The organism is Nocardioides secundeburneus (assembly GCF_039939255.1).
Lineage (GTDB): Bacteria > Actinomycetota > Actinomycetes > Propionibacteriales > Nocardioidaceae > Nocardioides.
In genome coordinates this window covers 1-53,881 of sequence record NZ_JBDUUE010000010.1, presented here as the reverse complement: position 1 = coordinate 53,881, position 53,881 = coordinate 1, and the positions used below count along the sequence as shown (strand labels likewise).

Here is a 53,881-nt window from a genome sequence, read left to right as displayed (position 1 = left end):
CTGTTCGCCGACTACACCTCGTTCGCGGTCGTGCGACACCCCCAGACGCGCCTCGTCTCCGCCTGGCGCGACAAGGTCGTGAACCAGAACTACTTCGGCTTCTCCGAGCGCGAGCACCGGCAGATGCAGGACCTCGCGAGCTTCGTGGCGTGGGTGGCCGACCAGCCGCTGCGCGACGTCGGCTCGGTCGACCAGCACATCGCGCTGCAGACGCGCCTGGTCGACCTCAACGAGGTCGACCTCCTGGGCCGCGTCGAGACCCTCGACGTCGACCTGCCGCGGATCTGCCGCGCGATCGGCGTGCCCTCGCCCGACGAGACCACCCGCCGGCTCAACGTCAGCGCGGGTCCGCCGCCCGACGTCGCCCCGGCCGTGCTGTCACGGGTCGCCGACGTCTACCGGCGTGACTTCGAGATCCTGGGCTACGAGCCCGCGTGATGTCCGGCACGACGGACGGCGCCCGGGGAGCCTGGGCCGTGCCGACCTTCCCGTACGAGCCCGTCGGCGGGCCGCCCGAGCTCGTGACCGTGGACGGCGCCCTGCTCACCGAGGTCCGCCGCGGCCGGCTGCGGACCGTGGCCGAGCCGACGGAGTGGATCCGCGGCGCGGTGCACGACGGCGACGGCCGGCTCGTCGAGTCGTCGCAGAAGATCGGCGGGCTCGGCGGTGCGCAGGTGGCACCGGCCGACCCCGAGCGCGTGCCGGCCCGCCGGCTCCGTCGCACCGCCCGGCGGCTCGAGGGCACGTGGCTCTACGGCGGGCACTGGACCCAGCACTTCGGGCACTTCTTCCTCGAGACCCTGACCACGCTCTGGCCGACGCTCGGCGCCGGCGACGTGGCCGGCATCGTCTTCCACAACTGGGGGCACCGGTTCCGGGGGGTCTCGCCGTGGCAGCGCGAGCTGCTCGGGCTCGCCGGCCGGGGTGAGTCGCCGTTCGTCGTCGTCCACGATGACCCGCACCAGGTCGACACCCTGCTCGTGCCGGGGCGCGGGCTGGTGGTCAACGGCTGGGCCTGGCCTCAGGCCCGGTCGGTGTGGGAGCTGATGGCCACGAACGCCGCCGAGCCGGACGCCGTCCGTGCGCCCGGGAGCGGGGGGCGGGTCTTCCTCTCGCGCACGTCCTTCAACGACCGGCGGCGGGCCGAGGGTCGGCCGACCCGCACGGACGCCGGGCGGGACCGCGCCCTCGACGACGCGTTCGCCGACGCGGGGTTCGCGGTCGTGGCCCCGGAGCAGCTGCCCCTGCGCGAGCAGCTGCGCCTGGCGGCGGGCGCGGCGCTGCTCGCGGGGTCGGCCGGGTCGGCGCTCCACCTGTCGGCGTTCGCCCCGCCGAGCGCCCGCGTCCTCGAGCTCGGCGACCCCCGCTCGCCCGACGTCCAGGTGCCGAGCCAGCGGGTCATCGACCGGGCGTGCGGGCACCGGTCGGCGTTCGTGCCCTACGACGTCGCGGCACCCGACCTGGGGGAGCGGCTCGCCGTCCTCCTGGCCGGGTGCTGAGGGCGGCCCCGGCGCCGCGTCAGTACTTGTACCAGAGGTCGGAGGGGTCGGGGTCGGACATGCCCTGCGGCCTGGGGGCGTACCAGGAGCCGTCGCTCACGCGGCGCTCGACCTCGGCCGTGACGTCGGCGGTGCCGGTCGGACCGCCGTCGGCGCTGCCCTGACGCAGCTCGTCGAGGGCCTGGGTGCAGCCGTCGATGATCTCGTGGCCCAGCTCGTGCTGGGCGCCCCCGCCACTGTCCTCCCAACCCCAGATCTCGAGCGACTCCTGGGCGGTGAGGGTCACCGGACGCTCGGCGTCGCCGCCGGTGTGCTCGAGGATCGTGGTCACGACGCCGCTCACCGTGCGGGTCGGGCCGGCGACCGCGGCCGCGGGCGGGAACAGGCTGGCCACCGAGGCGCCGAAGTTGACGATCTTGGAGAGGGTCAGCAGGGTCTCGGCGCCGTCGACCGAGCCGCCTCTCTGCATGACGAGGATGCCGAAGCCGCCGGCGTCGGCCCAGTTCTGCAGCTGCGCCTCGCAGTGACGGCGGGTCTTGATCGCCCACTCGGTCATGTCGTGCCGGCAGCGGTCGATGACGACGGCGGTGCCCGCGTAGCCGGCGGCCAGGCTGCTGGCGAAGGTCGCCCAGACGTTCGCCCGGTCGCCGACGTTGGAGTAGAAGGCGCTGAGCTTGCCGGCGAACTGGCCGGAGAAGTTGCCGAGCGTCGTCTCGAGGTCGGTGCCGCGGTTCTCGTCGTAGGACCAGTTGCCGGTGAGCGCGCCGGAGAGCTGCAGGGCGACGCGGGACTCCAGCGACTCGGCGATGTCGGCCAGGGCCTTGACGTCGACGTCGCCGTAGAGCTTGCCGTAGCGCTTGACCTGGTCGGCGATGCCGGTGGCCCAGCTGCGGCCGTTGTCCCAGCACGTCTGGAACTGCCCGCGCACGTGCGAGACGGCCTCCTCGTACGAGCGGGACGGGTCGTTGACCGCGACGACGATCAGGAACGGGTTGGTCTCGCTCGGCACGTTCCACTCGACGTCGGAGCCGACCATGCCGATCGTCTGGTCTCGGTCGGCGTAGTCGCGGGCGAGCTCCAGCCCCATGAGCTCGCCCAGCACCCGCTCGATGGCGTCGGCGTTGCTGTTGAAGGCCTCGAGGCCGCCGTCCTTGAAGCTGCCGATGGGCATCTCGTTCTCCTCGCGCTGCCGGGCCGTCAGGCCGTCGGGTCGGGTCGGGCCGGCGGTTCCGGCGCCTGCGGGGCGGGTGCGTCGTCGGTCAGCCACGGGAGCTCGCCCGAGAGACCGGCATAGGCCTCGCCCGAGGTGTCCTCCTCCTGCCGCAACTGCGCGGCGGCCGCGAGGCAGCCCTCGGCGCAGTCGTTGAGCGTCAGCACGCACGCGCGGACCGCCTCGTAGAGCAGGTAGTGGGTCTGCTGCAGGTCGTTGAAGACCAGCGACGTCACGTCGGCGGCCTTGGCCGCCTGCGCCTGGGCGTCGTCGAGCAACGTGCCGAGGGTGGTGCCCCAGCCGCTCATGTCCTCGGCCTTGTCGGGGAAGTCCTGCTTGCCGGCGCGGTACAGCGCCTCCAGGTCGAGCCGGATCTGGCTGGTCAGCTGGTCGTCGGTCGGGCCGTCGGTCATGGCGGGGATGGTGGGCGCCCGGCCGGCCCGGCAAACCGTCGTCGCCGGCTGTTCACCTGCCCTTCATCGGCACATCGGACGACGGGACGCGCGGTCGTCCGGCGTGTCGCCCCGCCGGGTGGCCCGGATCCACAGGTCGACCCGCGAGCATCGCCTGATGCCCTCCCGCGCCCCCCTCTCGGTCCTGCTCGGCCTGTTGCTCGCCGTCCCGTTCGCGCTGCTGCCCGGCTCCCCGGCGAGCGCCGCCGACCCGACGACGATCACCGCCGGTGCGACGAGCGGCTACGCCGACACCCCGATGACGATCGCCTTCCGGCTCGGGGCCGCCGACGGGACGCCGCTGGTCGCCGTCCCGGTCGTCGTCGAGCGCCTCGTGGCCGGCACCTGGCGCCCCCAGGGCACCGCGACGACCGACGCCGGGGGACGGGTCGCGCTCACCGCGTCACGCTCGCGGGTCCGCGCGAACAACACCTACCGGGCGACCTACGCCGGCGACGAGGTCCACGCTGCGGCCGTCGCCACGGTGACCTCCGGGCTCGTGCGCCGCGCCGCCCGGGTGCGGGTCGTCGGCCCGTCCGCGGTCAAGGACGGTGCCCGGGTGCGGCTCGTCATCGTCTCGTCGACCGGCGACGGCCGGCCCGTGTCCGGCCCGGTCCGGCTGCAGCGCAAGCGGGCCGGCGAGCGCCGGTGGCGCACGGTCACGACCCTGCGCACGGCAGCGAACGGCCGGGCGTCGCACGGCGTCCGGCCGCGCGGCGACACCCGGTGGCGCGCGACGACGCCGCTCCAGGACTGGGTACGCGGGGCGACCAGCCCGGTCCACCGCCTCGACAACCGCCCGCCCGGCAAGCCGGTGCGCCTGCCCGCGGGCGCTCCCCGGCCGAAGATCTCGCTGCCGCCGCAGCCGCGCGCGACGACGCCCGGCGCCGACCCGGTCGTCACGACCATCCCCGACGGCGTGTGGGACGACATGGTCGGACGCAGCTGGCACGCGGGCTGCCCCGTCGGCCGCGACGGGCTGCGGCTGCTGCGGGTGAACTACTGGGGCTACGACGGCTACCGCTACCGCGGCGAGGTCGTCGGCGCCACCGGCGCCGTCGACAACATGGCCCGCGCGCTCACCGCGCTGTACCGCGAGCGGTTCCCGATCCGCTCGATGTACCGCGTCGACCGGTTCGGCTGGTCGTCACGCCTGCAGGGGGCGAACGACTACGCCTCGATGGACGCCGGCAACACCTCCGGCTTCAACTGCCGCTCGGTCGTCAACCGCCCCGGTGTCCGCTCGCCGCACGCCTACGGCGGCTCGCTCGACATCAACACCTGGGAGAACCCCTACCGCTCGGCCACCGGGCTCGTGCCGAACTCGTGGTGGCAGCCGCGCTCGCACCCCCGGGTCGCCTGGCGCTCGGGCAGCCACCGGGTCGTGCAGCTCGTGCGCGCCGCCGGGTTCAGCTGGACCTACGGCACCGGCGACAGCCAGCACTTCGACGCCACCGGCGGCAACGGCAGGCTGCTCGCGCCGACGCCGCGCGCGTGCCGCGGCACGGTCTGCCACTGAGCCGTCACCTGCGGCGTGCCCGGCGTTCATCGCCAGGACGCCCAGGGCCGGTTCGGTCGAGGGCATGACATCTCGGACCCTCCGCGTCGCGCTGCCCGTGGCCGCGGCCCTCTCGCTCTCCCTGCTCGTCCCCACCGCGACCGCCCAGGCGGCGCCGTCGTCGCCCCCGGCCCGGGCCTCGAACGACAAGGCCAAGGTCAAGCCGCTCCAGCAGCTCGACGTCCCGCTGGTCTTCGGCCACCGCGGCGCCTCCGGCTACCGCCCCGAGCACACGCTGGCCGCCTACGAGCTCGCCATCCGCATGGGCGCCGACTACATCGAGCCCGACCTCGTCTCGACCAAGGACGGCCGGCTCGTGGCGCGCCACGAGAACGAGATCAGCGGCACCACCGACGTCGCCGACCACCCCGAGTTCGCCGGCCGCCGGACGACGAAGCAGATCGACGGCGTCGCCGTCACCGGCTGGTTCACCGAGGACTTCACCCTCGCCGAGCTGAAGACCCTGCGCGCCACGGAGCGGCTCCCGCTCGTGCGCCCCGGCAACACCCGTTACGACGGCCGCTTCGAGGTCCCGACGTTCGACGAGGTGCTGCGACTCGCCCGGACGTGGGAGAAGAAGCTCAAGCGCCCGATCGGCGTCGCACCCGAGACCAAGCACCCCACCTACTTCGACTCCATCGGGCTCTCGCTCGAGGAGCCGCTGGTCCGCACGCTCGAGCGGCACGGCGAGGACGGGAAGAAGAGCGACGTCGTCATCCAGTCCTTCGAGGTCTCGAACCTGAAAGAGCTCGACCACCTGGTCGACAACCCGCTCGTGCAGCTGACCAGCGCCACCGGCGGCCCCTTCGACCTGCGCGCGCAGGGCACGACCTACGCCCAGATCGTCTCCGCCGAGGGCCTGAAGGGCGTCAAGCGGTACGCCGACTGGGTCGGCCCCGACAAGAGCCAGGTGCTGCCGCGCGACGCCGCCGGGGCCACGTCGACGCCGTCCGACCTGGTGCGTGACGCGCACCGGGCCGGGGTCCGCGTCGTCGTCTACACGGTGCGCGACGAGAACCAGTTCCTGCCGACCAACTACCGCGTCGGCACCGACCCCAACGCCAAGGGCGACGTGTTCGGCGAGGCCACGGCCTACCTCGACGCCGGCGTCGACGGCATCTTCGGCGACTTCCCCGACTCGATCGTCGACGCCCGCGACGCCTGGCTCGGCTGAGCCGCGGCGTCCCTCAGCGCACGCGCAGGGCCGCGGAGTCCCGCAGCGGCGTCGCCAGCGAGGCGCGCTTGGCGGGCGTGGCGAGGGGCCACGAGCCGTAGGCGTTGAGCTCGGTGTCGAAGTAGGCCATCGCGACCCCGCCGCGTGCGAGCAGCTGGCGGTACGACGTCTGGATCCAGGACGGGTCGGCGGCGTGGGCCTCGTCGGTGTAGGCCGTCTCGGCGACCCCCCAGGCGACGCCCTGCTGGGCGGCCCAGGCCTGGATCCGGGCGTAGTACTGGGCGTCGAAGTCGGGCCAGCGCAGGTCCTTCTTGCCGTTCTTGGTCACGCCGTACTCGTTGTAGAGGTCGAAGCCGGCGATGTCGATCTTCACGCCGCGGGGCCACAGCTGGGCGAGGCTGTACCGGCTGTCGCCGTAGAACTGGTTCCAGCCGGTCAGCACGACGGTGTAGGCGACGTTCGGCGCCGTGGAGCGCACGATCGGGGCGAGCCGCTCCTGCATCGTGCGCCAGGCCTGGATGTCGCCGTCGCCCTCGGGCTCGTGGTGGAAGGCCACCCAGACCGGGCCGTCGATGCGGGCGAGCTTCGTGGCCAGGTCGCGGGCCCAGGCGTCACCGGCTCCGGCGCTCATGGACTCCCACGAGTGCGGCAGCTTGAAGCTGATCCAGGGCAGGCGCCCGCGGGCGACGTCGCCGGCCGCGACCGAGACGGCCTTGTCGACCTGGGTGCCGGTCCAGAAGGTGCGGCGGACGCCGAGGCGTCGGCCCAGCTGCGACTCGAGCGTCGCCGGGTCGGTGTTCGACCCGGTGGCGGCGCCGAGGTACCCGCCGCAGGCCGGCAGCCCGCGGGCGTCGTGCGCGCAGCCGTTGGTCAGCACGCCGCCGCCCGGGGGCGGGGGAGCCGGAGTGGTCGGCGGGGTCGGCGGGGTGGTCGGGGTCGTCGTGCCGGGTGCCGCCGTCCGGAGGCTCACGTCGTCGACGAGCAGGTCGACCCCCCGCGCCGACTTCGGCCAGACGACCCGGACGACCAGGTCGCTGTCGGTGCGGCGCTTGGTCAGCGCGGTGCGGATCTCGGTCCACTGCCCGGCGGCCGGGGTCACCGAGGAGCCCAGGGTCTGTACGACGGTGTCGCCGACGCGCTCGCGCACCTGCAGCCGCACCGTCTGGCCGGCCGCGGCCGGGCGCACCCACGCGCCCGCCGACGCCGAGGCGCCCGAGTGGAGGGACCCGGTCGCGGTGGTGGCGCGGACGATGACGTGGCGCGGGGTCGTGGTCCGCACCCGCAGCGCGCGCTGACCGCCGTGCGCGGTGGTCGAGCTGCTGAGCGTGGCGCGCGAGAGGGGGTTGACGGACCACCCGGAGGTGCCGGCCTCGAGGTCGCCGTTGACGACGCCCGGGGTGGCGGCCGTGGCCGGGCTCGACGAGAGCGGGACGGCGAGCGCGGCGGCGACGAGGGCGGCGCCAGCGGTGAGCGCGAGGGCTGGGGTGGTGCGGGACGACGTGGAGATGGGTTCGATCCTCGGTTCGGGGCGCGGCCCGGCTGGCCGGCGGTCGGCCCCGACCGTGACATCGACGCGTGACCCTGGGTGCGGCGACATACCCACAATGGGGGATGACGGCGGTGTGATCCTCAATATCGCCACCGCGCGCGACCGCTAGGTTCGCACCATGGGCTCCTGCGTGTTCTGCGCCATCGTGACCGGCGAGTCGTCGGCGGCGGTCGTGCTCGACGAGCCGTCGTTCGTGGGCTTCCTCGACGTCCGGCCGGTCTTCAAGGGCCACGTGCTGCTGGTGCCGCGCGAGCACGTGGAGACCCTGCCCGACCTGCCGGCCGGGCTCCGCGACGGGTTCCTGGACGCGGCCCAGCGGCTCTGCGTCGCGGTGAAGGAGGCGCTGGGCGCGCAGGGCTCGTTCGTGGCGATGAACAACATCGTGAGCCAGTCGGTGCCGCACCTGCACCTGCACGTCGTCCCGCGCACCAAGGGCGACGGGTTGCGAGGCTTCTTCTGGCCGCGCACGACCTACGCCGACGGCGAGGCGGACTCCTACGCGACGACACTGCGTGCCGCGCTAGCGTGACGGCGGATCGTCCGCCAGACATCACACAGACGAGGAGCAGGGCATGGGTCGCTACGACGGGCGCGTCGCCGTCATCACGGGGGCAGCGCAGGGCATCGGGTTCGGGATCGCCACCCGGCTGGCCGAGGAGGGCGCCTCGATCGCCGTGGTCGACCTCAACGGCGACGCCGCGGCCGACGCCGCCGGCCGGCTGCCGCTGGTCGACGGGGCGACGGCGATCGGCGTCGGCGCCGACGTGAGCGACGCCGCGGCGGTCGACGCCGCCATCGAGCGGGTCGTGGCCGAGCTCGGCGGCATCCACGTGCTGGTCAACAACGCCGGCATCACGCGCGACAACCTGCTGTTCAAGATGACCGAGACCGACTGGGACCTCGTCATGAACGTGCACCTCAAGGGCGCGTTCTTGATGACCAAGGCCGCCCAGAAGCACTTCGTGGAGCAGAAGTACGGCAAGATCCTCAACCTCTCGAGCGTGTCGGCGCTGGGCAACCGGGGCCAGGCCAACTACTCGGCGGCGAAGATGGGCGTGCAGGGCTTCACCCGCACCCTCGGCATCGAGCTCGGCCGCTACGGCATCAACGCCAACGCCATCGCGCCCGGCTTCATCGCCACCGAGATGACCGACGCCACCGCGGCCCGGGTCGGGGTCAGCGTCGAGGACTTCCGTGCCGCCGCGGCCGAGGCCAACCCGGTCAAGCGGGTCGGGTTCCCCGAGGACATCGCCGCGGCCGCGGCGTTCCTGTGCAGCGACGAGGCGTCGTACATCACCGGTCAGACCCTCTACGTCGACGGCGGCGCCAAGCTGGGCTGACCGCCCACCGCACCGCGCGACACGCCCCGTCACCTCCTCGGGTGACGGGGCGTTCGCGCGCACACTGGCAGAGATTGTCCAGCAGACGACTACACCTAGCCCCGCCCGGAAGGATCTTCCCCGTGCCCTTCCCCCGCACCCTCGCCACGACCGCCGTCACCGTCCTCGCCCTCGTGCTGGCCGGCTGTGGCGCGTCCGACCAGCCCGACCGCGACCCCGGGACCGGGCCCGTCGACGCCCCGGGGGCCGAGGTGAGCGGCGACCCCGACACCTGGCCCCTCACCGGGCTCAGGGTCGAGCAGGGCCAGTCCGTCAAGCGCCACCCGGTGCTCGTGCTCAAGCTCGACAACACGCCGTCCAGTGCACCGCAGGAGGGCCTCGGGGCGGCCGACCTCGTCGTCGAGGAGCTCGTCGAGGGTGGCGTGACCCGCCTCGCGGCGTTCTACTACTCCGACGTCCCCGGCGACGTCGGGCCGGTGCGCTCGATGCGCGCCTCCGACATCGGCATCGTCTCGCCGGTCGACGCCGATGTCGTCACCAGCGGCGCCGCGGCGGTGACGATCAGCCGCATCGAGGACGCCGGCATCGACTTCTTCGCCGAGGGCTCAGCGGGCTTCTACCGCGACCCCTCGCGCCGCGCGCCCTACAACCTGTTCACGGACCTGCGAGACGTCGCCAAGGAGGCCCGCGGCAAGCCCGCCCGCCCGGTCGACTACCTGCCGTTCGGCCCCGCCGACGCGCTGCCGGCCGGCCAGCCCGCGACGTCCGTCGAGGCCTCGTTCTCCGGCAGCCACACGACCAGCTGGACCTACGCCGACGGCGGCTACACCAACGTCGACGGCTACGCCGCCGACGGCGACGAGTTCCCGGCCGACACGGTGCTCGTGCTCCGCGTGCCGGTCGGCGACGCCGGCTACACCGACCCCGCCGGCAACCCGGTGCCCGAGACCGAGCTCGACGGCACCGGACAGGCGATGCTCTTCCACGGGGGCCGTCTCGTGCGCGGTCGGTGGCACAAGGACGGCCTGGCGGCGCCGATCACCCTCACCACGAAGGCCGGCGAGCTCACCGTGCCGCCCGGGCACACCTGGATCGAGCTGGTGCCGGCCGACGGCGGCGACGTCACCTTCGAGTGAGCTCCGCGGCGGTCCGGCCGGCGTCTAGGACGCCGGCTCGTCGTCGGGCTCGTCGGGCTCGACCGGCGTGCTGGTGACCTCGGCGCCGGGGCGGGGGCCGAACGAGCTCGGCATCGGTGCACCCTGCTCGACCAGCACCTGGAACCCGGAGAGGATGAACCCGACGCCGGCCTCGACGCGCTCGGCCTCGCGCTCGGGGTCGTCGGCGGTCGCCACGCTCTCGCCGGCCGTCGACATCGCGCCGAAGAAGATCCGGGCGAAGGTGTGCAGCATGTCGTCGTCGAGCTGCCAGGTGCCGGCGGCGAGCACGGACTCGACGATCTCGAGCACGTTGGCGAACGTTGAGCGCTCCTCCTGCTCGCGGAACCGCTCGTAGCCCAGCACGGCCGGGCCCTCCTGGATGACGATCCGCCGGTAGCGCGGCTCGCGGACGACGTCGAGGAACGCGCGCAGGCCGGCGAGCGACTTCTCCCACGGGTCGCGGTTCTTCTTCAGGGCCTTCTGGATGCGCTTGGCGGCGTCGGACTCGACGCGCTCGAAGACCGCCTCGAACAGGGCCTGCTTGCCGGAGAAGTGGTGGTAGAGCGCGCCCTTGGTCACCTGGGCGCCGGCCACGATGAGGTCGAGCGAGGCGTTGGCGTAGCCGTGCTCGGTGAACAGCTCCTCGGCGACGTCGACCAGGGCCCGCTTGGTCGAGGCCGAGTAGGCGGCCCGCCGGCTGGCGCCGGGTACGCCCGGCACCTTGGGCACCAGCTTCGAGACGGACTTCGGCACCCGCCCACCCTATGACCTGCCCCACGTGCGGCCCCGGCACCCGGTGGCCAGCATCACCCGCCAGGGGCTGTGACAGACGGACGGTTTCTTTCATACTGAAAGTACGTACTCGCGGTATGCGAGAACGTCCCCAGCCACCGAGGAGCTCACCATGACCTGGAAGTCGTTCCACTCGCGCGGCGAGGTCCTGCGGACGGTGGTCGCCACCGCGAACACCCGCCGCGACGGCCTGCTGCCCCTCGACGTCGCGGGCGTCCGCGAGACCTTCGTCGACGACCTCGACCTGCTCGGGACCCTCCAGCTGAGGTGGCACACCCGGCTGGCCGGTCACCTCGAGCGCGAGCTGGTCAGCCAGCCCCTCGACCTGCAGTCCGCCGTCACCACTGCCTGGGGCGCCGCGTGCGACGAGCTGCCCGGCGTCCGCCTCGTGCTCGACCACTACCGCGCCGAGCCGACCAGCGACGCCATGGCCGTGGCCATGGCCACCGCCACGCGCAAGGAGCACGCGCTCCTGGCCGTGATGGCCGGTCAGGCGGGCATCGGCGACGACGCCGTCGCGGCCCCCCTCGGTGCGCGCATCGAGGAGCGGGCCCGCACCCAGCACCGCGGGGCCCCCGCCCTGGTCGACGACGTGCGACCGACGTTCCTGGAGCGACTGCGCGCCGTCCTCGCCGCCTGAGGCCCGCCGCGCCATGATGGTCCGATGAGCGAGGTGCGGCCCGGGAGCCTGCTGCTGGCGACGCCCTCGCTCGTCGATCCCCACTTCGCCGACACCGTCGTGCTGGTGCTCGACGTCGACGCCGGCGGATCGCTCGGCGTCGTGCTCAACCGGCCGACCGACCTGCCGGTCGCCGAGGTCCTGGAGCAGTGGAGCGGGCTGGTCGCCGAGCCCGAGGTGCTCTTCGAGGGCGGACCGGTCGAGGCGAACGGCGCCCTCGCCCTCGTGCTGCGCCGCTCGACCGACCACGAGCCCGACGACGTGCTGGGCCTGCGCGACCTCGACGTGCCCGACGACACGCTCTTCCAGGGGCTCGCCCTGCTCGACCTCGACACGCCCGTCGAGCTGGTCGCCGCCGAGGTCGCCGGCCTGCGGATCTTCGCCGGCTACGCCGGCTGGGGCGCCGGACAGCTCGACCGGGAGATCGAGGAGGGAAGCTGGTACGTCGTGCCCGGCGCGGCCCCCGACGCCTTCCGGGCCGACACCTCGACGCTGTGGCGCGACGTCCTGCGCCGTCAGCCCGGCGGCCTCGCCTGGCTCTCCACCCGTCCGGCCGACGTCGACCTGAACTGAGTCGGCCCGGGTGGGTCTGGCGGTCGGGACGCCCTAGAGTGGGTCCGGTGAGTTCCTCCTTCGGCTTCGGCACCTCCACCGACACCAAGGTCCGCGAGGAGGAGCGCGTCGTCCCGACCGACGAGGGCGACCACGAGCGGTTCTCGCACTACGTCGACAAGGACAAGCTCACCGAGGCGATGGTGATGGGCACCCCCGTCGTCGCCCTGTGCGGCAAGGTCTGGGTGCCCAGCCGTGCGCCGGAGAAGTTCCCCGTCTGCCCCGACTGCAAGGAAGCCTGGGAGCAGTTCAAGGACGACTCGGGCGACGCGGGCGACCCCGCGTGACCGGCGGGCCCGAGCCCACCGACCCGCACCTCGCCACCGGACTCAGCCCGGCCTGGCCGGAGCGCGCCGCCTGGGGCACCGCGCCGTCGCTGCGCGCCTGGCAGCTGGCGGCGATGAAGGACTACCTCGAGCGTTCCCCGCGCGACTTCCTCGCGGTCGCGACACCGGGCGCCGGCAAGACCACGTTCGCGCTCTCGGTGGCCGCCGAGCTGATCGGACGCCGGGTCGTCGACCGGGTCATCGTCGTGGCGCCCACCGAGCACCTCAAGGTGCAGTGGGCGGAGGCCGCGGCGCGGGCCGGCATCCCGATCGACCCCACCTACTCGGCGGGCAAGGGGAAGATCTCCAGCGACTTCCTCGGTGTCGCGGTCACCTACGCCGGCGTCGCCGTCAACCCGCTCGCGCTGCGCATCCGCACCGAGCGCTTCAAGACCCTGGTCATCCTCGACGAGGTGCACCACGCCGGCGACGCGCTGTCGTGGGGCGAGGGCGTGCGCGAGGCGTTCGAACCGGCCGCCCGCCGGCTGGCCCTGACCGGCACGCCCTTCCGCTCCGACGTCAACCCGATCCCGTTCGTCACCTACGCGCCCGGCGACGACGGCGTCCCGCGGTCGGTGGCCGACTACACCTACGGCTACGGCGACGCCCTCACCGACCACGTGGTCCGCCCCGTGCTGTTCCTGGCCTACTCGGGCGCGATGTCGTGGCGCACCCGCGCGGGCGACGAGATCGCCGCCACGCTGGGCGAGCCGCTCACCAAGGACATGACCAACCAGGCGCTGCGCACGGCGCTCGACCCGGCCGGCTCCTGGATCCCCACCGTGCTCGCGGCCGCCGACAAGCGGCTGAGCGAGGTGCGTCGCCACGTGCCCGACGCCGGCGGTCTCGTCATCGCCACCGACCAGGACTCCGCACGTGCCTACGCCAAGACGATCCGGTCGATCACCGGCGAGGCTCCGACGGTCGTGCTGTCCGACGAGAAGGCGGCGTCGAAGAAGATCACCGAGTTCACCGCCAGCGACAAGCGCTGGATGGTCGCGGTCCGCATGGTCTCCGAGGGCGTCGACGTGCCCCGGCTGGCGGTCGGCGTCTTCGCCACCACCATCTCGACGCCGCTGTTCTTCGCCCAGGCCATCGGCCGCTTCGTGCGGGCGCGGAGCCGCGGTGAGACGGCGTCGATCTTCCTGCCGTCGGTGCCGGTGCTGCTGAGCCACGCCTCGCAGATGGAGGTCGAGCGCGACCACGTGCTCGGTCGCCGCATCACCGACGAGGACGACATCTTCGCCGCCGAGGACGACCTGCTCGCCCAGGCCCAGGCCGGCGAGGCGGCGTCCGACGAGCTCGAGGCGCTGCCCTTCGAGGCGCTCGGCTCGGAGGCCACGTTCGACCACGCGCTCTACGAGGGCAACCAGTACGGCTCGGAGGAGGAGATGGACTTCCTCGGCATCCCCGGCCTGCTCGAGCCGTCGCAGATGAAGGAGCTGCTGCAGCAGCGGCAGGCGGCCAGCGCCAAGGCGCAGAGGCCGTCGCGGCCGTCGTCCGGCAGCGGCCAGCCCGACACGGTGGCCGAGGTGTCGACGCACGAGCAGCTGGCCGTGCTGCGCCGCGAGCTCAACGGGCTCGTGGCCGCGTGGCACCACCGCACCGGCCAGGCCCACGGCATCACGCACGCCGCGCTGCGCAAGGAGTGCGGCGGGCCGGCCGCCGCGATCGCGAACGCCGAGCAGCTGCGCGCCCGCATCGACCGCGTGCGCGAGTGGGCGTTCACCAAGAAGTCGGGCTGATCCGGCTCGGGCCTCAGCCCTCGAACGGGCGGGCCCCCGGCCCCGGCCGAGGGACGACGTCCCTCGGGTCGTCGACGCGGTGGCCCTCGGCGCACTCGAGCACGGCGGTCACGACCTCGCCGCAGTCGCGGTGCGTCAGCTCGACCGGCGGGCCGTCGGCGTCGGCGTAATAGCGGGTGCCCCACTCCGAGACGGCGGCCAGGATCGGGTAGAGCTCGAAGCCCTTCGGGGTCAGGCGGTACTCGTGGCGCTCGCGGGCGCCGTCGTCGCGGTAGGGCACGCGGCGCAGCACGTCGTGCTCGACCAGCAGGGCGAGTCGGTTGCTCAGCACCTGCTTGGGCAGGCGGCTGTGGCGCTGGATGTCGGCGAAGCGTCGGACGCCGTTGAAGACCTCGCGCAGCACGATCAGCGTGCCCTTCTCGCCGAGCACCGACATCGCCCGCGCCAGCTGGCAGTTGTCGGTGGACCAGGCCAGGGCCGGAGGAGCGGTCGTGTCCATCCTCACAGTCTAGGTCTTGTTGACAGACCCAGCCACCCTGACCATGCTGGGTCCATGACGCAGACCGAGGACGCCGCGGTCGACCCGCTCGCGATGACCGGCTACCAGCAGCTGATGGCGATGGCCTCCGGCGACCTGCCCCCGGCGCCGATCGCTGAGACGCTCGGCATGGAGAACTTCGGCGGCGAGGAGGGCTCGATCCACGTCGAGCTCGTGCCGCGGCCCGGCCACTACAACCCGCTCGGCACCGTGCACGGAGGCGTGATCTCCACCCTGCTCGACACCGCCGCCGGCTGCTCCGTGCATTCCACCCTCGCCGCCGGCGAGGGCTACACCTCGCTCGACCTCACCGTGAAGTTCCTGCGCGCCGTCACCGTCGACTCCGGCCGGCTGCGCGCCCAGGGCCGCGTCATCCATCGCGGACGCCGTACCGCCCTCGCCGAGGCCACGCTCGTCGACGCTGCCGGGCGCCAGGTCGCGCACGCGACGTCGTCCTGCATGATCTTCAGCTGAGCTGGCGTCGTCGCGTCCGTGGCTGGGTTGGCCGGGCGCGGTACCAAGCCGCGTCTCGGCGTCAAGGACCAATCCCTACGGTGAGCCGTCACGCGGTCTCGGGGACTGGTCCTTGACCCCGAGCCTCTCGCGGCGTGCTTCTCCGGCGCGTGCGGTGGCGCCTCCGCAAGCTCCGGCGCACCGCCCGCCAAGTGCGCGGCCAGTTCCTGGGGGATGGTGTGGATTGTGGGCGAGATTGAATCGAATATATGTTCGAATCCGTGGTATCATGGCCCCTGGCCACCTCGACCCGCACGAGCAGCGATCCGCTGCTCGTCGCGGTGCGTGGCCGTCGACTCGCCGAGGCTGACGCGCAGGTCGAGTCGCTGAAGTCGGTCTTGGCGTGGGCTGAGCGGAATGTCGCTTCTAGCGACGAGGTCGTCGTGTTGCTGCAGTCGGTGGAGCGTCCGTTGCACCTGGCCGGACCGGGTGCTCCGGCGGTGCCGGAGTACGCCGCGCTCGACCTCGCGCTCTTGCTCGGGATGTCGACCGATGCCGGGTTGACCTACCTGGGTCGGGCGCTCGAGCTGTGTCACCGGCTTCCGCGCCTCTACCTCCGCGTGGTCAAGCACGAGGTCGCGCTGTGGCGGGCGTTCAAGATCGCGGACGCGACCATGTCGCTGTCCGAGACCGCGGCGTGGCACGTCGACCGCTTCATCGCACCGGTGGCGGAGCGGTGCTCGTTCGCCCAGCTCGACCGCACCGTCGACGCCGCCCGCGCCGAGCACGACCCCGCAGACGCTGAGGCCCGACGGTTGGCTGCGCTCGAGGACCGACGGGTCACCGTGTACCTGGCCGGGGCGACCACCGACGGCACCGTCGACGTCGTCGCGACCCTCGACACGGCTGATGCGATCGACCTCGAGCACGCCCTGCGCGACGGCGCCCAGACGTTGGCTGACCTCGGCTCCACCGACACGCTCGACGTGCGTCGCTCCCAGGCCCTCGGGGAGATGGCCCGCACCCAGCTCGCCCTCGACCTCGACACCAGCAGCACCGGGCGCGGGGTGACGATCTACGCCCACCTCGACGCGGTAAACCCGGACCTGCCCGGTCTGCTCGACAACACCCAGACGCCGCTGCTGGTCGAGCAGGTCCGCGAATGGTGCGAGACCGCCGGCACAAAGGTCACCGTCAAGCCGGTGATCGACCTCGCCGAACCCGTCGAGACCCCCGCCTACCGCCCCTCCGACGCGATCCGTGAACGCGTCACGCTCCGCGACCGGTGCTGCGTCTTCCCCGACTGCACCCGCCGCCGGGTCGACCTCGACCACGTCGTCGCGTGGGAGTCGGGTGGCGTCACCGCGACCTGGAACCTCGCCCTGCTGTGCCGCAGGCACCATCGAGCGAAGACCCACGGCCGGTGGTCGTACCGGATGATCGAACCAGGCCTCTACGCCTGGACCAGCCCGACCGGCGTCGAGAAGACCGTCGACCGACGTCCACAACCCGGCACCCACACCCGCCGGCATCCCTGAACGCCCCACCAGCCCGCCGTCCACCCCGACCGGGGGCTACCGGCGTGCCTCGCCCGTTCGGCAGCGGTGACCGCGCGGACCTCGTAGCCTGCGGCCCATGGCGAACGTGAGGCTCGGACGCACGGGGAGCGTCGTCGACGTCGACCTCGACGTCTGCGTGAAGACCGGCGTCCCCACCCGGGGCACCGTCACCCTGACCGGCAGCACGACGCCGCCGTGGGTGGGGTTCCTGCTGCTGATCACGGTCGTCGGGTACCTCTTCGCGAGCGCGATGGCGTCGAAGAAGTTCCGGGTCACCCTGCCCTTCTCGCACGCCGCCTACGACCGCTGGCAGCAGGGGCGGCGCCTGGCATGGGGCGCGGGTCTCGTCGGCCTGGTGGGAATCGTGCTCACCGTCGTCGTCGGCGACGGCCTCGTCGGTGCCTGGACCGCTGTGCCGGGCGCCGTGGTCGTGGCCGCCCTCGTCGGCGGCGTCCTGAACGGACGACTCCGCGGGGTCGGCATCGTCGCGACCCGTCACGACGACCTGGTGGTCACGCACGTGCACCCCACCTTCGCTGTCGCGGTGCGCGACGCCGTCCGAGAGCCGCTGGTCCGCTAGACCGCCGCGGTGGTCCTCACGCCTGGCAGACCGGGCACCAGAACAACGACCTCGCGGCCAGCTCGGCGCGCAGCACGGTGGTGCCGCAGCGGCGGCACGGCAGGCCGGCACGGCCGTAGACGTAGTGGCTGTCGACCTTGCGGGGACGCCCGTGCGGGCGCTCGCGATCGTCGGGGTCGGTGGTGACGATCCGGTTCGTGCGGACGCCGTCCGACATCAGCACCGCGAGGTCGTCCCACATCGCCGTCCACACGACGGGGTCGAGGTCGCGGCCGGGCAGGAGCGGGTCGACGCCGTGCCGGAAGAGCACCTCGGCGCGGTAGACGTTGCCGACGCCGGCGACGACCGACTGGTCCATCAGCAGCGCGCCGATCGCGCGACGAGATCGCGAGACGCGGTGTCCTGCGATGTCAGGGTCGGACGACGGCTGCAGCGGGTCGGGCCCCAGCCGGCCGAGCAGCGCGTCGCGCTCGGCATCGCTCATCAGCTCGCACGCGGTGGGTCCGCGCAGGTCGGCCCAGGCCGACTTCGGGCCCTGGACGACGAGCCGCAGCCGCAGCGCCCCCCGAGCCGGCGGCGGGTCGCCGTAGCCGTCGCGGTAGCGACCGAACAGGCCGAGGTGCACGTGCAGCCACGGGTGTGGGCCGTCAGGCTCGTAGCGGTGGAAGAGGTGCTTGCCCCACGCGTCGGTGGCCACCAGCCGCCGCCCGTCGAGCTCGGCCGCGCCCTCGGCGAAACGCCCCTGGGGGCTCGACGCCGCAACGACCTGGCCGACGAACAGCCGCCGGTGCCGCCGCGCGAGGCGGTGGATGGTGTGACCCTCGGGCATCTCAGAGGACGCTGCGCGCGGGCTCGCCGACCGGCCGCGCGAGCGCGTCGACGGCGGCGCGGAACACCGGCGGCAGGGCGGCGGCGGCGGGCACGACCGCACGGCGGACGACGGCCGGTCGCGTCGAGGTGACCAGGGCCCCGGTGAGCCACCGGTAGCGGCGCGTGACCCGGCGCCACTCGCGCTCGTAGGCCGACGGGTCGTCGGCCACGACGGCCCGCACGGCCGCCTCGGCCTGGCCGAGCGCCAGCGCGACGCCCTCGCCGGTGAGGGCGTCGACGTAGCCGGCCGCGTCGCCGACGAGCAGGACCCGGCCCGCCGTGCGCCGCGTCGCCGTCTGCCGCAGCGGCCCTGCGCCGCGCACGCGGCTGGCGTGCTCGGCGCCCCGGAGCCGCTCGAGCAGGTCGGGGAACGCGTCCAGACGGTCGTCGAGCCCGCCGCGGCCCGACGACAGCACGGCGACGCCGACGATGTCGTCGTCGACCGGGGTCACGTAGGCCTCGGCGTCGCGGGCCCAGTGCACCTCGACGTCGTCGGACCACGGCGCGACGGCGTAGTGACGGCGCAGGCCGAACCGCGCCGGGCCCCGGACGGCCGCGTCGAGCCCGAGCGAGCGGCGCAGCGGCGAGTGCAGTCCGTCGGCCGCGACCAGGTAGCGCGCGCGCAGACCGCCCGCCGTCACCACGTCACCCTGCGTGACGTCGTCGACGAGCACCTCCTCGACGTCGACGCCGGCGCGGAGCGCCGCCTCGCGCAGGGCGCCGTGCAGCGCCAGCCGGCGCACGCCGCGACCGGCGCCCGCCCGGAAGCGCGCCTCGGCGCGTCGTCCGGGCGCGCAGTAGGCGATGCCGCGGATCGAGTGTCCCGGCGGGTCGACCCCGAGCGCGTCGAGGGCGGCGACCGCGCCCGGCATGAGGCCCTCGCCGCACGCCTTGTCGACGACGCCCGCGCGCCGCTCCAGCACCCGCACGCTCAGACCGGCCCGGACGGCGTGCAGGGCGGTGGCGAGCCCGGCCGGGCCGCCTCCGACGACGAGCAGGTCGACGTCGACCGGCCCGGTCATGCCGCGAGCCCGGCCAGGGCGCGGTTCTCGACCCGGATGCGCACGACGAGCAGGCCGGCGTTGACGACCGTGAAGACCACCCCGGTGACCCAGGCGCCGCCGACGAGCGGCAGCGCGACGCCCTCGGCCACCACCGCCACGTAGTTGGGGTGGGAGAAGAGCCGGTAGGGGCCGTCGGTCACCGGCGCCAGCCCGGGGACGACGATGACCCGCGTGTTCCAGCGCGGCCCGAGCGTCGTGATGCACCACCAGCGCAGCGCCTGGCTCGCCACGACGAGGCCGAGCATCGTCCACACCAGCACGGCCGGCGGGTCGGGCCGGCGCACCCACACCTCGACCAGGGCGCCGACCAGGAGACCGGTGTGGAGCACCACCATGAACGGGAAGTGCCCCTGGCCGGTCTCCACGCCGCCGCGCTCGAACGACCACGCGGCGTTGCGCTTCGACACGACGAGCTCGGCCAGGCGCTCGACGCCGACGGCGAGCACCAGCACGGTGAACCAGATCTCGAGTCCCATGCCGGATCAGGCCCGCAGCAACACGAGCTCGGAGCAGAACCCGGGGCCCATGGCCAGCATCAGCCCGTAGGAGCCGGGTCGGGGCGGCCGGTCGGCCAGCGTGTCGGCCAGCACGTGCAGCACCGAGGCCGACGACAGGTTGCCGATGCGGGCCAGGGAGTCCCAGGTGACCTGCAGCGCCTCGCGACCGACGCCCAGCGTCTCGGCCATCGCCTCGAGCACCTTCGGGCCGCCGGGGTGAGCGACGTACCACTCGACGTCGGTCCGCGAGAGGCCGTGGTCGTCGAGGAAGCGGTCGACGTCGCCGCCGATGTAGCGGCGGACGACGTCGGGCACGGCGCTGTCGAGCACGATCTTGAGCCCGCCCGCGCCGACGTCCCAGCCCATCGTGCGCTCGGAGTCGGGGTAGAGCCGGCTGCGGCTGGTCAGGACCTCGGGCTGGACCCCTCGACCGACCAGCCCGGCGGCCCGGCGCGAGCCCGCGGCGACCACGGCGGCCGCGCCGTCGCCGAACAGTCCGCTGGCCACGAGGTTGGGGATCGAGACGTCGTCGCGCTGCAGCGTGAGCGAGCACAGCTCGACCGACACCAGCACCGCGACCGCGTCGGGGTGACCGACCAGGTAGTCGTGCAGGCGCGCGACACCGGCCGCGCCGGCCACGCAGCCCAGACCGACGAGCGGCATGCGCACGACGTCCTCGCGCAGGCCGATGGCGGCGGCCACCCGCGCCTCGAGGGACGGCACGGCGAGGCCGGTCACGGTGGCCGAGATGACCAGGTCGACGTCGGCCGGGACGAGGTCGACCGCCTTGAGGGCGTCGACGACGGCGCGGGAGCCGAGGTCGACGGCGGCCTCGATGAAGGCGTCGTTGGCCTCACCGAAGTCGCGCAGCCCGGCGTAGGCCTCGAGCGGCAGCGCCGTGTGCCGGGTCTCGACGCCGGCGTTGCGGTGGAAGCGCTCGACCACGCGACGGTCGACGCTCGCGGTCATCATGCGGTCGACGAACGAGGCGGTGATCTCCTCCTGGCGGTAGCGGTGGTCGGGCAGGGCGCCTCGGACGGACAGGATGTGCACTCACTTCTCCTTCGGCGGGGCGGTGACGAGCGAGCGGGCGAGCCCGGCGGCCAGGCGGGGGGTGACGCGGCCGCGCGCCAGGCCCAGCTCGACGAGGTCGTCGAAGACCCGCTGGTCGCGCGCGGAGGCCCGCAGGCCGGCGTCGAGCACGCGCCCGGAGCGGGTGAGCCGGGCCGCCGCTGCGGTGTGGCGCAGGTGCCACGACAGCAGCGGTCGGGTGGCGGCGCGGTGGCGTCGTCCGGCGCTGCGGGGGTCGCCGGCGGCGACGGCGGCGGCCGCGGCCCGGCCGGCGGCGATGCCGGTGGCGACGGCGTAGAAGATCCCCTCGCCGGTGAGCGGGTTGACCAGGCCCGCGGCGTCGCCGACCAGCAGCACGCGACCGTCGGCCGGGTGCCACCGGTGGCTCGACAGGGGCAGGTGGTGGCCCATCCAGTCGACGCCGGCCTCGGCCGCGCCCGGGAGCAGCACGTCGAGGCGGGCCAGCAGTTCGCGGCGGGTGGGTGCACGGTCGTCGTGCAGCACCTCGCCGTAGCCGATGTTGGCGAGACCGTCGCCACGGTCGAACGACCAGGCGTAGGAGGGCTGGTGCTCGTGCCCGAACACGATGCGCTGCACCCCGCGGTGCTCGGCCGGCGTCGGTCCGTAGCCGCGCAGGGCGAGCGCCCGTCGTCCGGCGGGCTGCCCGAGCGCACGCCGGACGACCGAGTGCGCCCCGTCGGCGCCGACGACGACCGCGACGTCGTCGACGTCGGCCAGCGTGCGCACCCGACGCTGGACCAGCTGGGCGCCGGCCGCGACCGCGGCCTCGACGAGCCGGGCGTCGAGCACCCGCCGCGGCACGACGTAGGCCGGGCGCTCCATCTCGCGCTCGACCGACCGCGCGCCGCGCCGCAGGTGCAGCCGGGTGACCGGCACCCGGTCGTCGAGGAGTCCGTGGACCCCGACCGACTCCAGCAGGTCGAGCACGTGCGGGGCGACGCCGTCGCCGCACGCCTTGTCACGCGGGAACGAGGACCGGTCGACGAGCCGGACGTCGAGACCGGGCGCCGCGTGCAGGGCCCCGAGGGCCGTCGCGGCGCCGGCGGGTCCGGCGCCCACGATCGTCAGGTCGCTCACCGGGCTCCCACCACGAGCAGGACGACGTCGACCAGCGCCACGGCGATCGCCGCGCGGAACGGGGTGCGCCCGCTCGTGGTGGCGGCGACGACCGCCAGGACGAGCGCGGCGAGCAGCGCCACCTGGACCACGACGCCGGGGGAGCCGGGACCGAGCGCGGCCGCCAGCGACGCCGCGGCGAGCACGAGCGCGGCCAGGACCCGCGAGCGGCGAGCGCCCAGCCGGTGCGGCAGTCCGCGGACGCCGGTGCTGAGGTCGTCGTCGAGGTCGGGCAGGGCGTTGAGCAGGTGGGCGCCGACGCCGAGGGCGGCCCCTGCCGCCACCTGCCACCACGGCGCCCAGACGGGGTCGGGCCCGGCGAGGGTGATCACCGCGGGCAGTGACCCGAACGCGACCGCGTAGGGCGCCCACGACCAGGCCGTGGCCTTCAGGCCCAGGTTGTAGGCGTGCCCCATCGCGACGAGCAGCCCGAGGTGCACCAGCCCGGCGCGCCACCCCGTCGCCGCGGACAGCGTCACACAGGCCAGCGCCGCGACCGCGAGGCACCGGCCGACGAGGGCCGGGGTGAGCACCCCGGTCGCGAGCGGCTTGTCGTCGCGACCGACCGCGACGTCGCGACCGTGGTCGAGCAGGTCGTTGCCCCAGCCGATGGTGAGCTGGCCGGCGAGCACGGCCGCGACCACGAGGACGCCGTGGGCCACCGGGAGGTCGGCCGCCACCGCGAGCAGCGCGGCGAGCGTCGTGACGGCGACGGTCGGACCGCCGTGCGCCGCCGCCGCGAGGGCGGCGAGCACCGACCGGGTCTCGGACCTTGCTCGAGGGTCCCGGGCCAGCGCGGTCATGACGCACGGTATCCAGACGCGAGGAGGACCCGCACCACCCTCCGTGGCCCTCGGTGGCAGGGTGGGGCCGTGACCACCGCTACCGACGACGTCGTCGTCCTGCTCGACGACCACGGCAACCCGGTCGGCACGCACCCGCGCGCCACCGTGCACTCGACGACCACCCCGCTGCACCTCGCGTTCTCGTGCCACCTGCGCGACGACGCCGGCCGCACCCTGGTCACCCGGCGGGCGCTGGCCAAGCGCACGTGGCCGGGGGTGTGGACGAACTCGTTCTGCGGTCACCCACGGCCCGGTGAGTCGTTCGACGACGCCGTCCGGCGCCACGCGCAGCACGAGCTCGGGCTGCCCGGCGAGGCGATCGTCGGTCTCGAGCCGCTGCTGCCCGACTTCCGCTACCGCGCGGTCGACGCCGCGGGCGTCGTAGAGAACGAGGTGTGCCCGGTCTTCACGGCCGTGCTGGCGCCCGGCGTCGAGCTGCGGCCCCACCCCGACGAGGTCGCCGAGCACCGGTGGGTCGACGTCGCCGACCTGCTCGACGTCGTCGAGAAGGCGCCGTGGGCGCTCAGCCCGTGGATCGTCGAGCAGGCCGAGGGGCTGCGGCTGCTGCTCGCACGCGCCTGACCTAGACGCGCGCGAGCAGGTCGGGCGCGAGGGTGATCGCGCCGAGCGCGAGCCCGGCGAGGTTGGCCAGCAGCATCAGCACGCACCACGCCGGCGCCGGCACCCGGGTGAGGCGCGCCAGCTGGCCGGGGTCCGACGACGGCGAGATCCGTCGGCCCTGCCGCAGCAGCTCGAGCACCGGCCGCGGGGCCGCGAGCAGCAGCAGCCAGGCCACGAGGTAGGCCACCAGCGCCTGCACCTCGGGGTCGGCGTACCAGGTCAGCAGCCCGACGCCGGCGCCGAGCCCGACGAGGGTCAGCACGCCGTACCAGTTGCGCACCCACACGAGCAGCGCCGCCAGCAGCAGCAGGGTGAGCCACAGCATCAGCACCCCACGCCCGCCGGCCAGCAGGAGCGCCGCCCCGACGCCGACCGCCGCGGGCGCCAGGTAGCCGGCCGCGATCGTGGCCACCATGCCGGGGCCGGTCGGGCGCCCGCGCGAGACGGTGACGCCGGAGGTGTCGGCGTGCAGACGGATGCCCTGCAGGCGGCGTCCGACGAGCACGGCGACGACCGCGTGCCCGGCCTCGTGGACGACGGTCACCCCGAGCCGCACGCGCGGCCACGTCGCGGGCGCGCCCACGAGCACCAGCGCGACCACGCCGGCCAGCAGCACCAGGCCCGGGTCGGGCAGGGGCTGGACGGCGGTCGCGCGGTTCCAGAGCTCGGCCAGGTCCATCTGCGGTCGCGGGCCCGTCAGCGACGCAGCCAGACCGCCGTGTCGGCCGACAGCACGTCGCTCACCGGCCCGCTGGCCACGACCACCTCGCCCTCGGGCAGCGCGACGTCGGAGGCGCCGCAGTTGAGCACCACCCGCAGGTCGCCGCGGTCGACGACGAGCACGTCGCCGTCGACGTCGACCTGCACCGCGTCGGCCGGGGCGAGCCCGCGTCGGGCGGCGAGCGCCGCGCGGTAGAGCTCGAGCGTGGAGCCCTCGACGCCGGTCTGCGCCTCGACGGTGAGCGCGGCCCAGCCGGCCGGCTGCGGGATCCAGGGCTGTGCGTCGTCGGGCCCGAAGCCGTAGGACGGCGCCGATCCCTTCCACGGCACCGGCACCCGGCACCCGTCGCGACCGACCTCGCCGGTGCGGAACCACGAGGGGTCCTGCCGGTCCTCGGGGGCGACGTCGACCTGCTCGAGGCCGAGCTCCTCGCCCTGGTAGAGGTACGACGAGCCCGGCAGCGCGAGCATCGTCAGCGTGGCCGCCCGGGCCCGGGCCAGGCCCTGCGCGCCGCCGCCGTAGCGGGTCACGTGACGCACGACGTCGTGGTTGCTCAGCACCCACGTCGGGCTGGCGCCGACCGGCCCCATCGCGGCGAACGTGCCGGTGACGACGTCGGCGAACTCGCGGGCCGACCAGTCGGCCAGCAGCCACAGGAAGTTGAACGCCTGGTGCATCTCGTCGGGGCGCACGTAGGCCGCGATCGCCTCGGGTGTGCGGGCCCAGGCCTCGGCGACGAGCATGCGGTCGCCGTGGTAGTCGGCCAGGACGCGGTGCCAGCGTCGGTAGACGTCGTGCACCTCCGGCTGGTCCCACATCGGCTCGTCGAAGTCGGTGCGCGCGACCATCGACTCCTCGCGGACCTTGTTGAGGTCCTTGCCCTCCGAGCCCGGCGGTAGCACCTGGTCGCGCAGCGAGGCCTCCTTCAGCAGGCCGTGGGCGACATCGATGCGGAAGCCGTCGGCGCCGCGGTCGAGCCAGAAGCGCAGCACGACCTCGAACATGTCGCCGACCTCGGGGTTGCGCCAGTCGAGGTCGGGCTGGCTGGTGTCGAACAGGTGGAGGTACCACTGCCCGTCGGGCACGCGGGTCCAGGCCGGACCGCCGAAGACCGACTGCCAGTTGTTGGGCGGCTCGCTGCCGTCGTCGCCGCGGCCGTCGCGGAACAGGTAGCGGGCCCGCTCGGGGCTGCCCGGCGCCGCGTCCAGCGCCGCCCGGAACCAGGCGTGCTCGTTGCTCGTGTGGTTGGGCACGAGGTCGACGATCACCCGCAGCCCGAGGTCGTGCGCGACGCCGATGAGCGCGTCGGCGTCGTCGAGCGTGCCGAAGAGCCGGTCGATGTCGAGGTAGTCGGCGACGTCGTAACCGTGGTCGTGCTGGGGGGAGGTGTAGAACGGCGTGATCCACACGGCGTCGACGCCGAGGTCGCGCAGGTAGGGCAGGCGGCTGGTGATGCCGGGCAGGTCGCCGATGCCGGCGCCGCCCTCGCGCTGGCCCGACGAGGCGAAGCTGCGCACGTAGACCTGGTAGACGACGGCGTCGCGCCACCACTCGCGGCGACCGGGGACGGGGGTGGTGGCGGGGGCGGAGGTCTCGGGGGTGCTCATGCGAAGTCCTGGGGGTCGACGGCGAACCAGACGTGCTCGGCGGTGCCGAGCACCCGGCCGGAGGCGGTGCGGAGGGTGGCGGCGGTGCGGGTACGGCGTCCGTCGGTGCCGAGGTCGGTGCCGACGACGACGTGGGTCTCGCCGACGCGGGGGAGGTCGTGCAGCCGGGCGGTCATGCGGCCCAGCACCATGAGGCGCTCCTCGAGGTCGCCGGCCCAGCCGCCGACGCAGTCGAGCGCCGCCCAGGCGACGGCCGGCGGGACGACGTCGGCGTCGCCGTCGACGGCCAGGCTGGGGCCGGGCGTCCAGGTGGCAGCCACGCGGGCGCGGCCGTCGGCGTCGTCGACGCGGCCGGGGAAGATGCGGAGCCCGTCGTCGCGTGCCGTGCCGCAGGCGAAGCACGACGGGAACGGGTGGGAGCGGTGCCCGGCGTAGGACGCCTCGGCCTCCCGCGCGACGTCGGCGTCGACGGCCGGCACCGTGGCGAGGTCGGCGGACGTCGCCTCGGCCTCGCCCACCAGCACGTCGTCGTGCCACGCCCGCGCGGTCGCCGGGGCCTCGAGGTCGACCCGCAGCGGCACCTCGAGGGGCGGCGGCGTGCGCAGCGTGACCTGCACGGGGCCCGCGGTGCCGGAGGGGCCGGGGGCCAGGTAGGAGGCGAGTGCGCCCGCCGTCCAGCCGCCGTTGCCGGAGCTCGGTGGGCCGTTGAAGCGGCGGGGGATCGTGAGGGGAGCGGTCACGTGGTCACGCTAGCGAGACCACTCACGCGCGCACCGCCTGGTAGCGGTCGAGGGCCTCCTGCCGCTCGGCCTTGTGGTCGACGACCGGCTCGGGGTAGCCGGCCTCCTTGCGGTCGGCGCTGCTCGGCTCGTGCGGGTCGTCGACGTCGGCCAGCTCGGGCACCCAGGTGAGGATGTAGCGGGCGTCGGGGTCGAACTTGCGGCCCTGCGTCGTGGGGTTGAAGACGCGGAAGTAGGGCGCGGCGTCGGTGCCCGTGCCCGCCGTCCACTGCCAGCCGTGGTTGTTCGAGGCGAGGTCGCCGTCGACCAGCCAGTGCAGGAAGTGGCGCGCCCCGTGCTGCCACTCGACGTGGAGGTCCTTGACCAGGAAGCTGGCGGTGATCATCCGGAGCCGGTTGTGCATCCAGCCCGTGGCGCGCAGCTGGCGCATGCCGGCGTCGACGATGGGGAAGCCGGTGCGGCCCTCGGCCCACGCGTCGAAGTCGGCGCCGGGCTCGTCGTACTGCATCTTCGCCAGCTCGGGCTTGTAGTACTCGCGGGCCGAGTCGGGGCGCTGGAAGAGGACGTCGGCGTAGAAGTCGCGCCAGGCGATCTCGGTGACGTAGGTGGAGGGCCCCTTGCCGCGGCGTCCGGACAGGTCGGCCAACAGCGTGCGGGGGTGGATCTCGCCGTACTTGAGGTGGTGGCTCATGCGCGAGGTGCCCTCGACGCCGGGCTCGTTGCGCCGCTCGTCGTAGTCGCCGACGCGGTCGAGGAAGTCGTGCCACGCCTCGGCGGCGGCGGCCTCGCCGGCCTCGGGCAGCTCGATGCCCTTCGGCAGCCGGACGTCGGGCAGGTCGACGGTCTTCTTCAGGTGGCGCCAGCGGGCGTCGTCGGGCAGGGGGCCCGCGGGGTTGCGCCACCCGTGGGCGTTCCACGCCTTCGAGAACGGGGTGAAGACCTTGTAGGGCTCGCCGCTGCCGTTGGTGACCCGGTCGGGGGCGACCGCGTAGGGCGAGCCGGTGCGCACGAGGTCGATGCCCTCGCTCTTCAGCGCCTCCTCGACGTCGAGGTCGCGCTGGTGGCCGTAGGGCCCGTAGTCGGCGGCGACGTGGACGGCGGAGGCCCCGACCTCCTTCGCCGCGAGCACGACCTGGCGCACCGGGTCGCCCCGCACGACCGAGACGGGGACGTCGCGGCGCAGCGCGGTCAGGCTGTCGACGAGGTAGCGACGGCGGGGGAGGCCGCTGGGTCCCCACAGGGCCGGGTCGAGCACGAACAGCGGCAGCGTCGGGCCGTCGTCGAGGGCGGCGAGCAGGGCCGGGTTGTCGACGGTGCGCAGGTCGCGGCGGAACCACATCACGGACGTCACGGTGCGACTGTGTCATCGGGGACCGCCTGCGTGGCCACCCCAGGGGCGATGGGTAAGAATGGTTCTCGTGAGCGACCTCATCGACACCACCGAGATGTATCTGCGGACCATCTACGAGCTGGTCGAGGAAGGCATCGTCCCCCTGCGCGCGCGGATCGCCGAGCGACTCCACCAGAGCGGCCCGACCGTGTCGCAGACCGTCGCCCGCATGGAGCGCGACGGCCTGCTCACCGTCGAGGGCGACCGGCACCTCGAGCTCACCGACGACGGCCGCCGGCTGGCCACGCGCGTGATGCGCAAGCACCGCCTCGCCGAGCGCCTCCTCACCGACGTCATCGGCCTCGACTGGGAGTTCGTCCACGTCGAGGCGTGCCGCTGGGAGCACGTCATCTCCGAGACCGTCGAGCGTCGCCTCGTCGAGCTGCTCGACCACCCCACCGAGTCGCCCTACGGCAACCCGATCCCCGGTCTCGACGAGCTCGGCGAGACCGAGGTCGGCGAGTCCTTCATGACCGGCGTCGAGCCGCTCAGCAGCGCCGCCACCGACACCGAGGGCCGGGTGCTCGTGCGGCGCATCTCCGAGGAGATGCAGAAGGACGAGTCGCTGATGAGCGCCATGCGTCGCGCCGGCGCCCTGCCCGACAAGACCATCACCGTGATCGCCACCGCCGAGGGCGTGCTGGTCGGCTCGGGCGGCGAGACCGCCGAGATCGTGCCCGAGGCGGCCGACCACATCTTCGTCAAGCGCCTCTAGTCCGTCGGGCCAGGCAGCTCGACGCCAGCGCCGTCAGGAACTCCGAGCACCCGACGTCGAGCTTGACGGTGGCGAGGTCGTCGCCGCGGGTGGTGCCTCGGTTGACGATGACCACCGGGGTGCCGGCCTTGACGGCGTGCCGCACGAACCGGAAGCCGCTCATCACGGTGAGCGACGAGCCCACCACCAGCAGCGCACCGCCGGTCCCGGCCAGGTCGTCGACGGCGGCGTAGCACCGCTCGACCCGCGGCTTGGGCACGTTCTCGCCGAAGAACACGACGTCGGGCTTGAGCACGCCGCCGCACTGCTCACAGCCGGGGACGACGAAGTCGGCGGTGTCGTCGAGGTCGACGTCGCCGTCGGGGCGCACCTCGACGCCGGCGTGCTCCTGCAGCCAGCCGGGGTTGGCCGCCTCGAGACGGGCCTGCATGTCCGCGCGGGACGTCGTCCGGCGGCAGGAGAGGCAGACGACGTCGGCGATGCGTCCGTGCAGTGCGACGAGCCGGCGTGACCCGGCCGCCTCGTGGAGGCCGTCGACGTTCTGGGTGATCAGCAGCTCGGGGTCGAGCGCGACGCACGCGCGGTGCCCGGCGTTGGGCTCGGCCCGGTGCATGCGGCCCCAGCCGACGTGCGAGCGCGCCCAGTAGCGCTGCTGCGCCTCGGGGCCGGAGACCAGCTCCTGGTAGGTCATCGGCTGGCGCACCGGCTTGCCCGGCCCGCGGTAGTCGGGGATGCCGGAGTCGGTCGACAGGCCGGCGCCGGTGAGGACGACGAGCGGCCGGTCGGCGAGCAGGTCGAGCGCGTGCTGGGCCGAGTCGCTCAAGCGCCGTACCGCAGCCGAGCCTTCGCGCGCGCCTTCTCGGCCTCGACCTCGCGGTTCTTCGGCGGCGCGGCGGTGACGAGGTCGTCGAGGAGGTGTCGGGTGACGTGGGCGATCTCCCGCACGGCCTGGTCGAAGACCTCCTGGTTGGCCGACGACGGCTTGGTGGCCCCGGCCACCTTGCGCACGAACTGCAGCGCAGCGGCGTGGACCTCGTCGTCGGTGGCCGGCGGCTCGAAGTTGTTGAGCGGACGGATGTTGCGGCACATGCCGCCCAATCTACGTCGGGTCGAGTCGGGGTCGGGTGGTCTCGAGGCTCGTCGCCGGGGCTCCTCGCACCTCGACCGGCGTCAGTGCAGCGGACGGATGTTGCGGCACATGCCGCCCAATCTACGTCGGGTCGCGCGGTGGTCGAGGGCCGTCAGACGTCGAAGAACGACACGTCCTCACCCGTCACGAGCGCGACCCGGCCGTCGGCGAGCGGCACGGTGCGCACGAGGTCGATGTCGCTGCCGAACTCGACGCGGGTCATCCGGTTGCTGATCCGTCCGCCGCCGAGCTGCAGCGTCGAGACGTAGCCGGTGTTGCCCTGCTGGACGACGGTGAGCACGACGCGCCGGTCGGGCAGCCAGGTGAACTGGCGCGGGTCGTCGGCTGCCGTGGCGTAGGTACCGCGGACGTAGCGGTGCACGGCCAGCTGCTGCGGGTCGGTGACGTCGGTCAGGTCGAGCAGGGCCGCCTGGGCGCGGTTGCCGCCGTCGGAGCCGACGCCGACGAGGCGGCGCGGCCCGAGCGGGTGCAGGTAGCTGGAGAACCCGGGGATCTTGAGCTCGCCGAGCAGCGTCGGCCGGCGCACGTCGGTCAGGTCGACGGCGTAGAGCGGGTCGATGCGGCGGAACGTCACCAGGATCGCGAGGCCGTCGAACCAGCGCACGGACTTGATGTCCTCGTTGCGACCGAGGCCGTCGAGGCGGCCGACCTCGACCAGCTCGTCGTCGCGGGCCTCGAGCGTGACGACCGAGTTGGCGTTCTCGGTCTCCGACGACGGCCCGACCGCGAGCCGGAGCACGCCGTCGGCCTCGTCCATCGACCACCGGTCGCGGACGTGGCCCTCGACCTCGCCGGCGCCGACGTAGGTGGCGCCGGTGCCCGCGAGCGCGAAGTCGTAGACGTGCGTGGTGCCGTCGCTGCCGCCCGGGCCGCTGGTGCGGGTGAAGCACTCCCAGCACTCGTCGAACCCGCCGCCCCCGGTGGCGAGGTAGAGGTGGTCGGTCGACTCGTAGGTCATCGAGGCCTCGCCGGCCAGGCCGAGAGCACCGTTGTCGGGGCCGGCGGCGGCGCCGGGGTCGTCGACGCCGAAGCCGACGACGGCCATCGTGGCCGGTCCGAGCTCGGCGCGCGGGATCGCGACCCGGTCGCACTGCAGCAACGGCTGCTCGGCGCCGCCGTCGACGGCCACGTGCGGCAGCCAGTCGTCGATGGTCGACTTCTCGACCAGCCGGCGGTTGGCGGCGACGACGCTGTTCGGACGGCGGTCGTCGGTCTCGAAGTCGAGCTCGGGCAGGCCCTTGGAGAGCACCAGCCGGACGTCGGTGCCGTGCTGGCGCGCGGCGACCAGGGCGGCGTCGTAGTCGACCGTGGCCACGACCATCGGGTCGGCCGGGTCGCCGACGTCGACGGTGACGACGCGGGTCTGCTGCGGCGGCTGCGGCACGCCGTAGGAGGCGTAGTCGTAGCCCCGGGACGACGGCCGGGCGCTGCCGTCGTTGCCGATCGCGACCACGGTGTCGCCGGCGAGCAGGATCTCGGCGTCGTGCAGGTCGCCGAGGTCGACGCTGCCGGACTCGCGCACCCGCCGTCCGCCGAGGTCGTAGGTCGTCAGCACGGCGCCCTTCAGCCGGACCAGGAGGTCGTCGGTGGTCTTGACGGCGTCGGGCTCGTCGACGCCGGCCTCCTGCACGTTGGTGCCGGTCTCGCTCGACTCGGCGCGGGACGTGGCCGGCGCGACCGCCTGAGGGAGGGCGGTGTCGGCTCCTGTGGCCCGCTCGCGAGACATCCCGTCGGCGGGGGCCGAGTCGACGTCGACGTAGGCGCCGTACCCACTGCCCCACCCGTACGCGCCCACCAGGTCGGTGCCGCGGTCGACGTAGTGCTGGAGCAGGTCGTCGCACGACTCCGGCGCCTGCAGCTCGCCGAAGAACGCGGCCGGGGCGATGTCGTCGGCGCCGGCCGCACCGCCGTCGGCCAGGGTCGGGACGCCGCCCGGCGGCGGTCCGGCGTCGGGCGGCAGGACGACGCCGCCGACGACGAACGCGGCGGCGAGGCCGCCGACGGCACCGATCGCGACGAGCGAGCCCCGCAGCCGGGCCTCCGGACGACGTCGCGTGCCGGCGGCCGCGGACCGCCGGGCTTCGCGCAGGATCGCGTCGACCGGGGCGGGGCCGACGGGGACGTCGTCCCAGTGCTTCTCGAGATCGGTCATGGGGTCACCTCGGTGAATCCGGGTCGGAGGTCGGCCAGGTGGTCGTCGGTGGCCAGCTGGGCGAGCGAGCGGGACAGCCGGCTCTTGACGGTGCCGGGCGGGACGTCGAGCACCTCGGCGGTCTGCCTCTCGCTGAGGCCGGTGAAGTAGCGCAGCACGACGACGTCGCGGTTGACCTTCGACAGCCCCGCGAGGGCGCGGTGGACGGCGTCGATCGTCGCGACGGAGTCGGTGGGGTCGGGCAGCCCGGCGTCGGGCAGTCGTTCGGACGGGCGCTCGCCCCACCACCGGCGCCGCTTGCTGTCGCGCAGGGCGTTGATGAGCATCCGGTACACGTAGGCGTCGCGGTTGTCGGCCGCGGCGACCGTCGTCCAGGCGGTGTAGCACCGCACGAGCACGGTCTGCACGAGGTCCTCGGCCTCGTGCAGACCGCAGCCGAGGAAGACCGCCGAACGCACGAGGGCGTCCCACGACTCGCGCACGTAGGTCGCGTAGTCGGTGTCGTGGTCCATCGGTCCCCTCTCGGCCCTGTGGGCGTCGTCCGGGCGTACGACGAGGTGCCGGGACTCGAGGGTTCCACCCCCTGGACCGATTTTTCTGCCGAGTGCCACGATGTCGCCCATGGCGGAGCCCACGCGCGACCTCGACCTCGTCCTCTTCGGTGCTACCGGCTTCACCGGCGGCCTGACCGCCGACTACCTGGCCGAGCACGGTCCCGACGGGTTGCGCTGGGCGCTGGCCGGGCGCAACCGGGCCAAGCTCGAGGCCGTGCGCACCCGCCTGGGCCTGCCCGACCTCGAGCTGGTCGTGGTCGACGCCGGCGACCAGGCGGCGCTCGCCGACGTCGTCCGGCGGGCCAAGGTCGTGGTCACGACGGTCGGGCCCTACCAGCAGCTCGGCGGCCCGCTCGTCGCCGCGTGCGCCGAGACCGGCACCGACTACGTCGACCTGACCGGCGAGCCCGAGTTCGTCGACACCACCTACCTCGAGCAGCACAAGGTCGCCGAGGCGAGCGGCGCACGCATCGTGCACGCCTGCGGCTTCGACTCGATCCCGCACGACCTCGGCGCCTACTTCACGATGCAGCAGCTCAAGCCCACCGGGCCGGTGCGTCTGCGGGGCGTCGTCCGGGCCAGCGGGACGGCGTCCGGCGGCACGTTCCACTCCGCCATGGGGGCGTTCTCCCGGGCGCGGCAGATGGCGAGCACGGCCAAGGCCCGCCGGCGCGCGCAGGGCAAGCCCGCCGACGGCCGCGTCTCCAAGCCGGTTGCCGGCAAGCCGCACCGCGACAAGGTGCTCGGCTACTGGCTCCTGCCGCTGCCGACCATCGACCCGCAGGTGGTCGCCCAGAGCGGCGCCGCCCTGGCGGCGTACGGGCCCGACTTCCGCTACTCGCACTACGCCGGCATGAAGACGCTGCGCTACGCCGCGGGCGCGGCCGTCGGAGTCGGGGCCATCGGCCTCGCCGCGCAGGTGCCGCCGGCACGCGACTTCCTGCTGAAGAAGGTCCCGCAGGGCCACGGACCCGACGCCGCCAAGCGCGAGAAGTCGTGGTTCACCGTCGAGTTCGTCGCCGAGTCCGAGGGCCGCACCGTGCGCACCAAGGTGCACGGTGGCGACCCCGGCTACGGCGAGACGGCCAAGATGCTCGCCGAGTCGGCGTTGTGCCTCGCCTTCGACGACAACCCGGCCACGGCCGGCTGCGTGACCACCGCGCAGGCGATGGGCGACAACCTGCTCGCCCGCCTCCAGGCCCAGGGCATCTCGTTCACCGTCGTCGACTAGGTCCCCGCCGCCGGGGATAGTCCCGGACGAACGTGTCGCCGGGACGCCGGAAATGCGACGAGATCGTCCTGGACTATCCCTGCGGCGGCGACCTGCGGCGCGGCTAGCGCTGTCGCGCGGGCCGGACGACGATCTCGTTGACGTCGACGTCGGCGGGCTGGCCGAGCGCGAACGAGACGGCGCGCGCCACGGCGTCGGCCGGGATGGCGGCGGCGCGGTAGGTGCGCATCAGCTCCGCCGCTCCGGGGTCGGTGATGGTCGAGGCCAGCTCGGACTCGACCACGCCGGGCGAGATCGTGGTGACCCGGATGCTGGGGTCGCTCTCCTGGCGCAGGCCCTCGGTGATCGCCCAGGCGGCGTACTTGGTGCCGCAGTAGACGGCCGCCGTCGGCGAGACCTCGTGGGCGCCGATGCTCGCCGTCGTGACGACGTGGCCGCCGCCCTGCTCGGCGAAGACCGGCAGCACGGCGGCGATGCCGTGCAGCAGGCCGCGCACGTTGACGTCGATCATCCGGTCCCACTCGTCGACGAGGAGGGCGTCGAGGCGCGAGAGCGGCATCAGTCCCGCGTTGGCGACGAGGACGTCGAGCCGGCCGTGCCGGGCCCGGACGTCGGCGACCACCGACGCGACGGCGTCGCGGTCAGTGACGTCGAGCGCGACCGGCTCGATCGTGCCGGCGGACGTCGAGGTGGTCGTCGCGGCGAGCTCGGCCAGCCGGTCGGTGCGGCGGGCGGTCGCGACGACGGTGTGGCCCTCGTCGGCGAGGCGGGTGGCGACCGCGGCGCCGATGCCGCTGCTGGCGCCGGTGACGAGGACGACCTTGGACTGGTTATCGGGGTGGGTGCTGGTCATGACGACCACGCTGCCGTCGGACGACGGCCCGGGGGAGACCGCGACGTTCCTGGGAGGAACGCACCCACCCACGCGCGGCGTCACGTGCCTACGCTGCGAGACATGGCATCCGACCTCGGCGACCTCCTGCGCGCCCGGCGTGCCCGGGTGACCCCCGAGCATGCCAACCTGCCCGTCGTCGGGCACCGCCGGGTCGAGGGCCTGCGGCGCGAGGAGGTGGCGATGCTGGCCGGCGTCAGCGTCGACTACTACGTACGGCTCGAGCAGGGTCGCGAGCGGTCGCCGTCCGCGCAGGTGCTCGACGCGCTGGCCGCCGTCCTGCGGCTCGACGGCGACGCCCGGCGTCACCTGTTCGACGTCGCCGGCGTCGCCGCGCCCCGCCGGACGACGGGCGTCGCCGAGCAGGTCGACCCCGCGCTGCGGCAGCTGATGGACGCCTGGCCGGCCCAGCCCGCGCTCGTCTACAACCGCGCCTACGACGTGCTCGCCGCCAACGAGCTGGCGACCGCGTTGTTCGGCGGGTTCGCCCACTCGCGCAACCTCATGCACCTCGTCTTCACCGACCCGGCGGCCCGCTCGTTCTACGTCGACTGGGACGACGTCGCCCGCGACGCGGTCGCCGGCTTCCGCCTCGGGCACGGCGCCGATCTTGACGACCCTCGGCTGCGCGCCGTCCTCGACGAGCTGCTGGCCGCGAGCGCCGAGCTCCGCGAGCTGTGGTCGCACCACGAGGCGCGCGGCAAGTCCCTGCACACCAAGCGGTTCCGGCACCCCGAGGTCGGCGCGCTCACCCTCACGATGCAGGCCTTCGACGTCCGCTCGGCACCCGGCCAGGAGCTCGTGGTCTACCACGCCCAGCCGGGCACGCCGAGCGCCGAGGCGCTGGCCCTGCTCGGCACCGTCGCGGCTACCGCCCGCACGCCGGGATAGTCCCGGACGAAGTCGTCGCTCCCGCGGTGGACAAGCGACAAGAACGTCCGGGACTATCCCCGCCGGGACTATCCCCGCCGGGACTACCGCCGCCGGGACAGGAAGCGCTCGAGGCCGGCGAGGTCGTCGGTGTTGACGTGGTCGACGCCGGCGTCGACGAGCTCGCGCCACACGGCGTCGCGGGCCCTGCCGGCGACGTCGGGCGTGGCCCAGAACCGGATGCGCTGGCCGCGGTCGTGGGCGGTGCGGACCATGCGGCGCAGCGTCGTGCGCTCGGACGACGGCATCCGACCGACGCCGGCCCAGGTGAAGAGGGTGGTCCAGTTGTCGCTGACCAGCGGCATCACCGACGACGGCAGCGGGCCGCCGAGGTCGCCGGAGCGACCGTCGTAGCCGGCACGGCGGTCGGTCTGGGCCTGCATTGCCGGCAGGTCGCGGTTGCCGCTGATCACCGCGGTGACGGCACCGGGCTCGGTCGACGACGGCGTGAAGCGGGTGAACAGCCCGGGGTGGTTGCGCAGCGCGGCGTCGATCGCCGCCCAGGTGGGTCCGGCCGCGGACTTGGCGTCGATCAGCAGCTGCACCGGACGCCGGCCGCGCGGGTAGACGCTGCCGTCGTTCATCGCGGCGCGCGCCGAGAGCGGCGAGAGGTAGAGCCGCTCCAGCGTCCGCCCGGGTGTCGCGTCGGCGAGGTCGTGGGCAACGCGCAGCTCGCCGTCGACGAGCCACACGTCGGCCTCGACGCTGGTGAAGCCGTGGTCGAGCGCGTCGAGCAGCGGGCGGTCGTGCTCGTAGTCGTTGTGGGCGTGGGCCTGAGCGAGGGGCCGGGCCTGACGCGGCACCCGGACCGGGTCAGGCAGCCGGCGGTGCTCACGGCGCAGCACGTCGCGCAACCGGTCGGGGTAGTCGGTGATGAGGCCGTCGACCCCGAGCCGCACGAGGTGGCGCATCGTGGCCGGGTCGTCGACGGTCCACGGGACGACGCGCAGCCCGGCCCGGTGGGCGTCGTCGACCATCGCGCGGTCGACGTAGGGCTCGTAGCCGGGGTCGCCGAGGGCGCCGTCCTGCGGGAAGCCGTGCACGGGCGAGATGGCGTCGGCGCCGAAGGAGGCCGCCATCCGCACGAGGTCGCCGTCGAAGTCGTCGGCGTCCAGCCCGCCGAGCCAGGGCGAGGCGCCGGGCTGGCCGACCTGGAGGAAGTCGCGGTTGGTGAGCGCGACGATCGGCAGCTCCGGCGCGACCTCGCGCATGCGCATCAGCGAGCCCCAGTCGAAGGACTGGATGGTCACCTGGTCGCCGATGCCGGCCGCGCGCACCTCGTCGACGACGACCTGCACGAACTGCTCGCGCGGCGCGGTCTCGCTCGGCGCGCCGGCCTCGACCTTCGTCTCGACGTTGAGGGCCACGTCGTCCGCCTCGTATGACTGCACGAGGTCGAACACCTCGCTCAGCAGGGCCATCCGAGAGCCGGGCTCGAGGCGCTGGCGCGGGTAGCCGGGCAACTGCTGCGACCCGCAGTCGAGCGTGCGCACCTGGGCGAGCGTGAGCGTGGTGACGTAGCGGCCGACGTAGGGGAACAGCGGGTCGCCGGGCGTGGCGGGCGTGGTGTCGCGGCAGACCTGCGGGTTGGTGCGGCGGTCGTGGGTGACGACGGCCTGGCCGTCACGGGTGATCTGCACGTCGAGCTCGAGCGTGCTCACGCCGAGCTCGAGCGCGCGGGAGAACCCGGCGAGCGAGCTCTCGACCGTGAGGCCGAGGCCGCCGCGGTGGGCCTGGAGGTCGAAGGCGCGGCGGTCGGGCTGACCGTGATGACCGGGCCCGTGGCCGGGTGAGGCCTGGGCGGGGAGGGCGAGTGCGGGTGTGAGGACGGCGGCCGCGAGCGCGGCCAGGCAACGGTTCCGAGAGACCATGGCCCTCAGTCGAGCGGGGTCAGACGACCGCGAGCGGTCCCGGAGGTGAAGGCTCGGCGACGGCCTCGGATCGCGACGGTGCCGAGCCGGTCAGGTCGTCACCATCGGCACGCGGACCGCCCCGAGTGCCGACCGCACCGCGTCGACGGCGACGCGGACGACGTCGGGGTCGAGGCCGGCGCGCGGGCAGACGTAGAGGCCGAGCGAGCGGGCCGGCGGGAGGGAGTCGAGGCGCACGAGGCCTGGTGGCGCCTCGTCGAGGGCCATGAGGGCGACGCCGAGGCCGGCGGCGACGGCGGCCTGGACGCCGGCGAGCTGGGTGGCCTCGGCGGCCACCGTGGCCGGCACGTCGTGCTCGGCGAGCGTGCCGAGGGCGCGCTTGCGCAGCTCGCACGGGCTGGTGAAGGCGACGACGGACACCGGCACCGGCGACGCCGGCGGCTGCCACCCCGGCGCGGCGAACCAGGTGAGGTCGAGGTCACCGACGTGGACGGCGCCGGGGTGGTCGGTGGCGTTGATGAGCAGGGCGAGGTCGACGTCGCGGCTGGCGAGGCCCTCGCGCAGGCGGGAGCCGCGGTCGATGCGGTACTGGAAGGACGAGGCGCCGCCGGCGACGTCGGCGTCGGCGAGCGCGGCCGACAGGGCCGGGAGCAGGCGGGCGGCGGCGTGCTCGGTGGAGCCGATGGTGATCTCGAGGCGGGTCTCGGTGAGCTCGCGCAGGGCGGCGTCGTGGGTCTCGAGGATGCGGCGCGCGGCGGCGACGAGGCGCTCGCCGTCGCCGGTGAACCGCGAGCCGCGTCCGTGGCGCTCGACCAACGGCTTGCCGACGGCGGCCTCGAGGCGGCGCACGTGCTGGCTCACCCCGCCCTGGCTCAGGTGCAGCCGCTCGGCGGCGCGCTGGAAGCCGCCGCAGTCGGCCACCGCCACGAGGCTGCGCAGCGGACCGATGTCGAGGGTCGTGTCGGCAGAGACGGGCATGTCGATCAGTTTAGTTCACAATTCATCACGGCCCGTGATGACTCGCATCACGAACCCTCGTTGGAGCCCGCGATCAAAGACGACTATCTTGATCGAGAAAGCAATTGAAGGTGCAGGACGACGAAAGGAGCCCGATGTCGCGCGCGAGGCAGATCCACCTGGGAGCCGTCCCCTACGGCACCGGTGGACCCGGCAGCCACACGCTGTGGCTCGATCCCGAGATCCCGGGCGACGCCAGCGTGAACATCGACTGGTTCGTCGAGATGGCCCAGCTCGCCGAGCGCGGCCGGTTCGACCTCGTCTTCATCGTCGACAGCCAGTTCATCACCCCGTTCTCGCCCCCGCACTACCTCAACCGGCTCGAGCCGCTCACGCTGCTCAGCGCACTCGCCACGCAGACCAGCCGCATCGGGCTCGTCGGGACGGCGACCACCAGCTTCAACAGCCCGTTCAACCTGGCCCGCCGCCTCGGCTCGCTCGACCTCATCAGCCGCGGTCGCGCGGGCTGGAACGTGGTCACCACCGGTGATGCCGGCACGGCCGGCAACTACGGGCTCGACGAGCACTTCGACTACGACACCCGCTACGGCCGCGCCCAGGAGTACGTCGAGCTCGCCCGCGCGCTGTGGGACTCCTACGAGGACGACGCCTTCCCGCGTGACCGCGCGACCGGGCGGTTCCTCGACCCCGACAAGCAGCACGTGCTCGACCACGAGGGCACCTACTTCAAGGTGCGTGGCCCGTTGAACCTCGAGCGCTCGGCGCAAGGCCACCCGGTGGTCTTCCAGGCGGGCGACTCCGACCAGGGCCGCGACCTCGGCGCCGGCGTGGGCGAGGGCATCTTCACCTTCGCCCCCGACATCCCGACCGGACAGGCGTTCTACGACGACGTCAAGACGCGGGCCCGCGAGAAGTTCGGGCGCGACCCCGAGCACGTCGTGGTCATGCCGGGCATCAAGGTGGTCGTCGGCGACACCGACGAGGACGCCCGCGAGATCGAGGCCGCGAACAACGAGCGCGACCACACGTTCGGCGCAGCCCTGCGCGAGTTCGGCCGGCCCTTCGGCTGGCACGACTTCACCCGCTACGACCTCGACGCCCCGTTCCCGGCCGAGGCCCTCGTGCACGGCGAACGGTCGTTCTACACCCAGGCCAAGGCCGTCACCCAGCGCGCCGTCGACAACGGCTGGACGCTGCGCCAGACCGTCGAGGCCACCCGCGTCTTCCGCAAGAGCGAGTTCGTCGGATCGGCCGCCACGGTCGCCGACAAGCTCGTCGAGTGGTGGGAGGCCCGGGCCTGCGACGGCTTCAACATCGGCCTCGACCACCCGGCCAACTTCCGCCGGATCGTCGACGAGGTCGTGCCGATCCTGCAGGAACGCGGCGTGTTCCGCGCCGACTACGACTCCACCACGCTGCGTGGGCATCTCGGGCTGCCCGCGCCGGTCAACCGCCACACGGCGGCCCGTGAGGCGGCGTCCGGCAGGTAGCCGGTCCGCACCTCCATCTGTTCACCCGACGCCACATCCGACGAAAGGCTGACGCCGCCATGACGCCCGCCCGCACCGCCCTGCCCCGCACCAGCCAGACCCGCCGAGGCTTCCTCGGCCTGAGCCTGGCGGCCGGTCTCGTCCTCGGCCTCGAGGCCTGTGGCGGGGCCTCGACGGCCGGCAGCGCCGGAGGCACGAAGTCCATCACGTGGGCCTGGCAGCTGCCGACCACCTGGGACCCGGTGACCTCGTCGGCCGGCTCCGACGTCCAGATGCTCGCGCTCACCTACGACGCGCTCACCGCGCTCGACGAGCAGGGCAACGCCGTGCCGTGGCTCGCCGAGTCGTGGGCCTACGACGAGGCCGGCACCAGCGTGACGTTCACCCTCAAGCCCGGCCTCACCTTTAGCGACGGCGCCCCGCTCGACGCCGCCGCGGTGGCGAAGTCGATCGAGCGCGGTCGCACGCAGGAAGGATCGCTCATCGCGCCGCAGATGGCGACGATCAAGGCCGTCTCGGCCTCCGGCGACCTCGACGTCGTCGTCGAGCTCAGCGAGGTCGACTACCAGTACCCGCTGCTGTTCGCCGGCAAGTCGGGCATGGTCGTCAACCCCGCCGCCTTCGAGAAGGACGTCGAGGCGCTGGCCACCCAGCCGGCCGGCTCCGGGCCGTTCACCGTGACCTCCTACGTGCAGAACGACCACGCCAGCCTGACCAAGAACCCACGCTTCCACCGGCAGGACGAGATCGAGGTCGACACCTTCGACCTCTACCCCCAGCAGGACCCGTCGACGGCGGTGGCCTCGGTGCGCTCCGGCCAGTTCAACGTCGGCCGCATCAGCGGCGCCCAGGTGCAGCAGGCCGAGGACGCCGGCCTCGACGTCCAGGTCATCGACTCGATGTTCGTCAGCGTGCTCGACGTCAACAACCAGATGGCGCCGTTCGACGACCCCGCCGTGGTCGAGGCGATGAAGTACGGCATCGACCGCGCCAAGATCCAGGAGGTCGTGTTCTTCGGCCTCGGCGACGTCAGCTACCAGCCGTTCCCGCCGGGCTACGTCGGCCACAACGAGGAGCTCGCCGACCTCTACGCCTACGACCCCGACAAGGCCCGCCAGATCCTGGCCGACGCCGGCTACACCGGTCCGGTCAGGGGCACCTTCACCAGCAGCGGCCAGTCGCAGCCGGCGGTCGAGCTCATCCAGGCCCAGCTCAAGGACGTCGGCATCGAGCTCGAGATCGAGACGATCCCGCAGACCCAGCACACCCAGCTGGTCTACCTCGAGCACGCCAAGGCCCTCACCTACGACGGCTTCGCCGGTCGCGAGTCGCCGGTGCAGGCCTTCCAGGTGCTCTTCGGCGCCGAGGGCCTGATGAACCCGGGCCGCACCACCAGCCCGGAGCTCGAGGCGCAGCTGGAGAAGGTCAAGCAGACCCCGACCGACGACCCCGGCTACCCCGCCCTGCTGCAGGAGGCGACGAAGATCGCGGTGACCTCGTTCCCCAACGTCTTCCTCAACCTCATGCCGACCGCCGTCGTGCGCAAGGGCGTCTCCGAGCTGCCGGCCTCGCCCAGCCTGCGCCGCTTCGAGGGCGTGACGGCGTGAGCCTCGCTGTCGCGCCCGAGACCCAGCCCGGCGCGCCCACACCGCCTGCGGCCGCCGTCCCCCTGCCGGACAACGCCCAGCGGGCTCGGCGCCGGTCGCGGCTCCTTCCGGTGCTCCGGACGGTGGTCAGCACGCTCGTCATCACCGTGACCGTGCTCGTGCTCGCCTCGCTCGCCACGTTCTCCCTCGGTGCGCTGAGCGACAGCAACCCGGCCGCGGCGGTGCTCGGGGAGACCGCGACCCAGGCCGACATCGACCGGATGAACGCGGAGTTCGGGCTCGACCGGCCGCTCGTCGTCCAGTACCTGACGTGGGTCGGCGACGCCGTGCGGGGCGACCTCGGACGGTCGTGGTTCACCACGATCCCGGTCACCGACAGCATCAAGCAGGCGCTGCCGGTCGACCTCTCGATCGCCGCGCTCGCGCTGGTGCTGGCGATCCTCATCGGTGGCGGCGCCGGCATCGGCGCGGCGCTCAGCAACGGCGGCCTGCTCGACCGGGCGGTCACGCTCGTGTGCTCGCTGCTGGCGACGCTGCCGCCGTTCGTGATCGGCATGGCGCTCATCGTGGTGTTCTCGGTCAAGCTGCAGGTGCTGCCGTCGGGCGGCTACGTGCCGATCGAGCAGGACCCGCTCGAGTGGCTGCGCTTCGCGATCCTGCCCGCGCTGGCGCTGTCGCTCGACGTGGCGGCCTCCATCGCCCGGCAGCTGCGCACCTCGATGGTGCAGTCGCTGCGCGAGAACTACGCCGTCGGCGCCGAGATGCGCGGCTTCGGCCGCTCCCGCGTGCTGTTCGGGCACGTGCTCCGCAACGCGATCGCGCCGACGCTCGCGGTGATCGGGCTGGCGATCCCGCTCATCGTCGGCGGCGCGGTGATCACCGAGAAGCTCTTCGGGCTGCCCGGCGTCGCGCAGCTGGCCCTGCAGTCGGCCGAACGCGGCGACGTGCCCGTCGTCCTCGGCACCCTCATCACCACCGCCGTCGTGGTCGTCGCGGCCAGCCTGCTCGTCAACGTGCTGCAGACCGCGCTCGACCCGGCCGCCCGACGCCGAGGAGCCGCGCGATGACGATCCCCCCGTTCTTCCGTGCCCTGTGGGCGGTCCCCAGCGCCCGGTTCGCCCTGCTCGTGCTCACCGCCGTCGGCTTCCTCGCCGTCTTCGGCCAGGCGCTCGCGCCGCACGACCCGCTGCAGCAGTACACCGACCGCGTGCTCGAGGGGCCGAGCGCCGACCACCTGCTGGGCACCGACTACGTCGGCCGCGACGTGCTCAGCCGGCTGATGAGCGGCACGCGGCTCTCGGTCGTCGGCGCCTTCGAGGCCGTGCTCATCGGTGGCCTCCTCGGCGTGCCCACCGGACTCGCCTCGGCCTGGCTCGGCCCGCGCCTGGAGTGGCTGACGCTGCGGGTCAGCGACACCCTCGTCATCCTGCCTTTCACCGTCTTCGCGATCGCCGTCGCCGGCACGCTCGGCAACGGCCTGCAGCAGGCGATGATCGCGATCGGCGTGCTCATCAGCCCGATCTTCTTCCGGGTCACCCGCGCCGTCGCGCTGGGTCTGCGCCGCCAGCAGTACGTCGAGGCCGCCGAGCTCATGGGCGCCTCGCAGTGGTGGACCCTGCGCCGTCACATCTGGAGCAAGGTGCTGCCCAACGTCGCGGTCACCGCGGCCCAGGCCACCGGTGCCGCCCTGCTGGTCGTCGCGTCGCTGTCGTTCCTCGGCCTCGGTGTCTCGCCGCCGGCCCCGACCTGGGGCGGCATGCTCGCCTCCGACCTCGACTACCTCGCCCAGAAGCCGTGGGCGCCGGTCTACCCGGCGCTGCTGATGATGGCGACGGTCGGCTCCCTCAACCTGCTCGCGGACGCCGTCCGCGAGGCCACCGGCGACGCGTCGCGTCGTCGCAAGCGCCGCCCGGGCGCCCGTTCGGAGAAGGCGGTGGCGCATGTCTGAGCCCGTCCTCGAGGTCGTCGACCTCCAGGTCTCCGTGGGGGACCACCTCGTCGCCGTCCACGACGTCTCGCTCGCGATCGGGCGCGGCGAGTCCGTCGGCCTGGTCGGCGAGTCCGGTAGCGGCAAGACCCTCACCTGCCGCGCCGTCCTGGGCCTGCTGCCGGCCACCGGCGAGGTCGACCGTGGTCGCATCGTGCTCGGCGGCACCGACCTCACCGAGGCCACCCGGCGCACGTGGAACGACGTCCGCGGCAGCCGGCTCGGCGCCGTCTTCCAGGACTCCGCGTCCTACCTGAACCCCTCGCTCACGGTCGGGCACCAGCTCGCCGAGCAGCTGCGGGTCAAGGCCGGGCTGTCCAAGCGGGCCGCGCACGAGCGTGCGGTCGAGCTCTTCGGCGAGGTCGGCCTGCACGACCCGGCCTCGGTCTTCCACCAGTACCCGCATGAGCTCTCCGGCGGCATGCAGCAGCGCGTGCTCATCGCGATCGCCATCTCCTGCGAGCCCGAGCTGCTCATCGCCGACGAGGCCACCACGGCGCTCGACGTCGTCGTCCAGGCCGAGATCCTCGCCCTGCTGCGCCGGTTGCGCGCGACGCACGGCCTGTCGCTGCTCCTGGTCACGCACGACCTCGCCGTCGTCGCCGAGACCTGCGAGCGCATCCTCGTGATGTACGGCGGCCAGGTCGTCGAGAGCGGCACGACCGAGGAGGTGCTGGCGCGACCGCGGCACCCCTACACCCAGGCCCTCATGGGCGTCGCGACCATCGGCACCTGGGAGCGCCGTGCGCTCGAGGTGATCCCCGGCCAGCCGCCCGCGGCCGGCGAGGAGATGCCCGGGTGCCGTTTCGCGCCGCGCTGCCGCTGGGCCACCGAGGCCTGCACCTCGGGCCCGGTGCCGCTGGTCGACCTCGGCGAGGGACGCAGCGCGCGCTGCGTCCGCGTGCACGACGTGCTCGACGGCACCCCCACCGAGACGGTCGCCGAGCTGGAAGGAGCCTCCGCATGACGACGACGCAGGAACGCCCCGTGAGGCCGGGGGAGCGGCCCGCCCAGGCCGCTCCGGTCCTCCGGGTCACCGACCTCTCGGTCTCCTACGCCCCGCCGAAGAAGGGCGTCGGCCTGGGCACCGGCGCGGCACTCACCGACGCCGGGCTGGAGGTGCGGCCCGGCGAGATCGTCGGCATCGTCGGCGAGACCGGCTCGGGCAAGACGACGCTCGCGCGAGCCACCGTCGGGCTCGTGCGCCCGGTCGCCGGCCGCATCGAGGTCAACGGGCAGGACATGGGATCGCTCAGGGGTCGCGCCCTTCGCGACTTCCGCCGCTCCGGGCAGGTCCAGCTGGTCTTCCAGGACCCGCTCCGCTCCCTCGACCCCGACCTCACCGTCGCCGAGCTCGTCCGCGAGCCGCTCGACGTCGCCGGCACCCTGTCGCGCGCCGAGCGCCACGAGCGCGTCGTCGAGTCGCTGCGCCTGGTCGGTCTCGACCCCGACGCGATGCTCGGACGCCGTCCGCGCCAGCTCTCGGGCGGCCAGCGCCAGCGCATCTCGCTCGCGCGAGCCATCTCGACCCGCCCGCAGCTGCTGTTCTGCGACGAGCCGGTCTCGGCGCTCGACGTCTCCAACCGCAACCTCGTGCTCGGCCTGCTCGACCGGCTGCGCACCGAGCTCGGCCTGGCCGTCGTCATCATCGCCCACGACCTCAGCTCGCTCGCCGGCATCGCCGACCGGGTCGCGGTCTTCTACCGCAGCCGCGTGGTCGAGCAGGGACCGACCCAGGACGTGCTGGGCCGACCGGCCCACCCCTACACGGGCCTGCTGACGGCGTCCGCGCCCAGCGTGACGCACGTCGACCGGCTGCGTCCCGAGCAGCTGCGCCCCGAGCCCGGTGCTCGGTCGTGGCCCGCCCACGGCGTCTGCGTCTTCGCCCCCCGCTGCCGCTTCGCCCACGACGCCTGCGCCGAGCAGCCGCGCTCGCAGGTGCTCGCCGACGAGCCGGCCCGCGAGGCCGCCTGCCACGTCGCCGGCACGTGGCGCGCCCAGATCGAGACCCCCGACCCGAAGGGAACCCCATGACCACCGTCTCCTACGACTCCGTCGAGATCCTCGGCATGATCGGCACCGCCGACGGCTCCGAGATCCGGCCCTCCTCAGGACCCGTCGTCGACCCCGACCACACCGCGCGCTTCGCGCGGGTCCACGAGGACGGCGGCTTCGACCGGGTGCTCATCGGCTACGGCTCGGCCTGGGCCGAGGGCACCCAGGTCGCCGCGTTCGCCGCGGCGCACACCGAGCGGCTCGGCCTGCTCGTCGCGCACCGGCCGGGCGTCGTCCACCCGACGTTGGCCTCGCGCACGTTCGCCACGCTCGACCACTTCTCGAAGGGCCGGGTCGCGCTCAACATCGTCACGGGCGGCAACGACGTCGAGCAGCGCCGCGAGGGCGACTACCTGCCGCACGACGAGCGCTACGCGCGCACCGACGAGTACCTGCAGGTGCTGCGTCAGTCGTGGGACACCCAGGGAAGCCGCGACTTCCACGGCACCTACTACGACTTCGAAGGGTTCGCCCCCCAGGTACACCCTTACGACGACCGCCACCTCGAGCTGTTCTTCGGCGGCAGCTCGCCCGCCGCCTACACCGTCGGGGCCAAGCGCGCCGACACCTTCATGCTGTGGGGCGAGCCGCTCGCCGAGACCGGTGAGCAGATCGCCACCGTCGCCCGCGAGGCCGCGGCGGCCGGACGCACCACGCCCCCGCGCATCTCGGTCTCCTTCCGCCCGATCCTGGGCCGCACCGACGACGAGGCGTGGGAGCGCGCGCACGGCATCCTCGACACGATCAACGGCTCCGCCGGGGCCGACTACAGGACCCGGGTCCACCGGCTGCACCCCCAGGACTCCGGGCCGCAGAACGCCGGTTCGCAACGGCTCCTCGCGGTCGCCGAGAAGGGCGAGCTGCACGACCGCTGCCTGTGGACGCCGACCGCGAAGGCCGTCGGCGGCGGCGGCAACTCCACCGCGCTCGTCGGCTCGCCCGAGACCGTCGCCGCGGCCATCCTCGACTACGTCGAGATCGGCGTGAACACCGTGCTCATCCGCGGCTACGACCCGCTGCAGGACGCTGTCGACTACGGCCGCGACCTCCTGCCGCTGGTCCGCCAGGAGCTGGCCCACCGGGCCGGGACCGCCCGTGCCTCCTGAGGCCTCCGCTCCCACGCTCGACCGGCCGCTCGCCGGCGTCCGGGTCGTCGAGCTCGCCCACGTGGCGGCCGGCCCGTTCGCCGGGATGCTGCTGGCCGACCTCGGTGCCGACGTCGTCAAGGTCGAGCCGCCCACGGGCGACCAGATGCGGTCGTGGCCGCCGTTCGCCCGCGGCGACGACGGCTCGTCCTTCAGCCACAACTTTGCCTCGGTCAACCGCAACAAGCGCAGCATCGTCGCCGACCTCAAGGACGCCGTTCGGCTGGCCGAGGTGCAGGCGCTCGTCGCAGCGGCCGACGTCGTCGTCGAGAACTACCGTCCGGGCGTGCTCGACCGGCTCGGCCTCGGCTACGAGCAGGTGGCCGACGGCCACCGCGGCCTGGTCTACGCCTCGATCTCGGGCTACGGGCTCGGGAGCCCCTACGTCAACGACGGCGCCTACGACGTCGTCATCCAGGGCATGTCGGGGCTGATGTCGGTGACCGGGGAGGCCGACGGCTCGCCGGTGAAGTCCGGCGTGCCGGTCGGCGACTTCACCGCGGGCCTGTACGCCGCCTACACGATCGCCGCCGTGCTGCCGCGGGTCCGTGCGTCGGGCACCTCGGTCCGGCTCGACGTCCCGATGCTCGACTGCCTGCTCGGCGTCTCGGCGCTGCAGACCAGCGAGTACTGGGGATCCGGACGTGAGCCGGCCCGGATGGGCACCGCCCACCCGCGCAACGCCCCCTACCAGGGCTTCGCCGCGGCCGACGGCGACCTGACCATCGCGGCCGGCAACGACCGGCTGTGGGCCGCCGTCGCCGAGGTGGTCGGGCTGTCGCACCTGGTCGACGACCCGCGCTTCGTCACGCAAGGCGACCGCGTGGCCCACCAGCGTGAGCTCGCCGCCCTGCTGGGCGAGCGACTGCTCACCGAGAAGCGCGCGCACTGGCTCTCCGAGCTCCGGGCCCGTGGTGTGCCGTGCGGACCCGTCAACACCTTCGGCGAGGTGCTCGCCGACCCGCACGTCGAGGCCACCGGGCTCGTCACGCACGTCGAAGTACCGGTGGCGGGGGAGACCCAGACCGTCGTCTACCCCGTGCGCATCGGCGGCGCCGCGGCCCGGCCCGACCGTGGCGCACCGGCGCTCGGCGGGCACCCCGAGGTGCTCGACGAGTGGACGGCGACCCGATGATCACGGTCGACCGTGGGCCGGTCTGGACCCTCACCCTCGACCGCGCTGATCGAGCGAACGCACTGTCGGACGAAATGGTGGCGGCGTTGCACCACGCCCTCGACGAGGTGGACGACGCCCGTCCCGCCGTCCTCGTGCTGCGCGGCAACGACCGGCACTTCGCGGCCGGCTTCGACCTCGGTGGCCTGGCCGACGAGACCGACGCGTCGCTGGCGCTGCGGTTCCTCCGTATCGGGACGCTGCTGCAGCGGCTGATCGCCCTGCCGTGCGTGACGGTCGCGGTGGCAGAGGGCGCCGCGGTCGGCGCCGGCGCCGACCTGGTGCTCGCCTGCGACCACCGCCTTGTGGCCTCCTCGGTCACGCTGCGGTTCCCGGGCTCGGCCTTCGGGGTCGCCCTCGGCACCGTGCGTCGTGCCGAGCTCGGCGACGCGCTCGTCACCGGCTCGCCCGCCGGCCTCTCCGCAGCGCTCGCTGCGCCCCGCCCACCTCGCGCCGTCCATGACGCCGATGCCGAGATCGCTGCTCTCGCCCGGTCCGTCGCCGTGCCCGGGCTGCACGACCGCCTCACGGCCTTCGCCTCCACGACCCTGACCAAGGAGCCCGCATGACCGCCCAGCCCGTCCAGCAGGACGTCGTCCCCGTCTCGAGCGAGGTGCCGGCTATCGCGGCGCTCGCCCGCAGCGTCGAGCGGCTGCTCGGTGAGGGCCTCGACGAGCAGGCACTCACCGCCGCCGTCAGTTTCGAGCTCGAGAGCGCGCTGGCCGAGGGCTTCGACCTCCCGGCCCACCTCGTGGCCCCCGACCCGGTGCGCTACGTGATGTACCCCCTGCACGTCGCCGCCGACGGCAGCTTCTCGATCGCCAGCGCGGTGTGGGACGTCGGGCAGGGCACGCCCGTGCACGGGCACGAGACGTGGGGCGTCGTCGGGATCCACTCCGGCGTCGAGGTCGAGACCCGCTTCGAGAAGCCGGCCACACCCGACGTGCCGCTGGTCCGCGAGGGCACCGACGAGTGGACCGCCGGGCAGGTGACCGTGTGCTGCACCACCGACGACGACGTCCACCAGGTCTGCTGCGGCGGCGACCAGCCGGTCGTCGGCATCCACGTCTACGGCGCCGACATCGGCACCCTGCCGCGGCGCAGCTACGACCCCGAGACCGGAGCCGTGCACTGGTTCACCTCGCGCTGGGCCTCCCCGGCCGAGCCCGCATCCCTGCCACACAAGGAGATCCCCCGATGACCATCTGGGACGAACCCGCCGGCGCCACCCCCCGGGGCACGCTCGTCGTGCTGCCCGGCCGGGGCGAGACGGACGCCGCCTACCAGCGCTTCGGCAAGCGGCTCGCGGCCGACGCCTTCAAGGTGCGCCTCGTGCCGGTCGACCTCGACGACCTCACCGCCACGCGCGAGCAGGTCGAGAAGCTGCTCGCCGACGAGGCGCTGCCGTCACCGAAGGTGCTCGTCGGCGCCGACACCGGCGCCACCGTGGCCGCGCTCCTGGTGCACGAGGTCGCCGCCGACGCGGCGGTCGTCGCCGGTGCCGCGCTGCCGGGTACCGACAGCCACGCCACCGCCGAGAGCTGGGACGACCAGGTCGACTCGCGCACGGCGTGCCCCGTGCACCGCGGCGTGCTCGACGGCGACCTGCTCCTCGACCGCGAGGCCCGCACCCGCCCGTTGCCGTGGGACGCCGTCGAGCTGCGCGCCCCCGACAAGCCCGTGCTCGTCGTCCACGGCTCGGCCGACCGGGTCACCCCGGCCGAAACGGCGCTGACGCCGTACGCCGGCGCGCCGGCGGCACGGACGTGGCTGGTCGAGGGTGGCCGCCACGACATCCTGAACGACGTCTCGCACCGCTCGGTCGCCGCGACGATCGTGCTCTTCCTCGAGTCGCTCAGGCTCGGGGCCGACCTGCCCGCGGTGATGGTGCCGGCGCCCGCCGCGACCGGAGCGGGCCAGTGACCACGGTGGCCGACCTCACGACCAACCAGGACCTCGACCCGCGCCGGCTCCGCGACGCCTTCGGCACGTTCCCGAGCGGGGTCGTCGCGCTGGCCGCGCAGGTCGACGGTCGCCCGGTCGGCCTGGCCGCGAGCTCGTTCACCTCGGTGAGCCTCGACCCGCCACTGGTCTCGGTCAGCCTGGCGACGTCGTCGAAGACCTGGCCCGACCTGCGCCGCTCGTCGCACCTCGGTGTCACCGTGCTCGCCGAGCACCACGCCGGTGCGTGCCGTGCGCTGGCCGGCCCCGTCGAGCACCGCTTCGACCACCTCGCCCACACCGTCACCGACGACGGCGCGATCACCCTCGACGAGGGACTCGCCAGCTTCGACTGCACGGTCTACCGCGAGGTCGAGGCCGGCGACCACGTGCTGGTGCTGCTGCGCCTGCACGCCGTCCACCAGGCCGAGGACGCCGGGGGCCCGCTCGTCTTCCACCGCAGCGGGTTCGGCGCCCTGCGCTGACCGCCCCGCTCAGGCGACGCCGACGTCGCCGACCGAGTGCAGGTCGGGGTGGCCGAGCGTGCGCATCGCGGCCGCGACGACGACCCCGCGCCACTCGTCGGGCTCGTAGCCTTCGCTCGCGAGGTAGGTGGCGACGTCGATGCCGGCGAACGCACACACGACGGTGATCACCCGCTCGGGCTCGTGGGCGGCGTCGACCCCCATGGCGTCGAGCAGGGCGAGCCCGCGCTCCTCGGCGGCGGGGTCGGACGTGCGGGCCTGGACGCGGCTGCGGCCGAGGGCGGCGATGCCTGGACGGGCGATGGCGAAGTCGACGAGCCCCTCGACGACGACGCGCTCGCGCTCGCGGCCCGGCGGGAGGGCCGTCGCCCGGGCGACGAGCTCTCCGACGGCGCGGCGGTTGATGCGGGCGACGGCGTCGAGCAGCATCGACTCGCGGGGGAAGTGCTGCAGCAGCCCGGCCCGGGCGAGGGCCGCCGCGTAGGTCGCCTGGCGCAGCGACGTCCCGGTGACCGCGTCGCGCGCCACGAGCCCGGCGGCCCGGTCGACGACGTCGTCGTCCGGGGTCGGGTGGCGCCGGCGGGCCTCGCGGTCTGTGGCCATGGCACCACCCCACACCGTGCCCCTACGTCACCTCAAGCGACGCGGGCCAGGTCGAGACCTCCGCTCGGCACCTGTAGACCAAAGTCGTAGGGGCGATCCCCGAGGCCGGCTCGCCTCAGGCCGCGAGGGCGGTCGACGGCTCGGGCGTCGGCGGCCGGTCGAACGGTACGACCGACGCGACCGGCCGGCGCCGCTCGCGCGTCGCGACCACGAGGGTCCAGAAGCCGATCGCGGCCCACACGACGTTGGAGGCCACGCTCGGCCACGCGCCGTAGATCACCGACCCGGTCGCGGCGAGGAGGCCGCCGATGCCGTTGAGGGCCGCGTACCGGCGCGACTGCACCGTCAGGTGTCCGCGCGTCACCATCACGTAGGCGACGAAGGTGCCGACCGTCCCGGTCCACCCCAGCACTGCCGCGATCACGGCGTTCCTCCAGCTCCTCCTCGGTGCCGACCGCTGTCGACCAGCGCATCGTGGCGCGCACGAGGAGTTCATGGCAATTGCACTTCGGTGCACTCGGTATTTAGTGTTGCTGAACATGGAGATCGACCCGCGCCGGCTGCGGTTCCTGCTCGCCGTCGCGCGGTTCGGCGGCGTGCTGGCGGCGGCCGACGAGCTGCGGGTGACGCCGTCGGCGGTCTCGCAACAGCTGAGCCGGCTCGAGCACGAGACGGGCCGGATCCTGCTCGATCGCACGCCCCGCGGCACCTCGCTCACGTCGGCCGGACTGGCCCTCGCCGAGGCCGCCGAGGAGGTGGAGCGGGCGTTGAGCGAGGCGCGGACGCGCATCGCCGAGCAGGGTGACGACGTCACGGGCCGGGTCGTCCTGGGCGGGTTCAGCAGCTTCTTCCGCGCCATCTTGCTGCCGCACCTGCAGCAATGGCGCCGCGACCATCCCGGCCTCGAGGTCGGGGTGGTCGAGGACGAGCTCCCGGTGCTGATGCGCCAGCTGCGCCGCGGAGAGCTCGACCTGGTGGTCGCCGAGCTCGACGCCGGCGAGGGCGGCACCTCGCTGCCCGCCGGCATGGTGGAGGAGCCGCTGCTCGACGAGCCGTGGAAGCTGCTGGTGCCGCAGGGCACCCTCGTCGGTCCCGAGGGCTTCGACCCGCGCCGTACCGGGCTGCCCTGGCTCGGGGTCGACCCCGACTCCGCGGGTGCTGCGGCGCTGGCGCGCCTGCAGCGCGCCGAGGTCGCCGAGTCGCAGACCGTGCACCAGTACTACGAGATCGTCACGGCGGTGGCGCTCGTGGCGGCGGGGGAGGGGATCACCGTGGTGCCGGCCCTCGCCCTCCCCGGCCTGGTCACCGACGACGTCGACGTGCTCGACGTGCCGGGCCTCGGCACGCGCCGCATAGTGCTGCGCCGGGTGGTGCGCCGCCGGCAGGACACCTCGGCGTCCGACACCGTCGTGCGGCTGCTGCGCGACGCGATCGTCGATCTCGGCTACGACACCCAGGGGTGATGCGGAGGCGGGTATCGTGAGCCTCAACACAGACATTTGCGCAATTGTTAGTCAGAACTACTTGCCGAGTCGACAGAAGACGCTCTACTTTGTGCAGGCGCCACTTCCTGTGAGCGCAGTCACAGACGATGAGGAGCGCCCTGTGCCCGAGCTCGGCAAGACCGGTGAGACGACGCCCACGGCGTCGTCCGGCGCCGACGTCCTGCTCCAGATGTCCGGCATCGTCAAGGAGTTCTCGTCCGTGCGCGCGCTCGGTGGCGTCGACCTCGACGTGCGTGCGGGTGAAGTGCACTGCCTGTTGGGTCAGAACGGTGCGGGCAAGTCGACGATGATCAAGATCCTCTCGGCGTCCTACATCCCTGACGAGGGCACGATCACGTGGAAGGGTGAGCCGGCCAAGTTCGGCAGCCCGCAGGCGGCGATCAATGCGGGGATCGCGACGATCTACCAGGAGCTCGACCTGGTCGATGGTCTGACGGTGGCCGAGAACGTGTTCTTGGGTCATGAGCTGTCGTCGGTGGGGTTCTCGCGTCGGGCGGCGGCGAACAAGCGCACGCGGGAGATCCTGGCTCGTCTGGGGCACAGTGAGATCAGCCCGACGCGGTTGGTGGGGGAGTTGTCGCCGGCTGGTCAGCAGGTGGTCTCGATGGCGCGGGCTCTGTCGCACGAGGTCGACCTGTTGATCCTCGACGAGCCGTCGGCGGTGCTCGACCACGGTGAGGTGGAGAACCTGTTCCGGGTGGTGAAGAACCTGACCGAGCAGGGTGTGGCGATCGTCTACATCTCGCACCGGTTGGAGGAGATCCGCGAGATCGGCGACCGCATCACGGTGCTCAAGGACGGCAAGACGGTCGCGACCGGCCTGCCAGCCAAGTCGACGCCGACCGCCGACCTCATCAAGCTCATGACCGGCCGCTCGATCGAGTACGTCTTCCCGCAGCGCGACCCCGAGGCTCCCGTCCCCGGCAGTGGCCAGGACGCCGTGCTCGAGGTCCGCGACCTCGCCCTCGCCGGCGTCTTCTCCGGCGTCGACCTCACGGTCCGTGCCGGTGAGATCGTCGGCCTCGCCGGGCTGGTCGGCTCCGGCCGCACGGAGATCCTCGAGACGATCTACGGTGCGCGGCGTGCGACGTCCGGCACGGTGAGTGTCGACGGCAAGCGTCTGCGTCGTGGCGCGGTCGACGCGGCGGTGAAGGCCGGTATCGGCCTGGCTCCCGAGGAGCGCAAGTCGCAGGGCCTGCTGCTCGACCAGGCGGTCTACGCCAACATCAGCGTGTCCTCCATGAAGGACTTCCAGCGCGTCGGCTTCATCCAGCGCGGTCGCGAGAAGGCTGTGGCCCTCGAGCTCGCCGAGCAGCTCGACGTCCGACCGCGCAACATCACCCGGCACGTCCGCACGATGTCGGGTGGCAACCAGCAGAAGGTGGTGCTCGCGCGGTGGCTGCTGCGTGGGTGCCGGGTGCTGCTGCTCGACGAGCCCACGCGTGGTGTCGACGTCGGCGCCCGGGCCGAGATCTACAAGTTGGTCCGCTCCCTCGCCGACTCGGGCGTCGCGGTCGTGGTGGTCTCCAGCGAGGTCGAGGAGGTGCTCGGCCTGGCGGACCGGGTGCTGGTCGTCCGCGAAGGCCGTGTCGTTCACGAAGCCGCCGCCGCCCACATCGACGAGTCCCGG

56 protein-coding genes (1 of these 56 cut by a window edge) are annotated in these 53,881 nt (G+C 73.6%); 32 read left to right on the top strand and 24 right to left on the bottom strand.

Annotation, left to right across the window (positions count from 1 at the left end; all coding sequences use genetic code 11):
• Positions 1-438, top strand: partial view of a sulfotransferase family 2 domain-containing protein gene (locus tag ABFT23_RS22295; RefSeq protein ID WP_347899247.1) — the 3' portion only. Its footprint begins 336 nt before the window's first position; 438 of the gene's 774 nt are visible here — the last part of the coding sequence; its start codon lies off the left edge, out of view; it ends in the stop codon at positions 436-438.
• Positions 438-1,499 (top strand): glycosyltransferase 61 family protein, encoded by a 1,062-nt coding sequence (locus tag ABFT23_RS22290; protein WP_347899246.1) that lies wholly within the window; start codon positions 438-440, stop codon positions 1,497-1,499. The genes ABFT23_RS22295 and ABFT23_RS22290 overlap by 1 nt, the downstream gene beginning before the upstream one ends.
• Before the next feature lie 19 nt (positions 1,500-1,518).
• On the opposite strand, the gene ABFT23_RS22285 is transcribed toward ABFT23_RS22290, so the two are convergent.
• Both ABFT23_RS22285 and ABFT23_RS22280 read right to left on the bottom strand, forming a co-directional pair.
• On the bottom strand, positions 1,519-2,670 hold the full coding sequence (locus ABFT23_RS22285; protein WP_347899245.1) for a hypothetical protein: 1,152 nt from the start codon (positions 2,668-2,670) through the stop codon (positions 1,519-1,521).
• A 26-nt stretch (positions 2,671-2,696) separates the two neighbouring features.
• Entirely contained in the window at positions 2,697-3,122 is a 426-nt protein-coding gene (locus ABFT23_RS22280; protein WP_347899244.1) for a hypothetical protein, read from the bottom strand.
• A gap of 157 nt (positions 3,123-3,279) precedes the next feature.
• Between ABFT23_RS22280 and ABFT23_RS22275 the strand changes: the two genes are divergently transcribed.
• Both ABFT23_RS22275 and ABFT23_RS22270 read left to right on the top strand, forming a co-directional pair.
• Positions 3,280-4,680: a M15 family metallopeptidase gene (locus tag ABFT23_RS22275; RefSeq protein WP_347899243.1), complete on the top strand. Its 1,401-nt coding sequence runs from the start codon at positions 3,280-3,282 to the stop codon at positions 4,678-4,680.
• A 64-nt stretch (positions 4,681-4,744) separates the two neighbouring features.
• Positions 4,745-5,893, top strand: coding sequence for a glycerophosphodiester phosphodiesterase (locus ABFT23_RS22270; RefSeq protein ID WP_347899242.1), 1,149 nt, complete (start codon positions 4,745-4,747; stop codon positions 5,891-5,893).
• A gap of 13 nt (positions 5,894-5,906) precedes the next feature.
• Here ABFT23_RS22270 and ABFT23_RS22265 read toward each other — a convergent pair whose 3' ends face one another.
• Positions 5,907-7,490 carry a carbohydrate binding domain-containing protein gene (locus ABFT23_RS22265; RefSeq protein WP_347899241.1) on the bottom strand — a complete coding sequence of 528 codons (1,584 nt, stop codon included), beginning with the start codon at positions 7,488-7,490 and terminating at the stop codon, positions 5,907-5,909.
• 70 nt (positions 7,491-7,560) lie between these two features.
• On the opposite strand from ABFT23_RS22265, the gene ABFT23_RS22260 reads away from it, so the two are divergent.
• The 3 genes from ABFT23_RS22260 to ABFT23_RS22250 all read left to right on the top strand — a co-directional run bounded on the left by ABFT23_RS22260 (position 7,561) and on the right by ABFT23_RS22250 (position 9,918).
• Complete coding sequence (locus ABFT23_RS22260; protein WP_347899240.1) at positions 7,561-7,971, top strand: HIT family protein; 411 nt, start codon at positions 7,561-7,563, stop codon at positions 7,969-7,971.
• Between the two features lie 43 nt (positions 7,972-8,014).
• Positions 8,015-8,782 carry a 3-oxoacyl-ACP reductase FabG gene (fabG, locus tag ABFT23_RS22255; protein WP_347899239.1) on the top strand — a complete coding sequence of 256 codons (768 nt, stop codon included), beginning with the start codon at positions 8,015-8,017 and terminating at the stop codon, positions 8,780-8,782.
• 122 nt (positions 8,783-8,904) lie between these two features.
• Entirely contained in the window at positions 8,905-9,918 is a 1,014-nt protein-coding gene (locus ABFT23_RS22250; RefSeq protein ID WP_347899237.1) for a DUF3048 domain-containing protein, read from the top strand.
• 24 nt (positions 9,919-9,942) lie between these two features.
• Here ABFT23_RS22250 and ABFT23_RS22245 read toward each other — a convergent pair whose 3' ends face one another.
• Complete coding sequence (locus ABFT23_RS22245; protein WP_347899236.1) at positions 9,943-10,692, bottom strand: TetR/AcrR family transcriptional regulator; 750 nt, start codon at positions 10,690-10,692, stop codon at positions 9,943-9,945.
• Positions 10,693-10,843: 151 nt separating this feature from the next.
• Between ABFT23_RS22245 and ABFT23_RS22240 the strand changes: the two genes are divergently transcribed.
• Genes ABFT23_RS22240 through ABFT23_RS22225 form a run of 4 tightly spaced genes read left to right on the top strand, consistent with a single transcriptional unit; the run spans position 10,844 to position 14,093 of the window.
• Complete coding sequence (locus ABFT23_RS22240; protein ID WP_347899234.1) at positions 10,844-11,371, top strand: hypothetical protein; 528 nt, start codon at positions 10,844-10,846, stop codon at positions 11,369-11,371.
• A 24-nt stretch (positions 11,372-11,395) separates the two neighbouring features.
• Positions 11,396-11,983: a YqgE/AlgH family protein gene (locus ABFT23_RS22235; protein ID WP_347899232.1), complete on the top strand. Its 588-nt coding sequence runs from the start codon at positions 11,396-11,398 to the stop codon at positions 11,981-11,983.
• A 47-nt stretch (positions 11,984-12,030) separates the two neighbouring features.
• Positions 12,031-12,309 (top strand): DUF3039 domain-containing protein, encoded by a 279-nt coding sequence (locus ABFT23_RS22230; RefSeq protein WP_347899231.1) that lies wholly within the window; start codon positions 12,031-12,033, stop codon positions 12,307-12,309.
• Positions 12,306-14,093 (top strand): DEAD/DEAH box helicase, encoded by a 1,788-nt coding sequence (locus tag ABFT23_RS22225; protein ID WP_347899229.1) that lies wholly within the window; start codon positions 12,306-12,308, stop codon positions 14,091-14,093. The genes ABFT23_RS22230 and ABFT23_RS22225 overlap by 4 nt, the downstream gene beginning before the upstream one ends.
• A gap of 13 nt (positions 14,094-14,106) precedes the next feature.
• On the opposite strand, the gene ABFT23_RS22220 is transcribed toward ABFT23_RS22225, so the two are convergent.
• Entirely contained in the window at positions 14,107-14,592 is a 486-nt protein-coding gene (locus tag ABFT23_RS22220; protein ID WP_347899227.1) for a winged helix-turn-helix transcriptional regulator, read from the bottom strand.
• Positions 14,593-14,646: 54 nt separating this feature from the next.
• On the opposite strand from ABFT23_RS22220, the gene ABFT23_RS22215 reads away from it, so the two are divergent.
• The 3 genes from ABFT23_RS22215 (at position 14,647) to ABFT23_RS22205 (ending at position 17,223) form a co-directional block, all read left to right on the top strand.
• Entirely contained in the window at positions 14,647-15,105 is a 459-nt protein-coding gene (locus ABFT23_RS22215) for a PaaI family thioesterase (RefSeq protein WP_347899225.1), read from the top strand.
• A gap of 260 nt (positions 15,106-15,365) precedes the next feature.
• Entirely contained in the window at positions 15,366-16,622 is a 1,257-nt protein-coding gene (locus ABFT23_RS22210) for an HNH endonuclease signature motif containing protein (protein ID WP_347899224.1), read from the top strand.
• Positions 16,623-16,719: 97 nt separating this feature from the next.
• On the top strand, positions 16,720-17,223 hold the full coding sequence (locus ABFT23_RS22205) for a hypothetical protein (protein ID WP_347899222.1): 504 nt from the start codon (positions 16,720-16,722) through the stop codon (positions 17,221-17,223).
• 16 nt (positions 17,224-17,239) lie between these two features.
• On the opposite strand, the gene ABFT23_RS22200 is transcribed toward ABFT23_RS22205, so the two are convergent.
• Genes ABFT23_RS22200 through ABFT23_RS22175 form a run of 6 tightly spaced genes read right to left on the bottom strand, consistent with a single transcriptional unit; the run spans position 17,240 to position 22,665 of the window.
• On the bottom strand, positions 17,240-18,052 hold the full coding sequence (locus ABFT23_RS22200; protein ID WP_347899221.1) for an Fpg/Nei family DNA glycosylase: 813 nt from the start codon (positions 18,050-18,052) through the stop codon (positions 17,240-17,242).
• Between the two features lies 1 nt (position 18,053).
• Entirely contained in the window at positions 18,054-19,115 is a 1,062-nt protein-coding gene (locus ABFT23_RS22195) for an NAD(P)/FAD-dependent oxidoreductase (RefSeq protein WP_347899219.1), read from the bottom strand.
• Positions 19,112-19,633, bottom strand: a complete 522-nt coding sequence (locus ABFT23_RS22190) for an isoprenylcysteine carboxyl methyltransferase family protein (protein ID WP_347899217.1) — start codon at positions 19,631-19,633, stop codon at positions 19,112-19,114. Before ABFT23_RS22190 ends, ABFT23_RS22195 begins: the two co-directional genes overlap by 4 nt.
• A gap of 6 nt (positions 19,634-19,639) precedes the next feature.
• Positions 19,640-20,707 carry a type III polyketide synthase gene (locus ABFT23_RS22185; protein WP_347899215.1) on the bottom strand — a complete coding sequence of 356 codons (1,068 nt, stop codon included), beginning with the start codon at positions 20,705-20,707 and terminating at the stop codon, positions 19,640-19,642.
• The gene (locus tag ABFT23_RS22180) at positions 20,708-21,823 is read right to left on the bottom strand and encodes an NAD(P)/FAD-dependent oxidoreductase (protein ID WP_347899213.1); all 1,116 of its coding nucleotides are present in this window, start codon (positions 21,821-21,823) and stop codon (positions 20,708-20,710) included.
• Positions 21,820-22,665 carry a UbiA family prenyltransferase gene (locus ABFT23_RS22175; RefSeq protein WP_347899211.1) on the bottom strand — a complete coding sequence of 282 codons (846 nt, stop codon included), beginning with the start codon at positions 22,663-22,665 and terminating at the stop codon, positions 21,820-21,822. The genes ABFT23_RS22180 and ABFT23_RS22175 overlap by 4 nt, the downstream gene beginning before the upstream one ends.
• Before the next feature lie 69 nt (positions 22,666-22,734).
• On the opposite strand from ABFT23_RS22175, the gene idi reads away from it, so the two are divergent.
• Positions 22,735-23,289, top strand: a complete 555-nt coding sequence (gene idi / locus ABFT23_RS22170; protein ID WP_347899209.1) for an isopentenyl-diphosphate Delta-isomerase — start codon at positions 22,735-22,737, stop codon at positions 23,287-23,289.
• A 1-nt stretch (position 23,290) separates the two neighbouring features.
• Here the strand turns inward: idi and ABFT23_RS22165 are convergent, their stop codons facing one another.
• Genes ABFT23_RS22165 through ABFT23_RS22150 form a run of 4 tightly spaced genes read right to left on the bottom strand, consistent with a single transcriptional unit; the run spans position 23,291 to position 27,747 of the window.
• Positions 23,291-24,007, bottom strand: a complete 717-nt coding sequence (locus ABFT23_RS22165) for a M50 family metallopeptidase (RefSeq protein ID WP_347899208.1) — start codon at positions 24,005-24,007, stop codon at positions 23,291-23,293.
• 17 nt (positions 24,008-24,024) lie between these two features.
• Positions 24,025-25,656 carry a glycoside hydrolase family 13 protein gene (locus ABFT23_RS22160; protein WP_347899206.1) on the bottom strand — a complete coding sequence of 544 codons (1,632 nt, stop codon included), beginning with the start codon at positions 25,654-25,656 and terminating at the stop codon, positions 24,025-24,027.
• Positions 25,653-26,396, bottom strand: a complete 744-nt coding sequence (locus ABFT23_RS22155; RefSeq protein ID WP_347899204.1) for a hypothetical protein — start codon at positions 26,394-26,396, stop codon at positions 25,653-25,655. Before ABFT23_RS22155 ends, ABFT23_RS22160 begins: the two co-directional genes overlap by 4 nt.
• A 22-nt stretch (positions 26,397-26,418) precedes the next feature.
• Positions 26,419-27,747, bottom strand: coding sequence for a cryptochrome/photolyase family protein (locus tag ABFT23_RS22150; protein ID WP_347899202.1), 1,329 nt, complete (start codon positions 27,745-27,747; stop codon positions 26,419-26,421).
• Positions 27,748-27,814: 67 nt separating this feature from the next.
• Between ABFT23_RS22150 and ABFT23_RS22145 the strand changes: the two genes are divergently transcribed.
• On the top strand, positions 27,815-28,501 hold the full coding sequence (locus ABFT23_RS22145; RefSeq protein WP_347899200.1) for a metal-dependent transcriptional regulator: 687 nt from the start codon (positions 27,815-27,817) through the stop codon (positions 28,499-28,501).
• Here ABFT23_RS22145 and ABFT23_RS22140 read toward each other — a convergent pair.
• The 4 genes from ABFT23_RS22140 to ABFT23_RS22125 form a co-directional block, all read right to left on the bottom strand.
• Positions 28,488-29,324, bottom strand: coding sequence for an NAD-dependent protein deacetylase (locus tag ABFT23_RS22140; protein WP_347899198.1), 837 nt, complete (start codon positions 29,322-29,324; stop codon positions 28,488-28,490). The genes ABFT23_RS22145 and ABFT23_RS22140 overlap by 14 nt on opposite strands.
• Positions 29,321-29,590 (bottom strand): DUF2277 domain-containing protein, encoded by a 270-nt coding sequence (locus ABFT23_RS22135; protein WP_347899196.1) that lies wholly within the window; start codon positions 29,588-29,590, stop codon positions 29,321-29,323. The genes ABFT23_RS22140 and ABFT23_RS22135 overlap by 4 nt, the downstream gene beginning before the upstream one ends.
• Positions 29,591-29,742: 152 nt before the next feature.
• Positions 29,743-31,803 carry a beta-propeller domain-containing protein gene (locus ABFT23_RS22130; protein ID WP_347899194.1) on the bottom strand — a complete coding sequence of 687 codons (2,061 nt, stop codon included), beginning with the start codon at positions 31,801-31,803 and terminating at the stop codon, positions 29,743-29,745.
• A complete protein-coding gene (locus ABFT23_RS22125; RefSeq protein ID WP_347899192.1) occupies positions 31,800-32,315 on the bottom strand; it encodes a SigE family RNA polymerase sigma factor in 516 nt (171 codons plus the stop codon). The genes ABFT23_RS22130 and ABFT23_RS22125 overlap by 4 nt, the downstream gene beginning before the upstream one ends.
• 109 nt (positions 32,316-32,424) lie before the next feature.
• Here ABFT23_RS22125 and ABFT23_RS22120 point away from each other — a divergent pair, with 109 nt between their 5' ends.
• Complete coding sequence (locus ABFT23_RS22120) at positions 32,425-33,588, top strand: saccharopine dehydrogenase family protein (protein ID WP_347899191.1); 1,164 nt, start codon at positions 32,425-32,427, stop codon at positions 33,586-33,588.
• A 103-nt stretch (positions 33,589-33,691) separates the two neighbouring features.
• Here the strand turns inward: ABFT23_RS22120 and ABFT23_RS22115 are convergent, their stop codons facing one another.
• Positions 33,692-34,441 (bottom strand): SDR family oxidoreductase, encoded by a 750-nt coding sequence (locus tag ABFT23_RS22115; RefSeq protein ID WP_347899189.1) that lies wholly within the window; start codon positions 34,439-34,441, stop codon positions 33,692-33,694.
• A gap of 102 nt (positions 34,442-34,543) precedes the next feature.
• On the opposite strand from ABFT23_RS22115, the gene ABFT23_RS22110 reads away from it, so the two are divergent.
• Complete coding sequence (locus ABFT23_RS22110) at positions 34,544-35,371, top strand: helix-turn-helix transcriptional regulator (RefSeq protein WP_347899188.1); 828 nt, start codon at positions 34,544-34,546, stop codon at positions 35,369-35,371.
• Between the two features lie 83 nt (positions 35,372-35,454).
• Here the strand turns inward: ABFT23_RS22110 and ABFT23_RS22105 are convergent, their stop codons facing one another.
• Both ABFT23_RS22105 and ABFT23_RS22100 read right to left on the bottom strand, forming a co-directional pair.
• A complete protein-coding gene (locus ABFT23_RS22105) occupies positions 35,455-37,281 on the bottom strand; it encodes a glycerophosphodiester phosphodiesterase family protein (protein WP_347899186.1) in 1,827 nt (608 codons plus the stop codon).
• 90 nt (positions 37,282-37,371) lie between these two features.
• A complete protein-coding gene (locus ABFT23_RS22100) occupies positions 37,372-38,259 on the bottom strand; it encodes a LysR family transcriptional regulator (RefSeq protein WP_347899184.1) in 888 nt (295 codons plus the stop codon).
• Between the two features lie 134 nt (positions 38,260-38,393).
• On the opposite strand from ABFT23_RS22100, the gene ABFT23_RS22095 reads away from it, so the two are divergent.
• Genes ABFT23_RS22095 through ABFT23_RS22040 form a run of 12 tightly spaced genes read left to right on the top strand, consistent with a single transcriptional unit; the run spans position 38,394 to position 50,143 of the window.
• Entirely contained in the window at positions 38,394-39,749 is a 1,356-nt protein-coding gene (locus ABFT23_RS22095) for an NtaA/DmoA family FMN-dependent monooxygenase (protein WP_347899183.1), read from the top strand.
• Positions 39,750-39,808: 59 nt separating this feature from the next.
• Positions 39,809-41,356 carry an ABC transporter substrate-binding protein gene (locus ABFT23_RS22090; protein ID WP_347899181.1) on the top strand — a complete coding sequence of 516 codons (1,548 nt, stop codon included), beginning with the start codon at positions 39,809-39,811 and terminating at the stop codon, positions 41,354-41,356.
• On the top strand, positions 41,353-42,423 hold the full coding sequence (locus tag ABFT23_RS22085; RefSeq protein WP_347899180.1) for an ABC transporter permease: 1,071 nt from the start codon (positions 41,353-41,355) through the stop codon (positions 42,421-42,423). The genes ABFT23_RS22090 and ABFT23_RS22085 overlap by 4 nt, the downstream gene beginning before the upstream one ends.
• Complete coding sequence (locus ABFT23_RS22080) at positions 42,420-43,304, top strand: ABC transporter permease (protein WP_347899178.1); 885 nt, start codon at positions 42,420-42,422, stop codon at positions 43,302-43,304. Before ABFT23_RS22085 ends, ABFT23_RS22080 begins: the two co-directional genes overlap by 4 nt.
• Positions 43,297-44,310: an ABC transporter ATP-binding protein gene (locus tag ABFT23_RS22075; RefSeq protein ID WP_347899176.1), complete on the top strand. Its 1,014-nt coding sequence runs from the start codon at positions 43,297-43,299 to the stop codon at positions 44,308-44,310. Before ABFT23_RS22080 ends, ABFT23_RS22075 begins: the two co-directional genes overlap by 8 nt.
• The gene (locus ABFT23_RS22070) at positions 44,307-45,377 is read left to right on the top strand and encodes an ABC transporter ATP-binding protein (RefSeq protein ID WP_347899174.1); all 1,071 of its coding nucleotides are present in this window, start codon (positions 44,307-44,309) and stop codon (positions 45,375-45,377) included. Before ABFT23_RS22075 ends, ABFT23_RS22070 begins: the two co-directional genes overlap by 4 nt.
• Complete coding sequence (locus ABFT23_RS22065) at positions 45,374-46,504, top strand: LLM class flavin-dependent oxidoreductase (RefSeq protein WP_347899172.1); 1,131 nt, start codon at positions 45,374-45,376, stop codon at positions 46,502-46,504. The genes ABFT23_RS22070 and ABFT23_RS22065 overlap by 4 nt, the downstream gene beginning before the upstream one ends.
• Positions 46,494-47,678 (top strand): CaiB/BaiF CoA transferase family protein, encoded by a 1,185-nt coding sequence (locus ABFT23_RS22060; protein ID WP_347899170.1) that lies wholly within the window; start codon positions 46,494-46,496, stop codon positions 47,676-47,678. Before ABFT23_RS22065 ends, ABFT23_RS22060 begins: the two co-directional genes overlap by 11 nt.
• Positions 47,675-48,286, top strand: coding sequence for an enoyl-CoA hydratase/isomerase family protein (locus tag ABFT23_RS22055; protein ID WP_347899168.1), 612 nt, complete (start codon positions 47,675-47,677; stop codon positions 48,284-48,286). Before ABFT23_RS22060 ends, ABFT23_RS22055 begins: the two co-directional genes overlap by 4 nt.
• Positions 48,283-48,918: a cysteine dioxygenase family protein gene (locus ABFT23_RS22050; RefSeq protein ID WP_347899166.1), complete on the top strand. Its 636-nt coding sequence runs from the start codon at positions 48,283-48,285 to the stop codon at positions 48,916-48,918. Before ABFT23_RS22055 ends, ABFT23_RS22050 begins: the two co-directional genes overlap by 4 nt.
• Entirely contained in the window at positions 48,915-49,640 is a 726-nt protein-coding gene (locus ABFT23_RS22045) for an alpha/beta hydrolase (protein WP_347899165.1), read from the top strand. The genes ABFT23_RS22050 and ABFT23_RS22045 overlap by 4 nt, the downstream gene beginning before the upstream one ends.
• Positions 49,641-49,645: 5 nt before the next feature.
• The gene (locus ABFT23_RS22040; RefSeq protein ID WP_347899163.1) at positions 49,646-50,143 is read left to right on the top strand and encodes a flavin reductase family protein; all 498 of its coding nucleotides are present in this window, start codon (positions 49,646-49,648) and stop codon (positions 50,141-50,143) included.
• Between the two features lie 9 nt (positions 50,144-50,152).
• Here ABFT23_RS22040 and ABFT23_RS22035 read toward each other — a convergent pair whose 3' ends face one another.
• Together ABFT23_RS22035 and ABFT23_RS22030 are read right to left on the bottom strand one after the other, a co-directional pair.
• On the bottom strand, positions 50,153-50,746 hold the full coding sequence (locus tag ABFT23_RS22035) for a hypothetical protein (protein WP_347899161.1): 594 nt from the start codon (positions 50,744-50,746) through the stop codon (positions 50,153-50,155).
• Positions 50,747-50,861: 115 nt separating this feature from the next.
• Entirely contained in the window at positions 50,862-51,170 is a 309-nt protein-coding gene (locus ABFT23_RS22030) for a CBU_0592 family membrane protein (RefSeq protein ID WP_347899159.1), read from the bottom strand.
• 115 nt (positions 51,171-51,285) lie between these two features.
• Here ABFT23_RS22030 and ABFT23_RS22025 point away from each other — a divergent pair, with 115 nt between their 5' ends.
• Together ABFT23_RS22025 and ABFT23_RS22020 are read left to right on the top strand one after the other, a co-directional pair.
• Positions 51,286-52,209 carry a LysR family transcriptional regulator gene (locus ABFT23_RS22025; RefSeq protein WP_347899157.1) on the top strand — a complete coding sequence of 308 codons (924 nt, stop codon included), beginning with the start codon at positions 51,286-51,288 and terminating at the stop codon, positions 52,207-52,209.
• 142 nt (positions 52,210-52,351) lie between these two features.
• On the top strand, positions 52,352-53,881 hold a 1,530-nt coding region (locus ABFT23_RS22020; protein ID WP_347899155.1), incomplete at its 3' end, for a sugar ABC transporter ATP-binding protein.

What these genes read in the sequence shown, in the direction of transcription:
- ABFT23_RS22105 (WP_347899186.1), bottom strand. Translation starts at nt 37,281, where the DNA reads ATGGTCTCTCGGAACCGTTGCCTGGCCGCGCTCGCGGCCGCCGTCCTC.
- ABFT23_RS22135 (WP_347899196.1), bottom strand. Translation starts at nt 29,590, where the DNA reads ATGTGCCGCAACATCCGTCCGCTCAACAACTTCGAGCCGCCGGCCACC.
- ABFT23_RS22290 (WP_347899246.1), top strand. Translation starts at nt 438, where the DNA reads ATGTCCGGCACGACGGACGGCGCCCGGGGAGCCTGGGCCGTGCCGACC.
- ABFT23_RS22285 (WP_347899245.1), bottom strand. Translation starts at nt 2,670, where the DNA reads ATGCCCATCGGCAGCTTCAAGGACGGCGGCCTCGAGGCCTTCAACAGC.
- ABFT23_RS22195 (WP_347899219.1), bottom strand. Translation starts at nt 19,115, where the DNA reads ATGACCGGGCCGGTCGACGTCGACCTGCTCGTCGTCGGAGGCGGCCCG.
- ABFT23_RS22240 (WP_347899234.1), top strand. Translation starts at nt 10,844, where the DNA reads ATGACCTGGAAGTCGTTCCACTCGCGCGGCGAGGTCCTGCGGACGGTG.
- ABFT23_RS22200 (WP_347899221.1), bottom strand. Translation starts at nt 18,052, where the DNA reads ATGCCCGAGGGTCACACCATCCACCGCCTCGCGCGGCGGCACCGGCGG.
- ABFT23_RS22095 (WP_347899183.1), top strand. Translation starts at nt 38,394, where the DNA reads ATGTCGCGCGCGAGGCAGATCCACCTGGGAGCCGTCCCCTACGGCACC.
- ABFT23_RS22035 (WP_347899161.1), bottom strand. Translation starts at nt 50,746, where the DNA reads ATGGCCACAGACCGCGAGGCCCGCCGGCGCCACCCGACCCCGGACGAC.
- ABFT23_RS22055 (WP_347899168.1), top strand. Translation starts at nt 47,675, where the DNA reads ATGATCACGGTCGACCGTGGGCCGGTCTGGACCCTCACCCTCGACCGC.
- ABFT23_RS22260 (WP_347899240.1), top strand. Translation starts at nt 7,561, where the DNA reads ATGGGCTCCTGCGTGTTCTGCGCCATCGTGACCGGCGAGTCGTCGGCG.
- ABFT23_RS22065 (WP_347899172.1), top strand. Translation starts at nt 45,374, where the DNA reads ATGACCACCGTCTCCTACGACTCCGTCGAGATCCTCGGCATGATCGGC.
- ABFT23_RS22215 (WP_347899225.1), top strand. Translation starts at nt 14,647, where the DNA reads ATGACGCAGACCGAGGACGCCGCGGTCGACCCGCTCGCGATGACCGGC.
- ABFT23_RS22025 (WP_347899157.1), top strand. Translation starts at nt 51,286, where the DNA reads ATGGAGATCGACCCGCGCCGGCTGCGGTTCCTGCTCGCCGTCGCGCGG.
- ABFT23_RS22100 (WP_347899184.1), bottom strand. Translation starts at nt 38,259, where the DNA reads ATGCCCGTCTCTGCCGACACGACCCTCGACATCGGTCCGCTGCGCAGC.
- ABFT23_RS22190 (WP_347899217.1), bottom strand. Translation starts at nt 19,633, where the DNA reads ATGGGACTCGAGATCTGGTTCACCGTGCTGGTGCTCGCCGTCGGCGTC.
- ABFT23_RS22115 (WP_347899189.1), bottom strand. Translation starts at nt 34,441, where the DNA reads ATGACCAGCACCCACCCCGATAACCAGTCCAAGGTCGTCCTCGTCACC.
- ABFT23_RS22270 (WP_347899242.1), top strand. Translation starts at nt 4,745, where the DNA reads ATGACATCTCGGACCCTCCGCGTCGCGCTGCCCGTGGCCGCGGCCCTC.
- ABFT23_RS22130 (WP_347899194.1), bottom strand. Translation starts at nt 31,803, where the DNA reads ATGACCGATCTCGAGAAGCACTGGGACGACGTCCCCGTCGGCCCCGCC.
- ABFT23_RS22160 (WP_347899206.1), bottom strand. Translation starts at nt 25,656, where the DNA reads ATGAGCACCCCCGAGACCTCCGCCCCCGCCACCACCCCCGTCCCCGGT.
- ABFT23_RS22075 (WP_347899176.1), top strand. Translation starts at nt 43,297, where the DNA reads ATGTCTGAGCCCGTCCTCGAGGTCGTCGACCTCCAGGTCTCCGTGGGG.
- ABFT23_RS22050 (WP_347899166.1), top strand. Translation starts at nt 48,283, where the DNA reads ATGACCGCCCAGCCCGTCCAGCAGGACGTCGTCCCCGTCTCGAGCGAG.
- ABFT23_RS22110 (WP_347899188.1), top strand. Translation starts at nt 34,544, where the DNA reads ATGGCATCCGACCTCGGCGACCTCCTGCGCGCCCGGCGTGCCCGGGTG.
- fabG (WP_347899239.1), top strand. Translation starts at nt 8,015, where the DNA reads ATGGGTCGCTACGACGGGCGCGTCGCCGTCATCACGGGGGCAGCGCAG.
- ABFT23_RS22175 (WP_347899211.1), bottom strand. Translation starts at nt 22,665, where the DNA reads ATGACCGCGCTGGCCCGGGACCCTCGAGCAAGGTCCGAGACCCGGTCG.
- ABFT23_RS22070 (WP_347899174.1), top strand. Translation starts at nt 44,307, where the DNA reads ATGACGACGACGCAGGAACGCCCCGTGAGGCCGGGGGAGCGGCCCGCC.
- ABFT23_RS22265 (WP_347899241.1), bottom strand. Translation starts at nt 7,490, where the DNA reads ATGTCGCCGCACCCAGGGTCACGCGTCGATGTCACGGTCGGGGCCGAC.
- ABFT23_RS22090 (WP_347899181.1), top strand. Translation starts at nt 39,809, where the DNA reads ATGACGCCCGCCCGCACCGCCCTGCCCCGCACCAGCCAGACCCGCCGA.
- ABFT23_RS22220 (WP_347899227.1), bottom strand. Translation starts at nt 14,592, where the DNA reads ATGGACACGACCGCTCCTCCGGCCCTGGCCTGGTCCACCGACAACTGC.
- ABFT23_RS22205 (WP_347899222.1), top strand. Translation starts at nt 16,720, where the DNA reads ATGGCGAACGTGAGGCTCGGACGCACGGGGAGCGTCGTCGACGTCGAC.
- ABFT23_RS22235 (WP_347899232.1), top strand. Translation starts at nt 11,396, where the DNA reads ATGAGCGAGGTGCGGCCCGGGAGCCTGCTGCTGGCGACGCCCTCGCTC.
- ABFT23_RS22080 (WP_347899178.1), top strand. Translation starts at nt 42,420, where the DNA reads ATGACGATCCCCCCGTTCTTCCGTGCCCTGTGGGCGGTCCCCAGCGCC.
- ABFT23_RS22280 (WP_347899244.1), bottom strand. Translation starts at nt 3,122, where the DNA reads ATGACCGACGGCCCGACCGACGACCAGCTGACCAGCCAGATCCGGCTC.
- ABFT23_RS22045 (WP_347899165.1), top strand. Translation starts at nt 48,915, where the DNA reads ATGACCATCTGGGACGAACCCGCCGGCGCCACCCCCCGGGGCACGCTC.
- ABFT23_RS22120 (WP_347899191.1), top strand. Translation starts at nt 32,425, where the DNA reads ATGGCGGAGCCCACGCGCGACCTCGACCTCGTCCTCTTCGGTGCTACC.
- ABFT23_RS22275 (WP_347899243.1), top strand. Translation starts at nt 3,280, where the DNA reads ATGCCCTCCCGCGCCCCCCTCTCGGTCCTGCTCGGCCTGTTGCTCGCC.
- ABFT23_RS22165 (WP_347899208.1), bottom strand. Translation starts at nt 24,007, where the DNA reads ATGGACCTGGCCGAGCTCTGGAACCGCGCGACCGCCGTCCAGCCCCTG.
- ABFT23_RS22125 (WP_347899192.1), bottom strand. Translation starts at nt 32,315, where the DNA reads ATGGACCACGACACCGACTACGCGACCTACGTGCGCGAGTCGTGGGAC.